Origin of the sequence: Streptomyces sp. NPDC047880, assembly GCF_040706515.1 — a bacterium.
In the GTDB taxonomy this organism is placed as follows: Bacteria; Actinomycetota; Actinomycetes; order Streptomycetales; family Streptomycetaceae; genus Streptomyces.
The window spans coordinates 1-52416 of record NZ_JBEZOK010000040.1 but is presented as its reverse complement, the minus strand read 5'-3'; the positions used below and the strand labels follow the sequence as shown (position 1 = coordinate 52416).

Below are 52416 nucleotides of genomic sequence, written 5' to 3'. Positions count from 1 at the left end.
GAGCGAGTAACTCCCACTCCTGGTCCGTGAGTTCATGACGGCGTACCACGCCACCATGATCCACCATCTAGCGATCTTTGAAGACGGACCCTAGTACGGAGCCCTGAAGTTGATGTAGCCCAGCAGCACGATCACCGCCGCCACGCAGCCCAGTACCACCGCGGTCGAGATCCACGAGGAGCGGCGGCGGGAGCCGACGTGCTCGGGGTCGGCGCGGAACGGCACCGGCCCGGGCGGGTTGTGCTTCCAGCGCGCGGCGAGCATCCGGGCCCGCGCCGAGGGCTCCTTGTGCTCGGCCCGGTCCGCCCATCCGAGGTCGAACTCGCGCCGCTGGTCGTCCTGTTCGTGCTCCGGCATTCCCATCCACCCCCGTGTGGTCCTGCCCCAAGAATAGAACAGACGGCCGCGCCCCCGCCGTCGGAAGGACAGCGGGGGCGCGGGCGGTCTTGCCTCGATCAGGCGTCGATCACACGTCGAAGTACAGCTCGAACTCGTGCGGGTGCGGACGCAGCTGCAGCGGGGCGATCTCGTTCGTGCGCTTGAAGTCGATCCACGTCTCGATCAGGTCCGGGGTGAACACGTCGCCCTGGAGCAGGAACTCGTGGTCGGCCTCCAGGCGGTCCAGGACGGCGCCGAGGGAGGTGGGGACCTGGGCGACGTTCGCGTGCTCCTCGGGAGCCAGCTCGTACAGGTCCTTGTCGATCGGCTCGGCCGGCTCGATCTTGTTCTTGATGCCGTCGAGACCCGCGAGCAGCAGCGCCGAGAAGGCCAGGTACGGGTTGCCGGAGGCGTCCGGTGCGCGGAACTCGACGCGCTTGGCCTTCGGGTTCGAGCCCGTGATCGGGATACGCATCGCGGCGGAGCGGTTGCGCTGCGAGTACACCAGGTTGACCGGCGCCTCGAAGCCCGGCACCAGGCGGTGGTACGAGTTCACCGTCGGGTTGGTGAAGGCCAGCAGCGACGGGGCGTGCTTGAGGATGCCGCCGATGTAGTAGCGGGCGGTGTCCGACAGGCCCGCGTAACCGGCCTCGTCGTAGAACAGCGGCTGGCCGCCGGTCCACAGCGACTGGTGGACGTGCATGCCCGAGCCGTTGTCACCGAAGATCGGCTTCGGCATGAAGGTCGCGGTCTTGCCGTTCTGCCAGGCCACGTTCTTCACGATGTACTTGAAGAGCTGGAGGTCGTCGGCCGCCGCGAGCAGCGTGTTGAACTTGTAGTTGATCTCGGCCTGGCCGGCGGTGCCCACCTCGTGGTGCTGGCGCTCGACCTTCAGGCCGGCGCGGTCCAGCTCCAGGGAGATCTGGGCGCGCAGGTCGGCGAAGTGGTCGACCGGCGGGACCGGGAAGTAACCGCCCTTGTAGCGGACCTTGTAACCGCGGTTGTCCTCGAGGGCACCGGTGTTCCAGGCGCCCGCCTCGGAGTCGATGTGGTAGAAGGACTCGTTCGCGGTGGTCGCGAAGCGGACGGAGTCGAAGACGTAGAACTCGGCCTCGGGACCGAAGTACGCCGTGTCGGCGATGCCGGTCGACGCGAGGTAGGCCTCGGCCTTCTTCGCCACGTTGCGCGGGTCACGGGAGTACTGCTCGCCCGTGATCGGGTCGTGGATGAAGAAGTTGATGTTCAGCGTCTTGTCACGGCGGAACGGGTCGACCCGGGCGGTCGAGAGGTCCGCGCGCAGCGCCATGTCGGACTCGTGAATGGCCTGGAAGCCCCGGATCGAGGAGCCGTCGAAGGCCAGCTCCTCGTCAGCGTCGAACGCCTCCGCAGGCACCGTGAAGTGCTGCATCACGCCCGGGAGGTCGCAGAAGCGGACGTCGATGAACTTGACGTCCTCGTCCGCGATGAACTTCTTGGCCTCGTCGGCGTTCTGGAACATCCAGCTCCTCCTACTCCCGACCGTCCCGCCGGGGTGGTAGTTCGTTCGTGCGGCCAGTGCGGGTGGCACACGCTGACCTCGACCCTAGGGACGGGTGGTTTCTCGGGCGTGACTCATTTGTTTCGCACAAGTTAACCGGCTCACCCCCCACCGTAGCCCGGACACACCCCGCCGTGCCCTGGTCATTTACGGGCGCAGTACCGTGGACGGGTGGACAACAGGCAAGCACTCGGATCGTGGCTTTCCGGGCCCCGCGCGGCCGCGGAAGAGGCCGGTGTCGACTTCGGATACCGGGGCGAGCAGCTCGGTCTGCCCGAGGAGGGACCCGGCTCGATCGCCCGCCCGGGCCGCCGGCTCGGCGCCCTCGCCGTCGACTGGGGCCTGTGTCTCCTGATCGCATACGGTCTTATCACGCAGAGCTACAACGAGGCGGCGCAGATCTGGGCGCCGCTCATCATGTTCGCGCTGATGGTCCTCACGGTCGGCACGGTCGGCTCCACCCCCGGCAAGCGCCTCTTCGGACTGCGGGTGCTCGCCCTGGCCACCGGCCGGGTCAGCCCGTGGCGCGCCGCACTGCGCACGGTCCTGCTCTTCCTCGCGATCCCCGCCCTGATCTGGGACCGCGACGGCCGCGGCCTGCACGACCGGCTGGCGGGCACGGTCGAGGTCCGCATCTGACGCACACCGGCGCGGCGTGACACGCACGAGGTGAACACCGACGCGGCGGGACACGCACGACATGAACGAAACGAGGGGCGCCCGGTGTGATCGGGGCGCCCCTCGTTTCGTTCATGTCGTGTGCGGGTCTCAGCGGGCCTTCGGCCCGCCCTTCGGCAGGCGCATGCCCTTCGGCATCGGCCCCTTCGGCAGCGGCATGTTGCTCATCAGGTCGCCCAGGGCGCGCAGCCGGTCGTTGGTGGCCGTGACCTGCGGGCCGGTCAGCACCCGCGGGAGCTTCAGCATGGTCGTCCGCAGCTTCTTCAGCTCGACCTGCCCCTCGCCCGTGCCCACGACCAGGTCGTGCACCGGGACGTCCGCGACGATGCGGTTCATCTTCCGCTTCTCGGCGGCCAGCAGGGTCTTCACGCGGTTCGGGTTGCCCTCGGCGACCAGGACGACGCCGGCCTTGCCGACCGCGCGGTGCACCACGTCCTGGTTGCGGTTCATCGCCACCGCGGGCGTCGTCGTCCAGCCCCGGCCGATGTTGTCGAGCACCGCCGCGGCGGCGCCGGGCTGGCCTTCCATCTGTCCGAAAGCGGCCCGCTCGGCCCGGCGCCCGAACACGATCGCCGTCGCGAGGAAGGCGAGCAGGAGGCCCAGGATGCCGAGATAGATGGGGTGACCGATCAAGAAACCGATCGCGAGGAAGACACCGAAGGTGACGATTCCGACAGCCGCGAGTACAAGACCGATCTTCTTGTCGGCCTTGCGGGTCATCTTGTAGGTCAGGGCGATCTGCTTCAGTCGCCCGGCATTAGCAGCGTCCGCTGCAGGTTCCTTCCTCGCCATGCCACGAAGTCTACGTGGCCCCACAAGCGCCGACGACGGCAGTGCCCGCGGGCGCCCCTGGGGGAGGGCCGGGAGAGTCAGGGACGGACGGACAGGGACTGCTCGATGACGCGCTGCGTCTCTACCCGGTCCTTGGCGCGGCGGCGGTCCTCCAGCACGGAGGTCCAGGCGTTGCGGCGGGCGGTGCGCTGACCGCTGCTCATCAGCAGCGACTCGACGGCGCGCAGTGCGGTCGTGAAGGACGGAATCGCGGTGGCGCGGACGGGCGGCGCGGCCTGCATGGGTGAGGTCCCCCCTCGGGTGACGGGTGTACGTGCTGTGAGTTCAGCGTCACTGATTGGTGTTACCAGGGCGTGACCGGCCGGTCAAACACCCATGAAGCCCTGGCGGGAAGTGGGGGAACGCCGACGCGGTCCTGGCATGTGTCCTCATCTGCGAGGACGGTCAGGACCGCGTCAAATCGGTCGCTACCGGTGGGTAGTCTCTTGTGCGCGAATTCACACGCTTGTCCCGCCCCTTGAGGGCAGGGGTGGTGACGGTCCGTCAGACGGCCTGCGCCGCGATGTGACCGTCCTCCCGCGGCGGAGCGGCCGAATGGCGCTGCTCCATGGCCATCTGGTAGAGCCGACCGGCGCGGTACGAGGAGCGCACCAGCGGTCCGGACATCACGCCGGAGAAGCCGATCTGCTCGGCCTCCTCCTTCAGCTCCACGAACTCGTGGGGCTTCACCCAGCGCTCCACCGGGTGGTGGCGCACGGAGGGCCGCAGGTACTGCGTGATGGTGACCAGCTCGCAGCCCGCGTCGTGCAGCTGCTTCAGCGCGTCGCTGACCTCCTCGCGGGTCTCGCCCATGCCGAGGATCAGATTCGACTTGGTGACCAGGCCGTAGTCGCGCGCCTCGGTGATCACCTTCAGGGAGCGCTCGTAGCGGAAGCCGGGGCGGATGCGCTTGAAGATCCGCGGGACCGTCTCGACGTTGTGCGCGAAGACCTCGGGCCGGGAGGAGAAGACCTCCTCCAGCTGCTCGGGGACCGCGTTGAAGTCAGGGGCCAGCAGCTCGACCTTGGTGTGGCCGCCCTCACGCCCGGCGGTCTGCCGGTGGATCTGGCGGACCGTCTCCGCGTACAGCCAGGCGCCGCCGTCCTCCAGGTCGTCGCGGGCGACGCCGGTGATCGTGGCGTAGTTCAGGTCCATCGTGACCACGGACTCGCCGACGCGGCGGGGTTCGTCGCGGTCGAGCGCCTCGGGCTTGCCGGTGTCGATCTGGCAGAAGTCGCAGCGCCGGGTGCACTGGTCGCCGCCGATGAGGAACGTGGCCTCCCGGTCCTCCCAGCACTCGTAGATGTTGGGGCAGCCGGCTTCCTGGCAGACCGTGTGCAGGCCCTCGCTCTTCACGAGCTTCTGCATCGCGGTGTACTCGGGGCCCATTTTCGCCCGGGTCTTGATCCACTCGGGCTTGCGCTCGATGGGGGTCTGGCTGTTGCGGACCTCCAGGCGCAGCATCTTGCGTCCGTCGGGTGCGACTGCGGACACGACCGGCTCCCTAGCGATTGATTCTTCGGCGTCCTCAAGGGTACGCCCGTTGATTTGAAAGCCTGTGTGGGCTCTACCCCTCCAGCTCCGCCACGGCCCGATCTATGCCGCAGGCGCCTTCTCGATCTCCCGGGGCCTCGGCTCGGCGTTCTCCAGAACCTCCCGCAGATGGCGTTCCACGACCGGCAGGACCTCCTCGATCGTCACGTCCCGGCCGAGCTCGCCGGCCAGTGAGGCGACGCCCGCGTCGCGGATGCCGCACGGGATGATCCGGTCGAACCACTTGTTGTCGGGGTTCACGTTGAGCGCGAAGCCGTGCATGGTGACGCCCTTGGCCACGCGGATGCCGATCGCGGCGATCTTGCGGTCCTCCCGGCGCTGGCCCGCGTTGGACGGAGCGTACTCCGGGCCGTTCATGCGCGGGTCGAACTCCTCGTCCTGGAGCCGGGGGTCGAAGTCCAGCGACAGTCCGCCCGGCGCGGGCCGCTGCTCGACCGGGTCGCCCAGGATCCACACCCCGCTGCGGCCCTCGACCCGGGTGGTCTCCAGGCCGAACTCCGCGCACACGCGGATCAGGGCCTCTTCCAGGCGGCGTACGTGCGCCACGACGTCCACCGGGCGCGGGAGCTTCTGGATCGGGTAGCCCACCAGCTGGCCGGGGCCGTGCCAGGTGATCTTGCCGCCGCGGTCCACGTCGATGACGGGCGTGCCGTCGAGGGGCCGCTCGTCGTCCGCCGTGCGCCGGCCGGCCGTGTAGACCGGGGGGTGCTCCAGGAGCAGCACGGTGTCGGGGATCTCGTCCGCGAAGCGCGCCGCGTGCACCCGGCGCTGCTCGTCCCACGCCTCCTGGTACTCGACGGCCTCGTCACCGAACCCCATGCGGACGAACCGCAACTCACTCACGGCAAGCGCCTCCCTCGGACGGGTGTATCAGGCACGTAGCGCGCCCAAGCCACTGTACGCCCGGCCCATACGCGTCAGTCCCGGGGCCAATCCTCACACGATCGGATGAATGTCCGGGAAAACGTGTGATGGGGTGTTTACTCTCCGCTACATTCGCGCCGTCCAGCAAGCCAAAAGGCCTGCTCACAGGCAATCCGGCACGTCACCGACACCGGAAGGCAGGAGACCGCACCGCACCATGACGGAACGACCCGCGCAGCGCACCCCCAACCGACAGCTCGCCGCGCTCATCGCAGAAGCGGGGTTCTCCAACGCGGGACTCGCCCGTCGCGTGGACCAGCTCGGTCTCGAACACGGGCTTGATCTGAGATACGACAAGACGTCCGTCACCCGGTGGCTGCGCGGCCAGCAGCCCCGGGGCACCACCCCGGCCCTGATCGCCGAGGTCTTCACCCGGCGTCTGGGCCGCCGCCTCACCGCCCAGGACCTCGGACTGGACGCCTGCGCCCCCGTCTACGCGGGGCTGGAGTTCGCCGCCACCCCCGAGGAGGCCGTCGACATCGTCAGCGGGCTGTGGCGCAAGGACTCCGGCAGCCACGCCGAGCTCCGCAAGATCGCCTTCACCCCGGCCGGGCTCGTCGTGCCCAGCCGCGACTGGCTGATCGGCCGGGCCGACGAGAAGGTCACCCGCGGTGAGCAGCACGCCGCCCGCATCCCGGCGCAGGGCCGCCCCGCGCTCCGCCCCACGGCCCCGGCCGAGCAGGGCGCCCCGTCGCCGCCCCGCCGGCGCGGCCAGGCCGAACGGGGGCCCGGCCAGAAGGTCACCGGCGGCGACATCGCCGCCCTGCGTTCGGTCGCGGAGCTGTTCCGCACCCTCGACGACGCCTACGGCGGCGGCCACGCCCGCCAGGCCCTCGTGCGCTACCTGGAGCACGAGTGCGAGCCCATGCTGCGCGGCACCTACGGCGAACAGACCGGCCGCCGCCTCTTCGCGGCCGCCGCCGACCTGACCCGGCTCGCGGGCTGGACCTCGTACGACATCGCCGCGCACGGACTGGCCCAGCGCTACTTCGTGCAGGCGCTGCGGCTCTCCCAGGCGGCCGGGGACCGGACGTACGGGGCCTATGTGCTGGTCACCATGAGCCGCCAGGCCGTCTACCTGGGGCACGGGCGGGAGGCCGTCCAGCTCGCCCGCGTGGCCCAGCAGGGCGTCGGCACCTCCGGGCCGCCCGTCGTGCAGGCCCTGCTGCACGCGTCCGAGGCACGCGGACACGGCGTGCTCGGCGAGGTCCGGGCCTGCACCGCGGCCCTGGTCCGGGCCGAACGCGCCCTGGACACGGCCCGGCCCGGCGACGACGTCCCGCACTGGGCGAGGTTCTTCGACGAGGCGCAGCTCGCCGACGAGTTCGGCCACTGCCACCGTGACCTGCAGCAGTTCCGTGCCGCGGCCCAGCACGCGGAACGCTCGCTCCAGCTGCGGGCCCCCTCCTACGCCCGCAGCCGGCTCTTCTGCCGCGTGGTCCTCGCCACCGCCCGCCTGGGCCTCGGCGAACTCGACCAGGCCTGCCAGCTCGCCGCGGAGGCGGCGGGCCAGGCGGCCGAGATGCGCTCGGTACGGGCGGTGGAGTACGTCAGGGACTTCGAGCGCCGCCTGGAGCCGTACAAGGACGCGGTGCCGGTGCGTACCTACCGCGACAAGGTGGCGGCCCTCGGGTGAGGTTCCTCAGGGGTGCGGGACTGAGCAGATGTGCGGCTCCGCCGCGTGGGCGCGACCAGCCTCCACGCGGCGGCGCCCGCGGAACCGCCTACGCGGCCCGCGGCACGGTCGGCAGCGGATCGGCGACATGCATCGACCGCCCCGCCCCCAGGTCGGCCAGGATCGCCGCCGAAGCCCGATGCCCGGAGTGCAAGGCTCCCTGGACCGTGCTGGTGTCCCGGTGATCCCCGCACACATACAGCCCGGCGATCAACCGCACCGGCCGCAGCAGATCATGCGGCGGCCGCATCGCCGGCACCGCCTCCGCCGTCCGGTGCACGGCCAGCGTCTCCCACCGGGCCGTCGACACCCCGTACAACCGCGCCAGATGCATGCGCACCGCCGTGTCGACGTCCCCGGGGTACCGCCCCAGCACCGTCGACGACACCAGCGCCCGGCCCGCCGGCGCCCGGGTCGGGTCGACCCGGCTGACCACCGCGGTGTGCGCGACCGGCCCGCCGAGGTCCGCGTCGAGCAACAGTGACGCGCCCGTCCCCGGCGGCTCGTCGGTCGTGTGGTGCACCACCGTCACCGGGTGGAACTCCGGCACCCGCAGCCCGGGCAGCAGTTCGGCCGCGGCGCGTGCGCCCGTCGCCACCAGCACCGCACGGCACCGGATCTCACCGTGCTCCGCGGTGGTCACCGAAGTCGTCGAGACGGAGGTGACGCGCACGCCGGTGTGCACCGTGCCCGGCGCCAGCGTGCGCGCCAGGAGCTCCGGCAGGGCCTCCGCGCCGCCTTCCGGCAGGCACAACCGTCCCCGTGCGAAGGCGCGCAGCGCGAGGTCCGCACACCGGCTGGACGTCGTCAGGTCCGGGTCGCACAGCAGGGCGGCGAGCAGGGGACGCAGGAAGCCGTCGATCGTACGGGCGGGCAGACCACGCGCCGCCAGGGCCTCACCGGCGGGCAACTCCGGGCGGGCCAGCAGCCGTTCGGCCGGTGTGCCCGCCAGCCGGGTCAGGGCGGCGCCCAGCCTGGCCTGGTCGACGGCCGTGCCCAGCGGTGCGCCGGGCCGGCTCCGTGGGACGGAGACCTGCCGGCCGGGCACGGCCACCGGCCTCCGGGGCGACCTCGACGCGGACGGTGACCGGGGGGCGCTTGCCAGCGCGCGAACCGCGTGCAGTGCGCCCCTTGCGCCCCCTGCGCCCGGCTGGACGCCGGCGCGGTGATGGCGCCCGTCGCCGTGCAGCAGGACCCCGGGCGCGAAGGGGCGCAGCACCAGTTCGTCGAGACCCGGTGTGCGTCGTAGTTCGGGGTACGCCGTGGACAGCAACTGGCCGATCCTGTCGAGCCGGAAGCCGTCGACCTTCTCCGTCGCCATGCGGCCGCCGACCCCGTGGGCGGCCTCCAGGATCATGGTCGTCACTCCTGCGCTGGTCAACCGGTGCGCGGCCGAGAGTCCGGCGACCCCGGCCCCCACGACGACCACGTCCGCCTGGTATGCGGGCTCAAGCACGTGCCCCTCCTCGAGGTTGCGCGGGCGCTGGAGACGTCATGCCCTCAACAGGCCGCAGGGATACGCGAGTTCTGGTCGAGGGTAGGGCCGTGATCGGTCAACGGGAGTCGCGCATCGGCAGGGCACGGTCGCACAGTGGTCGCATACGAACGCCTTGTGGGCATGAAGTGGTCGCAGGAGGCTGGTGTGCGCCTGGAGGAGCTGGCTCGGACATGCCGGTCGGTCCTCGGCCGGGTGGCCGGTGTACGTCACCGACGAACGTCGCCGGGCCCGGCGGGCTTCGCCTCGGTCCGGCGTTCGCCTCGGCCTGGCGGGCTTCGCCTCGGTCCGGCGGGCTTCGCCTCGGCCTGGCAGGCCTTGCCCGGTCCGGCGGACGTCCGCCGGGCCCGGCGGACCTCGTGCGGTTCGGCGGGCTTCGCCTCGGCCCGGCAGGCCTCGCACGGTCCGGCGGGCTTCGCCTCGGCCCGGGACTTCACCCTGACCGGGGCCATTTCGCCCTGCCCCCGGAAGCCCTCACAGCGCTGCCCGGATCGCCCCCTCGATCTCCGGGAAGGCGAACCGGAATCCCGACTCCAGCAGACGCGCCGGCAGGATACGGGCGCTGCCGAGGACGTCACCGGCCATCTCGCCGAGCACGGTCCGCAGGACGGCCGCGGGCACCGGGAACAGGGTCGGGCGGTGCAGCACGCGCCCCATCGCCGCGGTGACCTCACGGTTCGTCACGGGGTTCGGGGCGGTGATGTTGAACGGCCCCGACAGGCCGTCGCTGTCGATGAGATGCCGGATGGCGGCGACCTCGTCGTGCAGCGCGACGAACGACCAGTACTGCCGCCCGTCGCCCATCCGCCCCCCGGCCCCCGCCTGGAACAGCGGGAACAGCCGCCCCCAGGCGCCGCCCTCGCGGGAGACGACCAGCCCGGTCCGGGTGAACACCGTGCGCACACCGGCCTCCTGGGCGGGCGTCGTGGCCCCCTCCCACTTCACGCACAGCGAGGGCAGGAAGCCCTCGCCCGCGGGCGCGCTCTCGTCGACCGCGCGCTCCCCGGTCTCGCCGTAGTAGCCGATGGCGCTGCCGTTCACGAAGACCCGCGGCCGCTCCTTCGCGTCCAGCGACGCGACCGCCTCGGCGAGGGCCGCCGTGCCCTTCACCCGGCTGTCGTGGATGCGCCGCTTGTAGGCCTCCGTCCAGCGCCGGTCGCCGACCCCGGCCCCGGCCAGGTTGACCACCGCGTCGCAGCCGGCGAGCCCGGCCGCGTCGACCCGGCCGCCCTCGGGGTCCCAGCGGATCTCCCCGGCCGCGCGGGGCGTGCCGCGCACCAGGCGGCGCACCTCGTGTCCGTCCGCGGTCAGGGACCGCACCAGGGCGCCGCCGATGAGGCCGGACGCACCCGCGACCGCGATTCTTGAATGTTCCATGAATCCATCCTGCCGGGTGGCTCCGTAAAACCGTTGCAAGGACTTGATCCGCTCGCCATAGGGTGACGCCCATGTCCGAGCTTCCCACACCGCGCGTCCGCGCCGCCCGGCCCGAGGACGACGGCGCGCTGGCCCTGCTCGACCGGCTCACCTGGTCGCACCTGCATGCGGTGATGCCCGAGCCGCGGCCGCCGTACCCTCCCTTCTTCGACGAACGGCACGTCCCCGAGGACTGCCTGGTCGCCGAGCTCGGCGACCGTCTCGCGGGCTATCTCAGCCTCGGTTTCCCCACTCCGCTCGACTCGAACCGGCACGTCCGTCAGATCCAGGGCCTCGCCGTGGCCGAGGAGGCCCGGGGCCGGGGCGTGGGGCGGGCCCTGGTGCGGGCCGCCGTCGACGTGTCCCGCCGGCGCGGCGCCCGCCGCATCACCCTGCGGGTCCTCGGGCACAACGCCCCGGCCCGGGCGCTCTACGCGTCCGAGGGATTCGTGGTCGAGGGGATCCTGCCCGAGGAGTTCCTGCTCGGCGGGACCTACGTCGACGACGTGTTCATGGGACGCACCCTGTGACGCGGGCCTCCCGCGAGGCGGGGAGCACGCGCCGGGGTCACGACGCGGCCGGCTCGCCCGTGTCCACCGGTGCCGTCGCGCCCGACGCGCTCCGCGCGTCGGAGGCCACCTCGTCCGCCGTCAGGACGTAGCCCGTCTCGGCGTCCGAGGTGGAGCGGGCGAAGACCACGCCGAACACCCGGCCGTCCGTGGTGAGCAGCGGTCCGCCCGAATTGCCCGGGCGGACCGTGGAACGGATCGAGTAGATCTCCCGGGTCGCGGTCCCGTCGTTGTAGATGTTCTGGCCCGTCGCCCGCACCCGGTTCGCGACCGTCGCCGCCTGGAGGTTCAGGTCGCCGTCCTCCGGATAGCCCGCGACGACCGCCGAGTCACCGCGCTCCGCGTCGTCGTCGAACCGCAGCACGGGCGCCCTGAGCCCCGGCACGTACAGCACGGCCACGTCCTTCTGCGGGTCGAAGAGCACCACCCGCGCCTCGTACGTCCGCCCGACACCGCCGATCTGCACGGTCGGCTCGTCGATGCCCGCCACCACGTGGGCGTTGGTCATCACGTGCTCGCGCGCGTACACGAACCCGCTGCCCTCGCGCCCCTGGGCGCCCGCGACGCCCTCGACCTTCACCGTGCTCCGCTTGGCGGCATCGGTCGCGGCGGCCGTGACACTGTCGCCGGTGGGCTTGGCGACCTCGGCCGTCGACTCGTTCTCGAAGGGGTTGAAGACCTGCGGGAAGCCCGCCTGCGTCAGCGCGGACGTGGCCCCCGAGAACCAGGCCGGGGTGGTGTCCGGCATCGTGCGCTGCACCGCGCCGAGCAGCCGGGAGTCCCGGATCGCCGAGGTGACCAGCGGCGACGAGGACACGCCCAGGACACTCGCCGCCACCCACGCCACGATCAGCACGGCCACCGCGTTGGCCACGGCCCCGCCGATCCCGTCCGCCACCCGCAGCGGCCCCCGGTCCAGCTCCCGCCGCAGCCGCAGCGCGAGGCGCCCCGCCAGCTCGTGCCCCACCACCGCCGGGAGCAGCACGGTGAACACCGCCGTCAGCGTCGCCCGCGTGGTGCCCGGCTCCGCCAGGTCCATGACCCACGGCAGCACCCACACGCCGACGACCGCACCGCCCACGAAGCCCGCCAGCGACACACAGCCGGCCACCAGCCCGCGCCGGTACCCGGACGCCGCGTAGGCCAGGACGACCAGCAACAGCAGGATGTCGAGCAGGTCCACGCACGCCGCCTTTCTCTCGGAACCCCTAATACGCGGGGGGAGGGCCCGGTGATCAGTCACGGGCACATGGATGATCGGAATCGGCCGCGCCCGCACCCGGAAAAACGTCGCGGACCGTGACGATGGTTCCACCGGGTGGCACATCACACATCGCGGGCGGACCGGATCAGGCCGACAGTGGGACCATGCGTGTCTTGCGAAGACGGCGGGGCGCACGCGGACACCCCGCCGCCCGGACACCCGGCCTGCCGCGCGCGGCCCGCGCGCTGCTCGGCTGCCTGCCGGGCGCCGCCGCCGTCCTGGCGCTGTTCCTGTGCGCCCACGGCGTCGAGAACGCCGCCGACACCGGCGCCCGCGCCGCCCCGACCCGCTCCCCGGCCACGTCCCACACCGCCCCGCGCCCGCCCATCGTGCCCCGAGCCCACTGGCTGGGCGACGCCGGCCGCGCGCAGCCCCGCCCGCGCTACGACGACCGGGTCACCGCCGTCTTCGTCCACCACACCGACTCGCCCAACGGCTACGACTGCGCCGACGCGCCCCGCATCATCCGGGACCTCTACACCGGCCAGACCGGCACCCGCGACTGGGACGACATCGGCTACAACTTCGTCGTCGACCGCTGCGGCACCATCTACGAGGGCCGCGCCGGGGGCGTGGAACGTGCCGTCACCGGCGCCCACACGCAGGGCTTCAACCACCGCACCACCGGCATCGCCGCCCTCGGCACCTTCACCGAGGGCATGCCCGTCCCACGGCCCCTGGTCCGCGCCATCGCCGCACTGTCCGCCTGGAAGCTGGGCCTGTCCGGCACCGACCCGCGCTCGGACGTCCGGCTGGTCTCCAGCAACGGCCTGAGCCGCTACGCGGCCGGCACCACCGCACGCCTGCCCGCCCTCGCGGGGCACAACGACGGCTACATGACCAGCTGCCCGGGCGCCGCCCTGCACGCCCGCCTGCCCGAGATCAGACAGCTCGCGGCCCGCCTCCAGGGCAGGCCGGACCATCCACGGCAGGGCCACAGCGAACGCGCAGCGTCCTGACATCCCGGCCCCCTACGGTCGTCGCCACAGACAGCCGACCGGAGGTGGGATCATGAACGACGGCCGTACGCAGACCCCGGGGGACCAGGATGTGCGGACGGGGAGCGCCCGCGGCCCCTGGGCGGTGCTGTGCGCGGCCGTGACCGTCGTCCTGGGCCCGGCCGCGATCACCGCCTCCGCACTCGGCCAGGCGAACGCCGCGCCGCTGCACGACGTCGTGCGGGCCGATCAGACACACCCGTACATCCCGTCCGACGCGAGCCGCCACCGGGCCGCCTGAATGCCCCCGAAGCGTCGGCCGCAGCCTCTGGGCTTCACTGCGGCCTGGCCGGTCCTGAAGCGTCGGCCGCAGCCTCTGGGCTTCACTGCGGCCTGGCCGGTCCTGAAGCGTCGGCCGCAGCCTCTGGACGTCACCGCGGCCTGGCCGGTCCTGAAGCGTCGGCCGCAGCCTCTGGACGTCACCGCGGCCTGGCCGGCCCTGAAGCGTCGGCCACGCGATGGCCCTGCGGCCTCAGCCTCTGAAGCGCTGCCACAGCCGGGGGTAGCGCTCGGCGAGCAGTCCGTCGTTCTCGAGGTCGAGCGGCGTGCCCTCCGGCTCCGGGGGCGGCGGCGTGATCTCCAGATCGGGCGCGACCGAGCCGGTGAGCTGCTCGTAGGCCTCGTCCGCCGCGTAACCGAGCTCCTCGCCGTCCCCGTCGATCTCCTCGTCGAAGTCGTCCAGCAGCTCGGCGAGCGCGTCCGGGTCGTGCACGGCGCCCTCGAACACCTCCCTGCCCTGCCCGATCAGCCAGCACCGGAAGAAGTCGAAGGCGTCGTCGCTCGCCCCGTCGAGCAGCACCCAGGCGGCGCCCCACAGGTCCCAGCGGTAGGCACGGTTGTAACGGGACTCGAAGTGGCGGGCGAAGTCCAGGACCGAGTCCGGGTCCAACTGGGCGAGCCGGTCCACGAGCACGTCGGCCTGCTCCTCCGGGTCGCCCTCGGCGGCCTCCCGGGCGTCGTCCACCAGCTCCCAGAACTCCGTCTCGTCCATCACGGGTCAAGCATCGGCCCTGGCGCACAGGGGCGCACCCGGAGTGCGCGGGATCGTTATGCGCCGCCCCCGGCCTGGTAGAGCCGGGCCAGCCGCGCCGCGTCCCCCGCGAACCGCCGGCGCAGGCTCTCCGGCGCCAGTACCTCCGCCTCGGGGCCCAGCGCCGCCAGCTGGGTGTGGGCGACCTCCTCGGACTCCACCGGCAGGGCCACCGTCACCCAGCCGCTCTCGTCCGGGGCCTCCGCGTCCGCCAGGGCCTCCCGGGCGGACACCGAGTCGACGGTGTACGGCAGTGCGCGCACCCCGTCGGGGGACAGCCGCACCACGACCCGCGCCCGCAGGATGGACCGCGCGAACTGCTCCGCCCGTTCCTCCCAGAACGCGGGCAGGTCGAACTCCGGCTCCCGCTCGAAGCGCTCCTCGCCCGGGTCCACCGCCGTGAACCGGTCGATCCGGTACACCCGGAAGGCCCCGTTCCCCGTCACCCGCGCGCACAGGTACCAGACGCCCGCCTTCAGCACGAGCCCGTAAGGCTCCAGCTCCCGGACGACCTCGTCCTCCCCGCGCCGGTAGCGCGCGCTGATCCGCCGGTCGTCCCACACCGCGTCGGCGACGGACGGCAGCAGCGCGGGCGTCTTCGGCTCCCGGAACCAGTTCGGCGCGTCCAGGTGGAACCGCTGGGCCGCCGACCTGGAGGCGTCCCGCAGAGACGGCAGCAGCGCCGCCGACACCTTCAGCCGGGCCGCCGAGGCGGCGTCCTCCAGGCCCATCTCGCGCAGCGCCCCCGGCACCCCGGACAGGAACAGCGCCTCGGCCTCCCCGCGGTGCAGCCCGGTCAGCCGCGTCCGGTACCCGCCGACCAGCCGGTACCCGCCGGCCCGGCCGCGGTCCGCGTACACCGGCACGCCCGCCTCCGACAGCGCCTGCGCGTCGCGCGTGACCGTCCGCTCCGACACCTCCAGCTCACGGGCGAGTTCGGCGGCCGTCATGGAGGGCCGGGACTGGAGCAGCAGCACCATCTTGATCAGCCGGGCAGCACGCATGGCCACATCATGCAGCAGGCCCCCGCCGGGGCGGGGGCCTGCCGATCACCGGTCCGTGCTCACAGACCGTACTGTTCGCGCGCTTCCTTCACGGACGCCGCCTTGACCTCGCCGCGCCTCGCGAGCTGGGCCAGGGCCGCGACGACGATCGACTCCGCGTCCACGCCGAAGTGGCGGCGGGCCGCCTCACGGGTGTCCGAGAGGCCGAAGCCGTCGGCGCCCAGCGAGGACCAGTCCTGCTCGACCCACTGCGCGATCTGGTCCGGGACCTGGCGCATGTAGTCGGAGACCGCCAGCACCGGGCCCTCGGCGCCCTGGAGCGCCTGCCGCACGAACGGCACCCGCTCCTCGCCGCGCAGCAGCGCCTCGTCCGCCTCAAGGGCGTCCCGGCGCAGCTCGCTCCAGGACGTCGCCGACCACACGTCGGCCGCCACGCCCCACTCCTCGGCGAGCAGCCGCTGCGCCTTCAGCGCCCAGTGGATCGCCGTACCGGAGCCCAGCAGCTGGATCCGCGGGGCGTTCGCCGGCACGGTCACGCCCGCCGACTCCGCCGTGTTGAAGCGGTACAGGCCCTTGACGATGCCCTCGTCGACACCGGCGACGGACGGCTTCGCGGGCTGCGGCAGCGGCTCGTTGTAGACGGTCAGGTAGTAGAAGACGTTCTGGTCCTCGCCCGGGGCCGCCTCGCCGTACATCCGGCGCAGACCGTCCTTGACGATGGTCGCGACCTCGTAGGCGAACGCCGGGTCGTACGTCAGCGCCGCCGGGTTGGTCGCCGCGATGACGGGGGAGTGGCCGTCGGCGTGCTGCAGGCCCTCGCCCGTCAGCGTCGTACGGCCGGCCGTCGCGCCGACGAGGAAGCCGCGGCCGAGCTGGTCGCCGAGCTGCCACATCTGGTCGGCCGTGCGCTGCCAGCCGAACATCGAGTAGAAGATGTAGAACGGGATCATCGCCTCGCCGTGCGTCGCGTACGACGTCGAAGCGGCGATGAAGTCAGCCATCGAACCGGCCTCGGTGATCCCCTCGTTGAGGATCTGGCCGTTCTGCGCTTCCTTGTAGTACATCAGCTGGTCGCGGTCGACCGGCTCGTACGTCTGGCCCTTCGGCGAGTAGATGCCGAGCGACGGGAACAGCGACTCCATGCCGAAGGTGCGCGCCTCGTCCGGGACGATGGGCACCCAGCGCTTGCCCGTCTCCTTGTCGCGGACCAGGTCCTTGACGAGACGCACGAACGCCATGGTGGTGGCCACGTTCTGCGAGCCCGAGCCCTTGTCGAAGGAGGCGAACGCCTTCTCGGCCGGGGCGGGAAGCGGGGCGACCGGGTGCACACGACGGGCCGGGGCCGGACCGCCGAGGGCGGCACGCCGCTCCTGGAGGTAGCGGACCTCGGGGGAGTCGGCGCCCGGGTGGCCGTAGGGCACCACGCCGTCGACGAAGTCGCTGTCCTTGATCGGCAGCTCCAGCAGGTCGCGCATGTTCTTGAACTCGTCCACCGAGAGCTTCTTCATCTGGTGGTTGGCGTTCTTCGACGCGAAGCCCTCACCGAGGGTGTGGCCCTTGACCGTCTGGGCCAGGATCACGGTCGGCGCGCCCTTGTGCTCGACGGCCGCCTTGTACGCGGCGAACACCTTGCGGGACTCGTGACCACCGCGCGAGAGGTGGAAGCACTCGAGGATCTTGTCGTCGCTCAGCAGCTTCGCCATCTCCACGAGCGCCGGGTCGGCGCCGAAGAAGTCCTGGCGGATGTAGGCCGCGTCGCGGGTCTGGTACGTCTGGATCTGCGCGTCCGGTACCTGGCGCAGACGGCGTACCAGCGCGCCCGTGGTGTCGAGCTGGAACAGCTCGTCCCAGGCCGTGCCCCACAGCGTCTTGACGACGTTCCAGCCGGCGCCGCGGAACTGGGCCTCCAGCTCCTGCACGATCTTGAAGTTGGCGCGGACCGGGCCGTCGAGGCGCTGCAGGTTGCAGTTGATGACGAAGGTGAGGTTGTCCAGCTCCTCACGGGCCGCCAGCGCGAGGGCCGCCGTCGACTCGGGCTCGTCCATCTCGCCGTCGCCGAGGAACGCCCACACGTGCGAGGCGGAGGTGTCCTTGATGCCGCGGTTGGTCAGGTAGCGGTTGAAGCGCGCCTGGTAGATCGCCGACAGCGGGCCGAGGCCCATGGAGACCGTGGGGAACTCCCACAGCCAGGGCAGGCGGCGCGGGTGCGGGTAGGAGGGCAGGCCGTTGCCGCCCGACTCCCGGCGGAAGTTGTCGAGCTGCGCCTCGTTCAGCCGGCCGTCGAGGAAGGCGCGGGCGTAGATGCCGGGGGAGGCGTGGCCCTGGATGTAGAGCTGGTCGCCGGAGCCGTCGGCCTCCTTGCCCTTGAAGAAGTGGTTGAAGCCGGTCTCGTACAGCCAGGCGGCCGAGGCGAAGGTGGCGATGTGGCCGCCGACGCCGTATTTGCTGCCCCGGGTGACCATGGCGGCCGCGTTCCAGCGGTTCCACGCGGTGATCCGCTGTTCCATCGCCTCGTCACCGGGCACGGCCGGCTCGGCGGAGGTGGGGATGGAGTTGACGTAGTCGGTCTCGAGGAGCTTCGGCAGCGCGATGCCGGCGCCCTCGGCGCGCTCCAGCGTGCGGCGCATCAGGTATGCGGCACGGTGCGGCCCGGCAGCCTTGGTGACCGCGTCCAGGGAGGCCTGCCATTCGGCGGTCTCCTCCGGATCCCGGTCGGGGAGCTGGTCGAGCTCGCTCGGCTGGATGGCGTTGGGGTCGGTCATGTCGCCGCCTTCCTCAGTCGAAGGGGGTTCCCTCACATAAGGGGATCGGGGGTGCCCTTTGTCTTTGGCAGGACAGGGCTGAGGCTTCGGTGGAAGCCCGTCGGCGACTGTAACTCCCTGATCGATGATCGATCAAAGGGTTGAGGGGCAAAACCTCTTGATCACGAGAAAGTAGGCACGGGGTGCCTCCGACGGTGGCACGCGGTGACTGATTTTCGAATGGTTTCCGCAGGTCGGAGGCTTTTGAGCGGACAAGTGCTCGGGTGTCACGCCCGAGGCGCGCAGCCCAGGACGTGGGCCTTCACCAGCTCGGCGATCCGGGGGTCACGGCGCTTGAACGCCGCGACGAGCTCCTCGTGCTCCTCGGCGTACGACTGCTGCCGGGTGCCCAGCCAGCGGATCGACAGGGCCGTGAACACCTCGATGCCGAGGCCTTCCCAGGTGTGCAGCAGCACGGAGTTGCCCGCGGCGCGCACCAACTCGCGGTGGAAGGCGACGGTGTGGCGGACCTGGGCGGTGCCGTCGGAGACGCGGTCGGCCTCGTGCAGGGCGCTGACGTGGGGTTCCAGTGCCGAGCAGTCCGCTGCGAGGCCCTCTGCGGCCAGCTCCGCGGCGATGGCCTCCAAGCCGGCGCGGACGGGGTAGCTCTCCTCCAGGTCGGCGGCGGTCAGGTTCCGCACCCGGACGCCCTTGTTGGGAGCGGACTCGATCAGGCGCAGGGACTCCAGCTCGCGCAGCGCCTCGCGGACCGGGGTCTGGCTGACCTCCAGTTCCGTGGCGATCCGGCGCTCGACGATCCGCTCACCCGGCTGCCAGCGTCCGCTGATGATCCCCTCCAGGATGTGCTCGCGGATCTGCTCGCGGAGCGAGTGGATGACGGGCGCGGTCATGAGGGCTCCTTAAGGGGTTTGACGTTTAGACAATAAGCCCGGTTCGCTCCGCGGGTGGGGCCGACGTGGGGGCTGTCGCGCAGGTGAGACGAGGCGCACACGGTGTGTGTGGCGTGTGTGAGCTCGGGCCTGACGGTCTTCGGGCGGCTGCGCGTCGTTCGTGCGCGATCGCGCCGTTCCCCGCGACCCCCGGGTACGACGGCGCCCCGCCCGGAAGATCCGGACGGGGCACCGATCAGCCGTGGACCCGAAGGTCAGAGACCGAGCTCGACCTCGAACTCGCCCGCCTCCAGGATGGCCTTGACCGCCGTCAGGTAACGGGCGGCGTCGGCGCCGTCCACCAGGCGGTGGTCGTAGGAGAGGGTCAGGTACGTCATGTCGCGGACGCCGATGACCGTGCCCTCCTCCGTCTCGATGACGGCGGGACGCTTGACCGTCGCGCCGATGCCGAGGATGGCGACCTGGCCCGGCGGCACGATGATCGTGTCGAAGAGCGCGCCGCGCGAGCCGGTGTTGGAGATGGTGAAGGTCGCGCCGGACAGCTCGTCCGGGGTGATCTTGTTGGCGCGGACCTTGCCCGCCAGGTCGGCCGTGGCCTTGGCGATACCGGCGAGGTTGAGGTCACCGGCGTTCTTGATGACCGGGGTCATCAGGCCCTTCTCGGAGTCCACCGCGATACCGATGTTCTCGGTGTCGAAGTAGGTGATGGTCCCCTCGGCCTCGTTGATCTTGGCGTTGATCGGCGCGTGCGCCTTCAGCGCCTGGGCCGCGGCCTTGACGAAGAACGGCATCGGCGAGAGCTTGACGCCCTCACGCGCCGCGAACGCGTCCTTGGCACGGGCCCGCAGCTTCATCAGGCGGGTGACGTCGACCTCGACGACCGAGGACAGCTGGGCCTGCTCGTGCAGGGCCTTGACCATGTTGTCGCCGATGACCTTGCGGATCCGCGGCATCTTCACGGTCTGGCCGCGCAGCGGGGACGCCTCCAGCACCGGGGCCTTCTTCGCGGCCGACGGGGCGGCAGCGGCGGGGGCCGGGGTGGCGGCGGCGCTCTTCGCGGCCTCGGCGGCGGCGACGACGTCCTGCTTGCGGATACGGCCGCCGACGCCGGTGCCCTTGACGGCGGCCAGGTCGACGCCCTGCTCGGCGGCGAGCTTGCGCACCAGCGGGGTGACGTAGGCGCCGTCGTCGGCCGGCTTGGCGGCGGCCGGAGCGGCCGGGGCCTGGGCCGGAGCCGGCGCGGGAGCGGACGGGGCCGGCTCGGGAGCCGGGGTGGTCTGCTGCTGCGGGGCCGGAGCCGACGGGGCCTGCGGGGCCGCCGGGGCGGGCTGCGCCGGGGCCGGAGCCGGGGTGGGCTCGGGCTGGGCCGGGGCGGCCGGGGCCTCCTGCGCGGGGGCCGCGGCGGGAGCGGCACCGGCCTCGCCGATGACGGCGAGCTTGGCGCCGACCTCGGCGGTCTCGTCCTCGCCGACCACGATCTCCAGCAGCGTGCCCGAGGTGGGCGCCGGGATCTCGGTGTCGACCTTGTCGGTGGAGACCTCGAGCAGCGGCTCGTCGGCCTCGACGGTGTCGCCGACCGACTTCAGCCACCGGGTGACGGTGCCCTCGGTGACGGACTCGCCGAGCGCGGGCAGGACCACGTCCGTGCCTTCGGCGGAACCGCCGCCGGCGGCGGCGTCGGCGGAGGGAGCGGGCGCCGGGGCGGCCTGCTCGGGGGAGGGGGCGGCCGCGGCCGGCTCGGGGGCCGGCTCGGCGACCTGCTCCGCGGCGGGGGCCGACTCGGCAGCGGGCGCGCCGCTGCCGTCGTCGATCAGGGCCAGCTCGGCGCCGACCTCGACCGTCTCGTCCTCGGCGACCTTGATGGAGGCCAGGACACCGGCGGCGGGCGAGGGGATCTCGGTGTCGACCTTGTCGGTCGACACCTCGAGCAGCGGCTCGTCGGCCTCGACGCGCTCGCCCTCGGCCTTCAGCCAGCGGGTGACAGTGCCCTCGGTGACGCTCTCACCGAGCGCCGGAAGGGTTACGGAAACCGCCATGGTTTCGGTTGCTCCTTACGGAAAGTGCGGAAGTCTGTGTCGTCGCGTTCGTCGACCGAGGGGTCAGTCGTGCGCGTGGAGAGGCTTGCCGGCCAGGGCCAGGTGGGCCTCGCCGAGCGCCTCGTTCTGCGTCGGGTGGGCGTGGATGAGCTGCGCGACCTCAGCGGGCAGCGCCTCCCAGTTGTAGATCAGCTGGGCTTCGCCGACCTGCTCGCCCATGCGGTCGCCGACCATGTGGACGCCGACGACGGCACCGTCCTTGACCTGGACGAGCTTGATCTCGCCCGCGGTGTTCAGGATCTTGCTCTTTCCGTTACCCGCGAGGTTGTACTTCAGAGCGACGACCTTGTCCGCACCGTAGATCTCCTTGGCCTTGGCCTCGGTGATACCGACGGAGGCGACCTCCGGGTGGCAGTACGTCACCCGCGGGACACCGTCGTAGTCGATCGGAACGGTCTTCAGACCGGCCAGGCGCTCCGCCACCAGGATGCCCTCGGCGAAGCCGACGTGCGCGAGCTGGAGGGTCGGGACGAGGTCACCGACGGCGGAGATGGTCGGCACGTTCGTGCGCATGTACTCGTCGACCAGGACGTAGCCGCGGTCCATGGCGACGCCCTGCTCCTCGTAGCCCAGGCCCTGGGAGACCGGGCCGCGGCCGATGGCGACCAGCAGGACCTCGGCCTCGAACTCCTTGCCGTCGGCGAGGGTGACCTTGACACCGTCCTGGGTGTACTCGGCCTTCTGGAAGAAGGTGCCCAGGTTGAACTTGATGCCGCGCTTGCGGAACGCTCGCTCAAGCAGCTTGGAGGAGTTCTCGTCCTCGACCGGGACGAGGTGCTTCAGGCCCTCGACGATCGTGACCTCGGTGCCGAAGGACTTCCACGCGGAGGCGAACTCGACGCCGATGACACCGCCGCCCAGGATGATCGCGGACTTCGGCACGCGGTCCAGGACGAGGGCGTGGTCGGAGGAGATGATCCGGTTGCCGTCGATGTCCAGGCCCGGCAGCGACTTCGGCACGGAGCCGGTCGCGAGCAGGATGTGGCGGCCCTCGACGCGGCGGCCGTTGACGTCGACGGAGGTGGGGGAGGAGAGGCGGCCCTCACCCTCGATGTACGTCACCTTCCGGGAGGCGACGAGGCCCTGCAGACCCTTGTACAGGCCGGCGATCACGCCGTCCTTGTACTTGTGGACCCCGGCGATGTCGATGCCCTCGAAGGAGGCCTTCACACCGAACTGCTCGCTCTCGCGGGCCTGGTCGGCGATCTCGCCCGCGTGCAGCAGGGCCTTGGTGGGGATGCAACCCTTGTGCAGGCAGGTGCCGCCGACCTTGTCCTTCTCGATCAGGGCGACGTCCAGGCCCAGCTGCGCCCCGCGCAGGGCCGCGGCGTAACCACCGCTGCCACCGCCGAGGATCACTAGGTCGAAAACGGTGCTGGCGTCGTTCGCCACGTCACGTCCTCCATGCATGTGCGCCGTGAGCCGGTCTTCAGTGACCGGCAGGCGGCTGGTGTCCGGCCGCTCGTTCTTCGGCCCTTCGGTGGGGCCCTGTCCTGCCGAGCCCCATCTTCGCACTTGTCGGCACACAAGGAGACGCCGGGCTGCGGTGTGAGACGCCCCACGTTCAGATGAGCCGCCCCGGAGGAGCGCCGGAGGGGCGTGTGGCGGTGTCTGATCTGCGGCTCTGCCGCGGGGGCGCGAGGGCAACGCGCAAAGGGGCGCGGGGAACTGCGCGAACAGCCCCCACGCCCCCGCGCTCGCCGCACAACCGGCGGGACCGCGCCCTCGGGCGACGATCAGCCCAGATCGCCCGCAGCCGTCAGTTCGGCCAGCCGCACCAGCGTCCGCACGGCCGTCCCCGTGCCGCCCTTCGGCGTGTACCCGAAGGGCCCGCCCTCGTTGAAGGCCGGCCCGGCGATGTCCAGGTGCGCCCAGGTGATCCCCTCACCCACGAACTCGCGCAGGAACAGCCCGGCGACCAGCCCGCCGCCCATCCGCTCGCCCATGTTCGCGATGTCGGCGGTGGGAGAGTCCATCCCCTTGCGCAGGTGCTCCGGCAGCGGCATCGGCCACGCCGGCTCCCCGACCTCCTCGGCGGCCTCGCACAGCGCGGCCCGGAACGCGTCGTCGTTGCCCATGATCCCGAACGTCCGGTTGCCCAGCGCCAGCACCATCGCCCCGGTCAGCGTCGCCACGTCCACGATCGCGTCCGGCTTCTCCTGGGAGGCCGCCCACAGCGCGTCGGCGAGCACCAGCCGGCCCTCGGCGTCGGTGTTGAGCACCTCCACCGTCTTGCCGCTGTACATCCGCAGCACGTCACCCGGACGGGTCGCGGACCCGGAGGGCATGTTCTCGGCCAGGGCGAGCCAGCCGGTGACGTTGACCTCCAGGCCGAGGCGCGCGGCGGCGACGACCGCGGCGAACACCGAGGCAGCACCGGCCATGTCGCACTTCATCGTCTCGTTGTGACCGGCCGGCTTCAGCGAGATGCCGCCCGAGTCGTAGGTGATGCCCTTGCCGACGAAGGCGAGGTGCTTCTTCGCCTTGGAGGAGGTGTACGACAGCTTGACCAGGCGCGGGGTGGCCGCGGAGCCCGAGCCGACGCCGAGGATGCCGCCGTAGCCGCCCTTGGTCAGGGCCTTCTCGTCGAGCACCTGGATCTTGATGCCGTGTTCCTTGGCCGCGGCCTGGGCGATCGCGGCGAACGACTCGGGGTTCAGGTCGTTCGGCGGGGTGTTGACCAGGTCGCGGGAGCGGTTGAGTTCCTCGGACACGGCGACGGCGCGCTCGACCGCGGCCTTGTACGCCTTGTCGCGCGGCTTGCCGCCGAGCAGGGCGACCTCGGCGAGGGGAGCCTTGCCGTTCTTCGCCTTCGGGTCCTTGCCGTTGTCCTTGTAGGCGTCGAAGGAGTACGCGCCGAGCAGCGCGCCCTCCCCGACCGCGCCCGCGGCGGCGGCGTCGCCGAGGGGCAGCGCGAAGGCGGCCTTCCTGGACCCGGCCAGGGCGCGGGCGGCGACACCGGCGGCCTTGCGCAGGGCCTCGGCGTCGTAGTCGGCGTCCTTCTCCGGGACCGCGCCCAGGCCGACCGCCAGGACGAGCGGTGCCTTGAAGCCGGACGGCGCCGGCAGCTTCGTCACCTCGCCCTCGCCGCCGGAGGCGCCGAGCGTCTCCAGGACGCCGGCGAGCCTGCCGTCGTACGCCTTGTCCACGGCCTCGGCGCCCGGTGCGACGACCGGCCCCTTGGCACCCTTGGCGACACCGATCACGATCGCGTCGGCCCGCAGACCGGACGCCGCGGCGGTGCTGAGAGTGAGAGCAGTCACGGTGGTGAAATCTCGCTTCCGATGTGAAGTTGCTGTGGTCGAACGGTGTGGGTCGACCGGGCCCGACAGCCGACCCTATGCGGACCTCCGAGGGCGGGTCTCACGGGGCCTTCCCCGGTGCGGCGAACACTCGACGACGAGACTACGCGCGTGGCCCCGTTCGCTCATTCCTGCGGTCGTTCACCTGTCGGTGGCGTAGTGGCCAGATCCTGGCCCCCCACACCGGTGAACCGGGTCACACTCGTCGCGATCCGGTGAGCGCCCCGCTCGCCGGCTCCGACGAGCGGACGCGACCCGCACGGAGGCCGCCGTACACCTCGTGCCGGTGTGCGCCCCGCCGGGGAGGGCAACCGCCCACCGATGAGCACTCTCCTGGTCCCGTACTACGAGCACCCGTCCGTCCGCCCCGCCGAATGGGACGCGATCGTGGCAGCGGCCCCGCGCCTCTACGGGGTCGTCCTCAACCCGGCCACCGGCCCCGGCGACCACCCCGACGCGGCCTTCGCCGAGGTCGCGGCCCGGCTGCGGTCGGCGGGCGTGCGGGTACTCGGGTACGCCGACACCGACGACGGCCGCCGGCCCGCGGCCGACGTCGTCCGCGACCTCGGCCGGCACCGCGACTGGTACGGCACCGACGGCGCCCTCCTCGACCGGGTCGCGACCGGGCCCGAGCGGTTCGGGCACTACCAGAAGCTGGCCGTGACCGCCTGGGGCGTGGGCTGCCGCACCCTCGTCCTCAACCACGGCAGGGCACCGCACCCCTGCTACGCCCGCATCGCCGACGTCCTCGTCACGTTCGAGGGACCGTGGGCCTCCTACCTCGCGCAGCCCGCGCAGCCGCGGCCGGGCGGCCCGGACGTCCGCCTGTGCCACCTGGTGTACGGAGTCCCACCGGACGCCGACCCGGAGGGCCTGGCCCGGGCACGCGGCGCGGCGGTGCACTGCGCGGTGCCCGGAACCGGAGATCATCCCTGGGGCACACTGCCGTACGCACTGCGCCCCACAGACACCACGGAGAACACCCCGTGAGACGCCCGTTCCCGCTCGTCGCCCTGCTCGTCCTGCTGCTCGCGGGATGTTCCCAGGCCCCCGACGGCAAGCCCCGCCCCCGCTGGCAGCCCCGCCCCGGCACCGCCTGGCAGTGGCAGCTCAGCGGGCGCCTGGACACCTCCGTCGACGTGCCGGTCTACGACATCGACGGCTTCGACCACTCCGCGGACACCGTCGCCCGGCTGCACCGCGAGGACCGCAAGGTCATCTGCTACCTCTCCACGGGCGCGTGGGAGGAGTTCCGCCCGGACGCCGGTGACTTCCCCGCGCGGGTCCTCGGCCGCGGAAACGGCTGGAAGGGCGAACGCTGGCTCGACATCCGCCGCACCGACGTCCTGGAACCGCTCATGGCGGCCCGCATCGACATGTGCCGCGACAAGGGCTTCGACGCCGTGGAGCCCGACAACATGGACGGCTACCGCAACGACACGGGCTTCCCGCTCACGGCCAGAGACCAGCTGCGCTACAACCGCCTCGTCGCCCGGCTCGCCCACGACCGCGGCCTGGCCGTCGGCCTCAAGAACGACCTGGACCAGATCCCGGAACTGGTCGGCGACTTCGACTTCGCGGTCAACGAACAGTGTGCCCAGTACGGCGAGTGCGCGGCCCTGAAGCCGTTCGTCGCGGCGGGCAAGGCCGTCTTCCACGTCGAGTACGAGCTCCCCACCGGCCGCTTCTGCGCCGACTCGCGCGGCCTGAGGCTCAGTTCGATGCTCAAGAAGTACGAACTGGGGGCGTGGCGACGGGCCTGCTGAGCCCGATGCCGGTGACGGCGGTGCCCGCGACCCGGTCGGCGAGGGAGCGGCGGGCGGGGGAGAGGACCGGCAGCGCGTTCAGCAGGAACAGCGCCACCGCGACCGCCCACACCAGCACCGACACCACGACCTGGCCCTCGACCAGCAGCACGCAGGCCACGGCGTACACGGCGACGTCCGCGGCGGTGGTGACCGCGGCCCGGCGCGCCGCCCTGACCCGGCGCGGGGAATCCGTCGTGACCTTCAGCCCCACCAGGGCCTTGCCGACGGTGCGCCCGGCCAGGGCCAGGCACGCCCACTGGTAGAGGAACACCGCCAGCACCAGCAGCCCGAAGGCCTGTTCGACGTAGAGCACCGACTTGTCCCACAGCGAGAGCCCCAGGTCCTGCGAGGCGTCGAGCACGTCGCCGCGCGAGGTCAGCAGGTCGAAACCGCCGCGGGCGGCCAGCTCGGGCACGTCGGTGACGAGCGCGGAGACCCGGTGGAAGGTGAGCACGGCGAGCGCCGAGGCCAGCGCCAGCACCAGTGCGAAATCGACGAACCAGGCCGCGGCGCGGCGCAGTTTCGGCATGGGCGTCCCCCGATCACATGTGTGTCGGGGCAGGAAGTTAGCGGCTGTGCGGCGCGTGCAGGAGGGGGACGGGGAGATCGTTTCAGCCCAGTGACAGAACGACCAGCGCGGCGGTCGCCGCCGTCTCCGCCAGACCGCCGAAGACGTCCCCCGTGACCCCGCCGAAGCGGCGCGTGCAGTGACGCAGCAGCGCCTCCGCCGCGGCCAGGGCGAGGACCACTGCGAGCACCGTCCGGATCGCGTCGTACGGCCCGAGGAGGGCGCCGGCCGCTGCCGCTGCTCCCGTGACGGCCGCGACGGCGATCACCGCCGCCCGCACCGGCACCACCCCTGCGACCGCCGCCCCGAGCCCCTCCGGCCGGGCCGCGGGCACCCCGGTCCGGGCCGCCAGGGTCAGGGCCAGCCGGGCGAGGGTCGCCGAGACGACCGCGGCGCAGGCGCCCCGGGCCCAGGAGTCGTCGTAGGCCTGGGCGAGCGCGGCGGCCTGGGCGAGCAGGACGAGGACCAGGGTGATCACCCCGAACGGCCCGATGTCCGGCTGCTTCATGATCCGCAGCGCGTCGTCGGCGGGCTTGCCGCTGCCCAGCCCGTCGGCGGTGTCCGCGAGCCCGTCGAGGTGCAGCCCCCGGGTGAGCGCGGCCGGCACGGCGACACTCGCCACGGCGGCGAGCGCGGTGCCCGCACCCAGGAAGAGCAGCGCCAGCCCGAGCCCGGCGGCGGCGGCACCGACCGCGAGGCCCGCCAGCGGAGCGCACAGCATGCCGCCGCGAGCGGCCTGACGGTCCCACCGGGTCACCCGGACGGGGATCACCGTGAGGGTGCCGAAGGCGAAGCGGAGGCCGTCGAGGGGCGAAGTGGTGGGCACCCGGCGCAGGCTACCGGCCGGTCAGGAGAGCGGGAACGGCAGCCGAGGATAAAGTTCGCATATGGGATGGTTGGAGCGGAACATCATCGAACCCGGCAAGCTGCCGCTGCTTCTCGCCCTCATCGCTTTCGTGCTGACCTTTCTGATCACCCGGCTCATCACCCGCCTCATCCGGGCGGGCAAAGGCCCCTTCGGCAACGTCAGCAGCGGCGGCGTCCACGTCCACCACGTGGTCCCCGGGGTCATCCTGACGATCATAGGCGGCTTCGGCGCGGTGGCGGGCGGCCAGCACGGCTTCGGCTCGTGCCTGGCCGCGGTGTTCTTCGGCATCGGAGCGGGCCTCGTCCTCGACGAGTTCGCCCTGGTCCTGCATCTCGCCGACGTCTACTGGACCCCGGACGGCCGCAAGAGCGTGGAGATGGTCGTCCTCACCGCTTCGCTCGTCGGCCTGCTCCTGATCGGCTTCTCGCCGCTGGGCGTCAACGACCTCAACGACGACCAGCAGCAGAACCGCGCCGTCGTCCTCGTGAACATCCTCGCGAACTTCGCGTTCGCCCTCATCGCCCTGTTCAAGGGCAAGATCCGCCTCGCGGTCGTCGGCGTGATCATCCCCTTCATCGCCCTGGTCGCGGCGGTGCGGCTGGCCCGGCCCACCTCCCCGTGGGCCAAGCGGTTCTACCGCAACCGGCCCCGCGCCCGGGCCAAGTCCGCCCTGCGCTCCTACCACCACGACCGCCGCTGGGCGGCCCCCTCGCGAGCCTTTCACGACTGGATCGGCGGCGCGCCCGACCCCGAGCCGGCCCGGTCCCTCGAACGCCGCTGACGCAGCTCGCCGACCGCGCACAGCACCAGCACCGCCGCGATCGCCGCCAGGTGCTCCTTGCCCGCGAGGTTCTCCTTCAGCGCGACCTCGGCCACCATGGCCCCGATCACCACCGAGGCCGTGACGTACGCGCGGTAGCGCCACCCCAGGAAGACGGCGAGGCCCACCACCGCCGCGGACGGCCCGGTGTCCACGACCCGGGCGTCCGAGGCGGGCAGGCCGAGCGGGGACTGAGGGCCGAGCCAGATGCCCAGGCGCGCGTACAGCGTGCCCGCGAGCGTCGCGACGTAGGCGAGGGCCAGGGCCCGCCACCGGCCGAGGCACAGCTCGGCGATGCCGAACACCAGCAGGATCTGTACCAGCGCGCCCCACACCGGAAGGTCCAGCGCGGGCACGAACAGCGACAGCGGCGTCCGCAGCAGCGCCGCCCACAGCGGGTCCTCGGCCCGTACTCCGCCGGCGTCCTGCACGGCCTCATAGCCCCACGACTGGTTGTGCACGACGTGCAGCATCGCCGTGAGGCACACGGCCGCGACCGCCATCGGAACGGCCCGCCAGCGCCGTTCGGCCAGCGGCCCGCGCACCGCGCCGTACAGCGCACCCCATTCGGCGCGGGCCCAGCGGGCGAGCGTGGTCATGCGGCGGTCGTCCTCGTCCGTGCGGGGCCTGGTCTGAGGGTGTCTGCGACTCAGTCAAACCGACACCACGTTCCAAGACCGACCGCAACGGGACGAAGTTGAGCCAGGCGGGCGTGACCTGGATCTCGGGCCGTCACCCCTCGGCGGGCGCCCCCGGGGCCTCCGGCGCGCCCGGCTCCTCGGACCCCTTCGCCTCCTCGGACTCCGGTGCCTCCTCGGACTCCTTCGGCTTCTCGGGGAGCTCCGCCGCCAGTGCGGCCGCCGCCTGCACGAGCGGCAGCGCCAGCACACCCCCCGCGCCCTCCCCGACGGTCACCCCGTGGGTGAGCAGCGGCTCCAGCGCCATCCGGTCCAGTGCCTTCGCCTGCCCGGGCTCCCCGCTGTCGTGCGCGGCCAGCCACCAGTCCGGCGCCCGGAACGCGATCCGCTGCCCGACCAGTGCGCAGGCCGCCGCCACGACACCGTCGAGCACCACCGGCAGCTTGCGCACCGCGCTCTGCAGCAGGAAGCCCGTCATCGCGGCGAAGTCGGCCCCGCCCACGGTCGCCAGCAGCCGCAACTGGTCCCCGAGCACCGGCCGTGCCCGGCGCAGCGCGTCGCGGATCGCCGCGCACTTGCGCATCCACGCCAGATCGTCGATCGCCAGCCCGCCGCGCCCGGTGACGACCGACGCGTCCACCCCGCACAGCGCCGCGACCAGCACGCCCGCCACCGTGGTCCCGCCGACGCTGACATCTCCGAGCACCACCAGATCCGTGCCCGAGTCGGCCTCCTCGTCGGCCACCGCGACCCCGGCCCGGAACGCCGCCTCCGCCTCCTCCAGGGTGAGGGCGTCCTCGACGTCGATCCGCCCGCTCCCGCGCCGCACCCGGTGCCGTACGACGTCCGCAGGCAGGGCCTCGGGATCGCAGTCCAGCGCCATGTCGACGACCCGCACCGGCACGCCCAGCCGCCGCGCCAGCACCGACACCGGCCGGCCGCCCTCCAGGACCTCGCGCACCAACTCCCCGGCGCTGCCCGCCGCACGGGCCGAGACGCCCAGCCCGGCGACGCCGTGGTCACCGGCGAAGAGCACCACCCGGGGCCGTTCGACCGGCCGGACCGGTACGGCGGACTGCGCCGCCGCCAGCCACTCACCCAGTTCGTCGAGGCGGCCCAGCGACCCGGGCGGCACGATCTGTCGCTCGCGGCGCGCCTCGGCGTCCCGGCGGATCCCGCCGTCCGGACGCTCGATCAGATCGGTGAAGTCGTCGAGATTAAGCGAGCTCATTCGCCGAACAGTACCGGCCCCGCTCGAACGGCACGGCGCCACATCACCACTCCGTCAGGGCGACGTCGTTGCACCCGGCATCGGCATCCCATACGTTCCGTTTTGCAGCGGATTGTCGTATGTGGTTCGCCCACGTCCCCGCCCTACGTCCTTGCGGTACGCCGTCGCGCCCGGGAGCCCCCATGCCCGCACACCCCGCCCCCTCAGCACCCCCGGTCCGCCAGGCGACCACCCGGGTCCACGAACCGCGCCGGGAGGACTGCCCCTGGTGCGGCTCCACCTCCCTGCGCAACCGGCTGCGCACCGGTGACCTGCGGCAGTTCGAGCCGGGCAGCTTCACGGTCGACGCCTGCCGGGACTGCGGTCACACCTTCCAGAACCCGCGCCTCACGGTGGAGGGCCTCGCCCTCTACCACCGGACCGTGGGCGGTGCGCCCAGGGACCCGGCGAGCGACGGCCTCCTCGCCCTGCGCGGCAGCCCCCGCCGCCACCGCTCGGCCGCCCGTGCGATGCTGCGCCACGGCGAGCCGGAGAGCTGGCTCGACGTCGGGACGGGCCACGCCCGCTTCCCCGCCACGGCCCGGCAGTTCTTCCCCTACACCGCCTTCGACGGCCTGGACCCCACCCCGCGCGTGGTCCGCGCCCGCACCGCCGACCGCGTCGAGGAGGCCCACGTCGGCCGCCTGACGGACCTGCGGATCGCCGCCCCGCTGCGCGCCCGTTACGACGTGGTCAGCATGCTCCACCACCTGGAGGGCACCCCCGACCCCCGGGCGGAACTCCGGGCCGCCCTGTCCGTCCTGCGCCCCGGAGGCCACCTGCTCATCGAGACCCTGAGCCCCCGCAGTGTCTTCGCCGCCCTGCTGGGCCGCTGGTGGCTCCCCTACGACCAGCCGCGCCACCTCCACCTGCTGCCCCCGCAGAACGTCCGCGCGGAACTCGAGTCGGCCGGCTGCACGATCCTCACGCTCGACCACCGCCCGGTCCACGTCCCCCACGACCTCGCGGGCGCCACGTCCCTGGCCCTCTCCCACGCCCTGCCCGCCCCGGACACCGCCTGGCGGGCGATCCCCCCGCCCCCGGTCCAGCGGCACACCCGCACGGCCCTGCTCCGCGCGGGCCTCCCCCTGGTCGCCGTGGCGGCACTGGCCGACCACCTCATCGCCCCGGTGGCCCGCCGCACGCGCTTCGCGAACACCTACCGCGTGATCGCCCGCACGGCCGAGTAGACCGAACGACGGGGGCCGAAGGAGGAGGTGCGGAGGGGCGGGGAGGGGCAGGCGGTGGTGCCGCGGGGCTCCGGGCCGGCCGGTCCGCACGGCTGAGTAGGCCGAGGGACGGGGAAGGGAGGGTGCCGCGGGGCTCCGGGCCGGCCGGTCCGCACGGAGACCGGGCGCAGCGCCGCCCCGCACCGGCCCTGCTCAGCCCCGCAGCACCACCGCCTGCCCCGCCACCACCAGCAGCACGTGCTCGCACTCGTCCGCGAACCCCGCGTTCAGCCGCCCGAGTTCGTCCCGGTAACGCCGTCCCGACGCCGTCGACGGGACGATCCCCGACCCCACCTCGTTCGACACGGCGACCACGGTCCGCCGGGTGGCCCGCACCGCCTCCGTCAGCTCCCGCACCCGCTCCCGCAGCGCCTTCTCCCCGCGCTCCGCCCACACCGCGTCGTCCCACGCCCCGGCCGAGTCCATCGCGTCAGTCAGCCACAGCGACAGGCAGTCGATGAGCAGGGGCGGCCCCTCGGCCTCCAGCAGCGGAACCAGATCGCAGGTCTCGACCGTCTGCCACGACCCCGGCCGCCGCTCCCGGTGGGCCGCCACCCGCGAGGACCACTCCGTGTCCCCGTTGCGCGACCCGCCCGTCGCCACGTACAGCACGTCGGGAAAGGCCTCCAGCCTGCGCTCGGCCTCCACCGACTTGCCCGACCGCGCCCCGCCCAGCACCAGGGTCCGCCGCGGCACGTCCGGCACGTCCTCGTACGCCCCCACCACCAGCGTCACCCCGTCCGGCACGGCCCGCGCCCCGGCGGCCGCGAGCCGCCGCCCCAGCTCGGGGCCGGGCGGCAGGTCGTGGTCCAGGTGGACGGCGACCACGTCGGTGGTCGGGCCGACCGCCCCCACCGCCCGCAGCCTGGCCAGTGCGTCCGGCCGCCCCACGACATCCGTGAGGACCATGTCGTACGACTCGGCCGGCTCCGCCAGGCCCGCCGGCGCCCCGCCCGGCGGCAGATACAGCAGCCGCTGCCCCTCCGGCCCGGTCACCGCGTACCCCGTGCCCGGCGCGTCCAGCGCCACCGCCCGCACCCGGTACCCCGTCAGCAGCGTCAACTCCCGCCCGTCCGGCACCCGTCCGGGCTGCGGCAGCCCCGCGGGCACCTCGACCGCCGGCCCGTCGTGCGGATGCGACAGCAGCACCTGCCGGACACCGGTCAGGGAACGGCCCGCCCGAGCCGCCGCGAACGCCGCACCCGGCGTCAGGTCGAGCAGCAGCACCCCGTCCAGGAGCAACGCGGTGGCCGCCCGCGCATCCGGTCCGAGAGCGGCCGCACAGGCCGCGCAGGGACAGTCGGGGCGGGGAAGTCCCGCGGGGGCGCCGGTGCCGAGCAGAGTGAGTTCCACGCCCCGATTCTCACCCGTGGGCTTGGGACACGCGTGATGGAGACGCCCCTGAGGGGCGCGGGGAGCTGCGCGGACACCCCCACGACCCGCAGGCGAGCGGATACCCGCATCCCCGCACGGCCTGTAACGGGCAACCCGGCGGAGCGCTTACGCTCTGAGTCGGAGCCGGACCAAGATCCGGCTTTTCGCTGTGCAGTGTGCTCACACACATGGGAGGCGTACATGGCGGCATGGACGTGGCGGTTCGAGAAGACCGACGGGACGGAGGTCCAGCCCGCGGTGACGCCGGAGGAGTTCCCCACCCAGGGGGACGCCGAGTCCTGGATCGGGGAGCACTGGAAGGCCCTCCAAGAGGGCGGTGCCGATCAGGTGCGGCTGTTCGAGGACGCCACGGAGATCTACGGGCCGATGAGCCTGCACGCGGCCGAGGCGTGAGCGCGTGGGCGGGGGCCACGGCCCTCGCCCACCACCTTCCGGGTGTCAGCCGCGCACGCCGCACAGGTGCAGCAGCGCCGCCACCCCACGGTACGGATCCGTCCGCCCGGCCTTCTCCTCCACCGCGAGCAGCGTCTCCACGTCGGCCGGCACCTCCGCGCCGTCCGCCGCCGTGTCGGTGAACACCCGCACCCCGTACCAGGCGTGCAGCGGCGCCCCGATCCCCGCGAGCGTCGACGTCAGGTCCTGCAGCCGGTCGGCCCGTACGTCGAGCCCCAGCCGGTTGCGGTAGGAGACGGTGTCGAAGGCCGCCAGCGCCCCGGGCCAGTCACCGGACAGGCCCGGCCGGATCGCGAGCGCGTCCCCGTTGCGCACCAGCAGGGACAGCAGCCCGCCGGGCGCGAGCATCCGGGCGAGCCCCGCCAGCAGCGGGTCGGGTTCCTCGACGTACATCAGGACGCCGTGGCACAGCACCACGTCGAAACTGCCCGGCAGGAAGTGCACGCCGGTGTCCCGGCCGTCGCCCTCGATGATCCGCATCCGCTCCCGGATGCCCTCCGGTTCCCCGGCGAGGGACTCCCGGGCCACGGCGACCATCGTCGCGTCCTGCTCCAGACCGGTCACCTGGTGACCGGCCCGGGCCAGCCGCAGCGCCTGCGTGCCCTGGCCCATCCCCACGTCCAGCACCCGCAGGCGCCGGCCGACCGGGAACCGGCCGACTATCTGCTCGTCCAGCTGGCGGGCCACCAGCTCCTGCCGGACGACATCGCGCAGCCCGCCCAGCTTGTCCAGCCAGGCATCCGCCGCGCCCCCGGAGAACGGCGTCGTGGTCAGGGCCGCTCTCCACGCTTGACCTGCGGCTTCGGCAGCCGGAGCCGACGCATCTGGAGCGAGCGCATCAGGGCGTAGGCGACGGCGCCGCGCTTGTTCTCACCCGCGAAGCGCTCGTTCAGCTGCTTCTTCAGACGGAACGACGTCACGAACGAGTCGAGCACGATCAGCACGATCACCACGAGCCACAGCAGCAGCGCGATGTTCTGCAGCGAGGCCACCCGCACCATGCTCAGCACCAGGATGACCACGGCCATCGGCAGGAAGAACTCCGCGATGTTGAACCGGGAGTCGACGAAGTCGCGCGCGAACCGGCGGACCGGCCCCTTGTCACGCGCGGGCAGATACCGCTCGTCGCCGCTCGCCAGCGCCTGGCGCTGCCGCTCCATCGCGGCACGGCGCTCCTCGCGCTGTCGCTTGGCGGCCTCCTTGCGCGTCGTCGACGTGTTGGCCACGCTGCGGCGCTGCGACTGGGCCGCACTGCGCTTGGGCGTGGGGCGGCCCTTCGGGGCCTCGGGGTGACGGGGCTGACTGGAGTCGGTCACCGGCGCCTTGTCGGCGTCCTGGGCCTTCTCATCCTTCGCACGGCTACGGAACACAAAACCCAAGGGTAAGGGCTTCCGGGCATGGACCCCAGCCCCGTGGGGAACGATCCGGCAACACCAGTCGTCAGTAAGGGGACAGAGGGGACGTCGCGTACGCCTCCGGACGGACCCCGGGGTGCACGGCTCCGGTGACCCCGGGGACCACCTACTCCCTACGCCGGAGCGGGAGCGCACGCAGTCGTCCTTGGGGATGAGCGCATCCGTCCCCGAACAGTGCGGTAATGGATGCAGGGCCCGTACTGTGGGTTCTGTCGCTGGAGCTGGAACCGGAGTCGGTCAGAAGGGGGCGCGCGAAGCCCATGAGCGGTGTCATGAAGCGTATGGGGATGATCTTCCGCGCGAAGGCGAACAAGGCCCTTGACCGGGCCGAGGACCCGCGCGAGACCCTTGATTACTCGTACCAGAAGCAGCTGGAGCTGCTGCAGAAGGTCCGCCGTGGCGTCGCCGACGTGGCGACCTCCCGCAAGCGCCTGGAACTGCAGCTGAACCAGCTCCAGTCGCAGTCCGGCAAGCTCGAGGACCAGGGCCGCAAGGCGCTCGCGCTGGGCCGTGAGGACCTGGCCCGCGAAGCGCTCTCCCGCCGGGCCGCGCTCCAGCAGCAGGTGACCGACCTGGAGACCCAGCACGCGACGCTCCAGGGCGAGGAGGAGAAGCTCACCCTCGCGGCCCAGCGGCTCCAGGCCAAGGTCGACGCCTTCCGTACGAAGAAGGAGACCATCAAGGCGACGTACACGGCCGCGCAGGCGCAGACCCGGATCGGCGAGGCCTTCTCCGGCATCTCAGAGGAGATGGGCGACGTCGGCCTGGCCATCCAGCGCGCCGAGGACAAGACGGCCCAGCTCCAGGCCCGCGCCGGCGCCATCGACGAGCTGCTCGCCTCCGGCGCCCTCGACGACCCCTCCGGCATGCACAAGGACGACATCCAGGCCGAGCTGGACCGGCTCTCCGGTGGTACGGATGTAGAGCTGGAGCTGCAGCGCATGAAGGCCGAGCTGGCCGGAGGCTCGAGCAGCGGGCAGCAGGCCATCGAAGGTGGCACGAGCCAGCAGCAGTCCCAGCAGCAGCCGCAGGACACCCCGCGCTTCGACAAGCAGTAGGGGTCCACGCCTAGGAGGGCGACATGATCGTACGGATCATGGGGGAGGGCCAGGTGAGCCTGGCCGACGGCCACCTCGCCGAGCTGAACAAGCTGGACGACGAACTCCTGGCGGAGATGGAGAACGGCGACGGCCCCGGCTTCCGCCGCACCCTCCAGGCCCTCCTGACCAGGGTCCGCGACCTGGGCGCCCCCCTCCCGGACGACTCCCTGGAACCCTCGGAACTGATCCTGCCGTCCCCCGACGCGACCTTGGAGGAAGTCCGGGAGCTCCTCAGCGACGACGGCCTGATCCCAGGTTGACCCAGCCGCGGGCATGCGTGCCGCTGGGGCGATGGGGGAGGGTGGGCGCAACGGCACCCCGTTCCGCCGGCTTGCGGATCCAGCCGACCTGAGGCCCGACGCCGGGCACCTCACACAGAAACAGCCGGCCCGGCTACCGTAAACAACCGTGAGCACCCTCGCGCGGGCCAGATGCCAGGCCAAAGCGCATCCCCTGGCCATGGACGCCGTCCTCGCCCTCGCCGTCCTGGTCTGCATGGTCGCCGGCTCCTTCGTGGAACCCAGGCACCGCGACAGCGTCAGCTGGGCCCTGCGCACCCCCGACCCGCTCAGCCTCCTCCTCATGACCCTCGGCGCCGCGGCCCTGGTCTTCCGCCGCCGCGCCCCCATGACGGTCCTCGCCCTCACCGGCACCCTGTCCGTCATCGAGTCCGTCACCGGCGACCCCCGCACCCCCGTGGCGATGTCCGCCGTCATCGCGCTCTACACCGTCGCCTCCACCACCGACCGCCCCACCACCTGGCGCATCGGCCTGCTCACCATGACCGTGCTGACCGGCGCCGCCATGGCCGCGGGCCCGCTGCCCTGGTACGCCCAGGAGAACCTCGGCATCTTCGCCTGGACCGGCATCGGCGCCACCGCCGGCGACGCCGTCCGCAGCCGCCGCGCCTTCGTCCAGGCGATCAGGGAACGCGCCGAGAAGGCGGAACGCACCCGCGAGGAGGAGGCCCGCCGCCGCGTCGCCGAGGAGCGCCTGCGCATCGCCCGGGACCTGCACGACGTCGTCGCCCACCACATCGCCCTGGTCAACGTCCAGGCCGGAGTCGCCGCCCACGTCATGGACAAGCGCCCCGACCAGGCCAAGGAGGCCCTCGGGCACGTCCGCGAGGCCAGCCGCTCCGCACTCAACGAACTCCGCGCCACGGTCGGCCTGCTCCGGCAGTCCGACGACCCCGAGGCCCCCACCGAACCCGCCCCGGGCCTGGACCGCCTCGACGAACTCACCGGCACCTTCCGCAACGCAGGCCTGCACATCGAGGTCGCCCGCGCGGACCAGGGCACCACCCTGTCCGCGGCGGTCGATCTGGCCGCCTACCGGATCATCCAGGAGGCCCTCACCAACGTGCAGAAGCACGCCGGGCCCCAGGCCAAGGCGGAGGTCAGCGTCGTCCGCGTCGGACCGAACATCGAGATCACCGTGCTCGACGACGGCAGCGGCGAGCACGAGGACGAGCACGGGAACCAGGACGGCGGCGGCCACGGACTGCTCGGCATGCGCGAACGCGTCACCGCCCTGCGCGGCACCCTCACCACCGGTCCCCGCTACGGCGGCGGTTTCCGCGTCCATGCCATCCTGCCGTTGAAGAACCGCACACCGACCGGGGAGGACCCCGCATGACCATCCGTGTCCTGCTCGCCGACGACCAGGCGCTGCTGCGCAGCGCCTTTCGCGTGCTCGTCGACTCCGAGCCCGACATGGAAGTGGTCGGCGAAGCCTCCGACGGCGCGGAAGCGGTCCGGCTGACGAAGGAGCAGCACGCCGACGTCGTGCTCATGGACATCCGCATGCCCGGCACGGACGGTCTCGCCGCGACCCGCATGATCAGCGCCGACCCCGACCTCGCCGACGTCCGGGTGGTCATCCTGACGACCTTCGAGGTCGACGACTACGTCGTGCAGTCGCTGCGCGCGGGCGCCTCCGGCTTCCTCGGCAAGGGCTCCGAACCCGAGGAACTGCTGAACGCCATCCGCATCGCCGCGGGCGGCCAGGCACTGCTGTCCCCTGCGGCCACCACGGGCCTGATCGCCCGGTTCCTCGCCACGCAGGACCCGGCCGACGGCGACCGCGACCCGGCCCGCGGCGAACGGCTCGACTCGCTCACCGTCCGGGAGCGCGAGGTGCTGGTCCAGGTCGCCGGCGGGCACTCCAACGACGAGATCGCCGAGCGCCTCGAAGTCAGCCCGCTGACGGTGAAGACACACGTCAACCGGGCTATGGCCAAGCTCGGTGCCCGGGACCGCGCCCAGCTCGTGGTCACTGCGTACGAGTCCGGCTTGGTCCGTCCAAGGGTGGAGTGAGCTCTGCCCGGGCGTACTGCGGCCGGAGTATGCGCCGCATAAGGATTTGGACCTGGGGCCTACGAAACCCGGTTCCCGCATGGCTCAGGGTGTAGGGGCGGGCGCTCGTCTGCGCGTCCGCTGCCGCTTCTGCCGTTAAACAGAAGAGAGACCCTCACCCATGTCCTGGCTGTCGAGATTCAGCCTCGCGCAACGGGCCCTGATAGGGCTGATGTCGATCATCGCGCTCGTCTTCGGGGCGATCGCGATACCCCAGCTCAAGCAGCAGCTGCTGCCCACCATCGAACTGCCCATGGTGTCGGTGCTGGCGCCTTACCAGGGCGCGTCCCCGGACGTGGTCGAGAAGCAGGTCGTCGAACCCATCGAGGACACCCTCGAAGCCGTCGACGGCATCAGCGGCGTCACCTCGACCGCCAGCGAGGGCAACGCCGTGATCATGGCGTCCTTCGACTACGGCAACGACACCAAACAGTTGGTCGCCGACGTCCAGCAGGCCGTCAACCGGGCCCGCGTACAGCTCCCGGACGACGTCGACCCGCAGGTCGTCGCCGGCTCCACGGACGACATCCCGACCGTCGTCCTGGCCGTCACCTCGGGCCGCGACCAGCAGGCCCTGGCCGACCAGCTCGACAAGACGGTCGTGCCGGACCTGAAGAGCATCGACGGCGTCGGCCAGGTCACCGTCGACGGCGTGCGTGACGTCCAGGTCACCGTCACGCCCGACGACGCGAAGCTGGCGAAGGCCGGCCTGACCGCCCAGTCCCTCGGCGAGGCCCTGAAGGCGGGCGGCGCGACCGTCCCGGCGGGCTCCTTCGACGAGGGCGGCGCCAACCGCACCGTCCAGGTCGGCGGCGGCCTCACCTCGGTGGAGCAGATCCGCGACCTGATGGTGAAGGGCGAGTCGGGCAAGGGCAAGCCGGCCCGCCTCGGCGACGTCGCCACCGTGAAGCAGCAGGAGGCCACGGCCGACTCCATCACCCGCACCGACGGCAAGCCCAGCCTCTCCGTCGCCGTCACCATGGACCGCGACGGCAGCGCGGTCGCCATCTCCGACGCCGTCCAGGACAAGCTCCCGGATCTCCGCAAGGACCTCGGCTCCGGCGCGACCCTCACGGTCGTCAGCGACCAGGGCCCGGCCGTGTCCAAGTCGATCGAGGGCCTGACCACCGAGGGCGCGCTCGGACTGCTCTTCGCCGTCCTGGTGATCCTGGTCTTCCTGGCCTCGCTCCGCTCCACCCTCGTGACCGCGGTGTCCATCCCGCTGTCCGTGGTCCTCGCCCTGATCGTGCTGTGGACGCGCGACCTGTCGCTGAACGTCCTCACCCTGGGCGCCCTGACCATCGCCATCGGCCGGGTCGTCGACGACTCGATCGTGGTCCTGGAGAACATCAAGCGCCACCTCGGCTACGGCGAGGAGCGCCATTCGGCCATCCTCAACGCCGTGCGCGAGGTCGCCGGAGCGGTGACCTCCTCGACGCTCACCACGGTCGCGGTGTTCCTGCCGATCGGCCTGGTCGGCGGCATGGTGGGCGAGCTGTTCGGCTCGTTCAGCCTCACCGTCACGGCCGCGCTGCTGGCGTCCCTCCTCGTCTCCCTGACGGTCGTGCCGGTGCTGTCGTACTGGTTCCTGCGTCCCCCGAAGGGCACCCCCGAGGACGCGGCGGAGGCGCGCCGGATCGCGGAGGAGAAGGAGGCCAGGAGCCGCCTCCAGCGCATCTACGTCCCCGTCCTGCGCTTCGCGACCCGCCGCCGTCTCACCAGCGTGGCCCTCGCGATCGTCGTCCTGGTCGGCACGTTCGGCATGGCGCCGCTGCTGAAGACGAACTTCTTCGACCAGGGCGAGCAGGAAGTCCTCACCGTCAAGCAGGAGCTGAAGCCCGGCACCAGCCTGGCCGCGACGAACGCCCAGGCGAAGAAGGTCGAGCAACTGCTCGCCGGCATCGAGGGCGTGAAGGACTACCAGGTCACGGTCGGCTCGTCCGGCTTCATGGCGGCGTTCGGCGGCGGCACGGACACCAACCAGGCCTCCTACCAGGTGATGCTGGACGACTCGGCGTCCTACGAGGACGTCCAGGACAGCATCGAGAAGGGTCTGGCCGGCCTGAAGGGCATCGGCACGACCACGGTCGCCGCCGGTGACGGTTTCGGCAGCCAGGACCTCAGCGTGGTCGTGAAGGCCGCTGACGCCGGCGTCCTGCGCACGGCGTCCGAGGAGGTCCGCAAGACGGTCGCCTCCCTCGACGACGTCACGGACGTCTCCAGCGACCTGGCGACCAGCGTGCCGCGCATCTCCGTCAAGGCCAACGGCAAGGCCGCCGCGGCCGGTTTCGACGACCAGACCCTGGGGGCGGTCGTCGCCCAGGCCGTCCGCGGCACCACCGTGGCCAAGGCGGTCCTGGACGACACCGAGCGCGACGTCGTCATCCGCTCGGCGAAGCCCGCCACCACCCTGAAGCAGCTTCAGGACCTGCGCCTGGGCGGTGCGGTGAAGCTCGGCGACATCGCCACGGTGAAGCAGGTCGACGGGCCGGTCTCCATGACCCGCATCGACGGCCAGCGCGCGGCCACCATCACCGCGAAGCCGACCGGCGACAACACCGGCGCGGTCAGCGCCCAGCTCCAGTCGAAGATCGACGCGCTGAAGCTCCCGGACGGCGCCACGGCGTCGATCGGGGGTGTCTCCGAGGACCAGGACGAGGCGTTCGCCAACCTGGGCCTGGCGATGCTCGCGGCGATCGCGATCGTCTTCATGCTGCTGGTCGGCACCTTCCGGTCGCTGATCCAGCCGCTGATCCTGCTGGTCTCCATCCCGTTCGCCGCCACCGGCGCGATCGGCCTGCTGATCGCCACCGGCACCCCGATGGGCGTCCCGGCGATGATCGGCATGCTGATGCTGATCGGCATCGTGGTGACGAACGCGATCGTGCTGATCGACCTGATCAACCAGTACCGCAAGCAGGGCCACGGCGTCGTCGAGGCCGTGATCGAGGGCGGCCGGCACCGGCTGCGCCCGATCCTCATGACCGCGCTGGCGACGATCTTCGCCCTGCTGCCGATGGCCCTCGGCATCACCGGCGAAGGCGGCTTCATCGCCCAGCCGCTGGCCGTGGTCGTGATCGGCGGCCTGGTGACGTCGACGCTGCTCACCCTGCTGCTCGTCCCGACGCTCTACGCGATGGTCGAACTCCGCAAGGAGCGCCGGGCGAAGAAGCGCGCGGCGAAGAAGGGCCTCTCGGCCCGGCGGACGGACGCGGCGGATCCGGAGCCCGCGAACGTGTGACGGCCTGACCCCTGCGGCCGGGCACCGACCCTCCAGGGCCGGTGCCCGGCCGTTCCGTTGTGCCGTTCCGTATCCTGTGGATCGCGAACGCCACTACGGGGGAAGGGGTTTCGGGCGTGCCTCTGCACAGGGACGACCCGAAGTCGGTCGGCGGCTACCGGCTGGTCGACCGTCTGGGGGCCGGGGGCATGGGCGTGGTCTACCGGGGCAGGGCGCGGTCGGGCCGTGTCGTGGCCCTGAAGGTGGTGCACGCCCATTACGCCGCTGACCCGGTCTTCCGCAGCCGGTTCCGGCAGGAGATCGCGGCCGTGGGCAAGGTCAGCGGTGCTTTCACCGCGCCGGTCCTGGACGCCGACCCCGACGCGGCGCGGCCCTGGATGGCCACCCAGTACGTGGCGGGGCCCTCCCTGGCACGCCGGGTCCGTGACCGGGGCGCCCTCACCGACTCCGAGCTGCGCCGGCTGGCCCTGGGCCTGGTCGAGGCGCTGCGTGACATCCACCGGGCCGGGGTGGTGCACCGGGACCTGAAGCCGGCCAACGTCCTGCTGGCCGAAGACGGCCCGCGCGTCATCGACTTCGGCATCTCGCGAGCGGCGGAGAACCATCAGACGCTCACCGAGACTGGCCAGATGATCGGGACACCGCCCTTCATGTCCCCCGAACAGCTCGTCGACGCCCGCGCGGTCGGCCCGGCGTCGGACGTCTTCTCGCTCGCGGCGCTGCTGGTGTACGCCGTCACCGGGCGCGGCCCGTTCGATGCGGGCAGCCCGTATCTGACGGCGTACCGGGTGGTGCACGGTGAGCCTGTGCTGGACGGTGTCGGCGGACCGTTGCGCGGCCTGCTGGAGCGCTGCCTGAGCAAGGACGCCGCGGCCCGGCCCGGACTCGAGGAGCTGGCAGGGGAGTTCGCGGACCTCCTGCCCGAGTCCGCGGACCTCCTGCCCGAGTCCGCGGACGGCGCCACCCTGACGCTCCGCGCCGGCCCGGCGGCCGTCGGCCCCTTCCTCCCGGCGTCGCCCGCCGATCCCGCCCACGACACGCGCCCGGCGACTGTCACGGACTCCACGCAGGACACGCGCCCGGCGACGGTCAGGGACTCGACGCAGGACACTCGTCCGGCGGCCGGCGTCGACGGGGCGCGGTCCGGCCGTCCCGTGACCGCCGCCGGTCCGCCGCGGGCCGGACGGCTCCGCCGGCGCGTTCGACGGCTGCCGGTCGTGACGGGCGCGGTGGGTGCGGTCGTCCTGGGCCTGACGGCCTATCTGACCCTGGGCCCCGGCTGGGCGCTGAGCGGCGACAGGCCCGGTTCCTCCCCGTCCCGATGGGCGGCTCCGCCGGCCGGGTGGCGGCCCTGGCAGACCACGGTGTACGAGACGGCCGGGCGCGGAGTGCGCACGGCGCCCGACCGGCAGGAGGGCGGAACGACGCGGGGCGGGCCCCAGTGCCGTGTGTACGAGCGCGCGGTGTACTGCGCGGGCGACGGGATCCTGCCCGTACGGCTGGACGGCAGGACGGGGGCGACCGTCTGGCGCACCGGTCCGGCGGCGTCCGTCACCGGCGACGACTTCGCCAGGTTCAAGATCCTCGGCGTCATCGACGACGCGGTGGTGGTGCAGCAGGAACCGCAGGGCGAGGGGCCGAACCGGATCCTCGCCTTCGACACCGGCACCGGTGAACCGCTGTGGCAGCGCGCGGTGAACGCGGAATGGATCGATCCGGTGCTGTCCGGCGGCCTTGTCGTGCTCCCGGAGGGCGACGGCACCTCCGTGACCGCCCGCTCGCCGCGCGGCGGAGCCGCGCGCTGGACGCAGCGGCTGCCCGCCCGTCACTACTGCGGGGCCACGGAACTGGGCGAGCGGCTGTACCTCCAATGCATCCCGGAGGCGGCGGGCCCCTCCCTGGTCGTCGAAGCCGGCCGCGCCGGCGGCCCGGACCGGCGGCTGACCGTCCCGGCGAAGGCCGGCCTCCTCGGAGCTCTCGACGGCAGGCTCCTCTTCCTGGACGCCAGGGAGGACGAGGACGGAAACCTGCTCGCGGGCCAGGACGCACCGTACGCGGCGATCCGGACGGTGGATCCCCGCACCGGTGCCCACCGCACCACGAAACTGTCCGAGGAGTACGGGGGACAGGTGTCGCTGGGGGACGGCACCCTGTGGTTCGCCGCGTCGAACGGACAGGTCACCGCCGTCTCCGCCGGGACGGGCAGGCCGCTGTGGCAGACCCCGACCAGCCTGGAGCGGCCGAGCGAGGCGAGGTACGACCCGCGGGCCCGGGCCGTGTACCTGAGCAGTGCCAGCGGGCGTGTCGGGGCGCTCGACGCGAAGAAGGGCACCGTGCTCTGGGAGACGCTGCCACGGGCCGAGCGCGACGACACCGACTGGGGTGCCACCGAGGTGGGAAACCTCGACGGCGCCCTGGTCGCCTCCACCCCCGACGGCACGGTCTTCAGCCTCGACCCCGCGCACCCCGAGCGGAGACCGCGCTCGGGGTGACGGTGGACCGCAGGACGGCTACGGCAGCGCCAGCATCCGCTCCAGTGCCAGCTTCGCGAACGCCTCGGTCTCCTTGTCCACCTCGATGCGGTTGACGAGGTTGCCCTCGGCCAGCGACTCCAGGGCCCAGACCAGGTGCGGGAGGTCGATGCGGTTCATGGTCGAGCAGAAGCAGACCGTCTTGTCGAGGAAGACGATCTCCTTGCCCTCCGGCGCGAAACGGTTCGCCAGGCGGCGGACCAGGTTCAGCTCGGTGCCGATGGCCCACTTGGAGCCGGCCGGCGCGGCCTCCAGGGCCTTGATGATGTACTCGGTCGAGCCGACGTAGTCCGCCGCGGCCACGACCTCGTGCTTGCACTCGGGGTGCACCAGGACGTTCACACCCGGGATGCGCGCGCGCACGTCGTTCACCGAGTCCAGGCTGAAGCGGCCGTGCACCGAGCAGTGGCCGCGCCACAGGATCATCTTGGCCGCGCGCAGCTCGTCGGCGGTCAGGCCGCCGTTCGGCTTGTGCGGGTTGTAGACGACGCAGTCCTCCAGGGACATGCCCATGTCGCGCACGGCGGTGTTGCGGCCGAGGTGCTGGTCCGGCAGGAAGAGCACCTTCTCGCCCTGCTCGAAGGCCCAGTCCAGAGCCCGCTTGGCGTTGGACGAGGTGCAGATCGTGCCGCCGTGCTTGCCGGTGAACGCCTTGATGTCGGCCGAGGAGTTCATGTACGAGACGGGCACGACCTGCTCGGCTATGCCGGCCTCGGTCAGCACATCCCAGCACTCGGCGACCTGCTCGGCCGTCGCCATGTCGGCCATCGAGCAGCCGGCGGCGAGGTCGGGCAGCACGACCTTCTGGTCGTCGGACGTCAGGATGTCCGCCGACTCCGCCATGAAGTGGACGCCGCAGAACACGATGTACTCGGCCTCCGGGCGGGCGGCCGCGTCCCGGGCGAGCTTGAACGAGTCACCCGTCACGTCGGCGAACTGGATGACCTCGTCACGCTGGTAGTGGTGGCCGAGCACGAAGACCTTGTCCCCGAGCTTCTCCTTCGCCTTGCGGGCGCGTTCCACCAGGTCCGGGTCGGACGGCGAGGGCAGGTCGCCGGGACACTCCACACCGCGCTCGCTCTTCGGGTCGGCCTCACGGCCGAGGAGCAGCAGGGCGAGGGGCGTCGGCTGGACGTCGAGCTCCTGGGGCTGGGCGGTGGTCACGGCACGCACCCTTTCTGTTTCTGCGACTTTTCGTCGATTTGACGCTATCTATCATAACCGCTTCACGTCACTTTGACGATGGCCATAGCGTCTGTGTGACGTGAATCCCGGCGAGCCCCGGTTCATTCCCGGGAAGACCCGGAAAGAGCCGTTTTCCGGTTCCCGGCGCGTGTGCGAGCATGAAAAGGAGCCGAGATCGAGCGCCCGGCCCGGAATGAATCCGCGGCCCCGCCGGTTGCAACCGTCGGCAAGCAGTCTCCGTACAACCCGGGAGAGATGTAGATGTCCGTATCGGACGAGACCAGCACCGTCACCGACGGCATCATCCTGACCGACGCCGCCGCGTCCAAGGTCAAGGCGCTGCTCGACCAGGAGGGCCGCGAGGACCTCGCGCTGCGCGTCGCCGTCCAGCCCGGCGGCTGCTCCGGCCTGCGCTACCAGCTCTTCTTCGACGAGCGCGCCCTCGACGGCGACGTGGAGAAGGACTTCGGCGGTGTGAAGGTCGTCACCGACCGCATGAGCGCCCCGTACCTGGGCGGTGCCACGATCGACTTCGTGGACACCATCGAGAAGCAGGGCTTCACGATCGACAACCCGAACGCGACGGGCTCCTGCGCCTGCGGCGACTCCTTCAGCTGAGCCTGCCGAGCCGCCACCGGCGGCCGCGGACACGACGAAGGCGGCGGCCCCCTGCGACGGGGGCCGCCGCCTTCGCGCTGTCCGGCGTTCCTACCGCTCCTGCGTGGGGGGAGCCGGCAGCCGCGCGCCCTCCTTGGCCAGCGGCACCGCCTTGCCGTCCGCGTCGACCACCGCCCGGTCGCCGAGCGGCTCGTCCAGCTGCACGGTCTCCTGGAACTGCTTGGCGATCATGATGCAGACCTTGTCCGGCCACGGGGTCGACGTCACGGTGACCGTCACCTCGTCGCCCTTCTCGTTCGCCTTCACGTCGTAGTCGGAGCACACACCGCCGGTGAAGGACACCGTCAGCTCCGCGCCCTCGGCCCGATAGCCGTCCACCTTCACCTCGCGCGGACCGGGCGCCGACGAGGGCCGGTCACTCGGCTGGCTCGGCTCGGGGGAGGCCAGGTACTTCGGCTCCACCGCCGGATACGTCACCGTGAACGGGTCCTTCGCGCCCGGCGCCGTCACCTCGAACAGCCAGGACGGCACCAGCGCCTGCCGTCCGTCCACGACGTGCGCGGCCAGCCCGAACACCGCGCCCTCGACGGTCACGGTGTCCTGCTCGGGAGCGCCGCTCGCCGGCTGACCGCAGGGCTGCTCCAGCCGGTCCTTCAGCGGCACGGGGCTGGCGCAGCCGCCGATGCCCATCCGGTGGTCCTTCTTCGGCTGCCCGTTCATCAGCTCCAGCGCCTTCTCGGCGCTGACCACGGGGTATGTGTCGCCCTTCACCGGCGTCCTCAGCTGACCGGTGCCGCCGACGACCTCGCCGTCCTGGCCGACCGTGACCCCCGTCGGCCAGCCGTGCGTGGGCAGTCCGCCGACGACGGGAGCGGCGTTGACCACCCGCTGCGCCCCCATGACCTGGCTCGCGTCGAGCTTCGCGTCGTCCTGACCCACTGCCTTCAGCACGGGCGCGGCCGCCTTCTCGGCGGCCTCTTCACTCACCGGAGTGCCATCGGACTGCGGGGCCGTGCAGGTGTCGGTGCCCTTGCAGTTGTCGGTCCCCGGCGCGTACCGGCTGAACGTCCAGGACCCCGGGGCCTGCCGGTTGACCCGGAGGCTCGGCCCCGAGCCGTCCTGGCCCCCGATCTTCCAGTCCTCGCCCTGCGCCACCGGCGCCCCCTCGACCCCGAGGGCCTTGGCCAGCCGGGCCACGTCCGCCTTGCCGACCTCGCCCTGCGCCCGGTACACCGGCGCCTTGGCGGGGCCGTCGGGCAGGGGACCGCCGAGCCGGTAGGTGGCGCCGTAGGGATTGGGTTCGCCGGGCGCGATGCCGTTGCCGCCACCGGCCGTGGACTCCGAGTAGCCGTCGAGCGCGAGCGGCGGGGGAGTGTCGTCCCCACCGGGCGCACCGGACGTCGTGCCGCCCCCCGGCCCGCTGGAGGCGTTGGAGGCGAGCCAGGCCCCGCCACCGCCGATCAGCAGCACGGCGGCGGCGACGGAGGCGATGATCGCGGGCGTACGCGACCGGCCACCGCCGTGCCGGACCAGGTCTTCCTCGTCGCGTGGCAGTTCGCTAACCGGCACGGGGGTGGCGTCGACTTCGTGGCCCCCGGCCGGCGTGACGGGCTCGTCGCCGTCCTCCCGGCCTTCGGGCGCAGCCGTCTCTGTGACCTCCTTCGGCGCATCGGGCTCCGTGACGGCCGGGGCAACCGCACCGGCCGTGTCGGTCCCGGCCGGCTCCGCCTCGCCGGCCCGCGTCTCGCTGTCCGCGGCGGCGTCGGCGGCCTCGCTGTCCGCGGCGGCGTCGGCGGCCTCGCTGTCCGCGGCGGCGTTGGCGGCCTCGCTGTCCGCGGCGGCGTCGGCGGCCTCGCTGTCCGCGGCGGTGTCGCCGGCCTCGCCGGTCGCGGCGTCGGCAGCCTCACCGGTCGCGCCGGTGCCGTCGGACTCAGCCGCCTCCTCGTTCTCCGCCGGCTCCCTGTTCTCCGCCGGCTCCCCGTCCTCCGCCGACGTCCCGACGCCCGCCGACGCGTCAGCCTCCGCGGACGCCCCGGCCTCCGCCGACGCCCCGGCCTTCGCCGTGCCACGCGCCTCGGTCTGCGCAGCGGCATCGGCGGGGGCGTCGGCCGCTGCCCTGACGTCGTCGTCGTTGTCGGGTCGCTCGGTGTTCACCGCATCGCTCCTTCGGCTGCACAGCTGTCCCATGGGACCCGGCCCGGTCATACCCGGACCGCTGGTGGGTCGTATCCCGCCTCCCCTTTACGGGGGACAGCGATGGGACGCAGCGGGGGAGCTCACGGTTCCCGCGTGTGCGCCGTTCAGTCCCCGTAATCGGACATGGCGTCGAGCAGCCGCGCCGACGCGGGGGGCACGGACACGCCGTGGATCAGGGCCGGGGACACCGGCCGCGAGTCGATCCGGGGGACCGCCCAGTGCGGAGCCATCCGCGCCCCGTCACCCGGCAGCGACGCCAGATCGCCCTCGAGATCGACCGGAACGGGCTCATGGACCTTGAGGTTCGTCATAACGGCACCGTATGCACGGTCGAGCTCACCGAGAAAGATCTACTATCGGGTAGTTTCGATGCCTTCAGAGCCGCCCCGCCCACCCGATAGCGTGAACCGTCAAGGTCCGCCTCCCACAGGAGAATCCACGCCGTGCGCATCGCAGTCACCGGCTCCATCGCCACCGACCACCTCATGACCTTCCCCGGCCGCTTCGCCGACCAGTTCGTAGCGGACCAGCTGCACACGGTCTCGCTGTCGTTCCTGGTCGACAAGCTCGACGTCCGCCGCGGCGGCGTCGCCGCGAACATCGCGTTCGGCATGGGACAGCTCGGCACCCGCCCGATCCTGGTCGGCGCCGCGGGCGCGGACTTCGACGAGTACCGGGCCTGGCTCGACCGGCACGGTGTGGACACGGAGTCCGTCCGCATCTCCGACACGCTGCACACCGCACGCTTCGTGTGCACGACCGACGCCGACCACAACCAGATCGGCTCCTTCTACACCGGCGCCATGAGCGAGGCCCGCCTCATCGAGCTGAAGACCGTCGCCGACCGGGTGGGCGGCCTCGACCTGGTCTCCATCGGTGCCGACGACCCGGAGGCGATGCTCCGCCACACCGAGGAGTGCCGCTCCCGGTCGATCCCGTTCGCCGCCGACTTCTCGCAGCAGATCGCGCGGATGGACGGCGAGGAGATCCGCATCCTGCTGGACGGGGCGACGTACCTGTTCTCCAACGAGTACGAGAAGGGCCTCATCGAGACCAAGACCGGCTGGAGCGACGCGGAGATCCTGTCCCGCGTCGGCCACCGGGTGACCACCCTCGGCGCGCGCGGCGTGCGCATCGAGCGGGTCGGCGAGGACCCGATCGAGGTCGGAACACCCGACGAGGAGCGCAAGGCCGACCCGACGGGCGTCGGCGACGCCTTCCGCGCGGGGTTCATGTCGGGCCTGGCCTGGGGCGTCTCCCTGGAGCGTGCCGCCCAGGTCGGCTGCATGCTGGCGACCCTCGTGATCGAGACGGTGGGGACGCAGGAGTACCAGCTGCGGCGCGGGCACTTCATGGAGCGGTTCACCAAGGCGTACGGGGACGAGGCCGCGGAAGAGGTACGGGGACATCTGGGCTGATCCGCCGTCCGTGGGTGCGTGGGGGCTGGCCGCGCCCCGCGGCGGCAGCCGCATGGCGGCACAGCCCCGCGCCCTCGGGTTCGTCAGCTCACCCGGCGGACCAGGTAAGCGGTTCCCTTCTCCGCCGGTTCCTCACCCACGTACTCCTGGTTCCTCATCTCGCACCACGCGGGGATGTCCAGGCGGGCCGCCTCGTCGTCCGACAGGACCCGGACCAGCCCGCCCACGGGCACATCGCCGATGACCTTCGCCAGCTCGATCACCGGGATCGGGCACCTCTTGCCCAGGGAGTCCACGACGAGGACGTCGGCATCCCGCACCACCGTCTCCGAGACCGGTGCCCCCAACTTCTCCCGCACCGCCGCCACCGCCCGGGGAAGCACCTCCAGGAACCTCTCCACATCCTCCTCGGCCGTCCCGAGCGGCAGCGAAACCCGCACATTCCCTTCACTCAGCACGCCCATCGCCCGCAGGACGTGGCTCGGCGTCAGTGTGCTGCTCGTGCAGGACGAACCGGACGAGACCGAGAAACCCTCGCGGTCCAGCTCGTGCAGCAGGGCCTCGCCGTCGACGTAGAGGCACGAGAAGGTGACGACCCCGGGCAGCCGGCGCACCGGATCGCCGACGACCTCGGCGTCGGTCACCAGCCGCGGCACCCGTGCCCGGATCCGGTCCGTCAGCTCCCGCAGGCGCGCAGCCTCCTCGGCCGCCTCCGCCCGTACGGCCCTGAGCGACGCGGCCGCCGCCACGATCGCCGGGATGTTCTCGAAACCGGGCGCCCGCCCCGACTCCCTCTCGTCCACCGGCCCCTGCGCCGCGAACCGCACCCCCTTGCGTACGGCGAGCAGTCCCACACCGGACGGCCCACCCCACTTGTGCGCACTGGCCGTGAGCAGCGACCAGTCCCCTGTGACCGGCCCCCACCCCAGGGACTGCGCCGCATCCACCAGCAACGGCACCCCGGCCGCCCGGCACACCTCGGCCACCGCCCCGACGGGCTGCTCGGTCCCCACCTCGTGGTTGGCCGACTGCAGACACGCCAGCGCCGTGTCCGCGCGCAGGGCATCGCCGTAGGCCGCAGGGTCCACCAACCCGGCGCGGTCCACCGCGACCTGGGTGACGCTCCCCCCGGCCGCCTCCAGCAGCTCCGCCGAATGCAGTACAGAGGAGTGCTCGACCGCGGACACGATCAGGTGACGCCCGATCCGCCTCCGCCCGGCCAGCGCCCCGGCAATCCCCGTGTGCACGGCACGGGTTCCGGACGAGGTGAAGGCCAGTTCGTCCGGCCGGCATCCCACCGCCTCGGCGGCGGCCTCCCGCGCCGCGTCCAGCAGCACCCGGGCCCGCCGCCCCTCCCTGTACAACCGCGCAGGATCCGCCCACCCCTCGTCGAACGAGGCCAGCAGCGCCTGCCGGGCAACGGGATGAAGCGGAGCACTGGAAGCAGCATCGAAGTAGGCCACACGGCAACGCTAGAACGTCCACGGGGGAGACAGATCTCAGGGGCGCGGGGAACTGCGCGAACAGCCACAAACAGCCCGCAGCCGCCAATTCAGCGAACCGGCCGGGTGAGTAGGCACCCCTCCTCGAGAACCCCCGGAGGGCGTCGGCTAGGGTTTGGTCCGCATAAACATCCAAACCCCTGCCCGACGCAGGGCGGCGACCGACCAGCGAGAAGGCCAGGCCGCAGCCGACCGCGCGGGCGAGACTCTCGGGAAGGCGCTACGTGAGTCCCAACGGCTCCGACCGCTCGCCGCGGCGCCCGATGCGGCGGAAGCTGCTGCAGGCACTGACCGCGGGCCTGGTCTTGGCGACAGCCACCGGTTGCTCGTACAACTGGGAAGACTTCCCCCGCCTTGGTATGCCCACCCCGACCACGGAAGAGGCTCCCCGGATCCTCTCCCTGTGGCAGGGTTCCTGGGCGGCTGCGCTCGCCGTCGGCGTGCTGGTGTGGGGTCTGATCCTGTGGAGTGCTTTCTTCCACCGGCGCAGCCGCACCAAGGTCGAGGTTCCTCCGCAGACCCGGTACAACATGCCCATCGAGGCGCTGTACACCGTGGTTCCGCTCATCATCGTCTCGGTGCTGTTCTACTTCACCGCCCGTGACGAGTCCGAGCTGCTCAGCCTCAAGAAGAAGCCGGACGTCACGGTCAACGTGGTCGGCTTCCAGTGGAGCTGGTGCTTCAACTACATCGAGCCGGTCGCCGGTTCCACCGGGGACGCGAAGACCTCGAAGGACCTGAACGCGATCCCGGACCGCTTCAAGAAGGACTTCCCGGCCAACGCCGGCGGCGTCTACGACTGCGGCACCCCCGGCACGCGGAACCCGCAGACGGGCAACCCGGGCCCGACCCTGTGGCTGCCCAAGGGCAAGACGGTCCGCTTCGTCCTCACCTCGCGTGACGTCATCCACTCCTTCTGGGTGGTGCCGTTCCTCATGAAGCAGGACGTCATCCCGGGCCACACCAACGCCTTCGAGGTGACCCCCAACAAGGAGGGCACCTTCATGGGCAAGTGCGCCGAGCTCTGCGGCGTCGACCACTCTCGGATGCTGTTCAACGTGAAGGTCGTCTCCCCGGAGCGCTACGAGCAGCACCTCAAGGACCTCGTGGACAAGCAGCAGAACGGTTACGTTCCTGCCGGCATCGCGCAGACGAGCCACGAGAAGAACCGGGAGACGAACAACCTGTGAGCATCCTCAACGAACCCCAGGGTGCCGCGGCAGCAGGGTCCCACTACGAGGACGAGCTGCCGGTCAGGCGCCAGAACCGCGGCAGTGTCGTGGTCAAGTGGCTGACGACGACGGACCACAAGACGATCGGCACGCTGTACCTGGCGACGTCGTTCGCGTTCTTCGTCATCGGCGGCGTGATGGCGCTGGTCATGCGCGCCGAGCTCGCCCG

Annotated in this window: 46 protein-coding genes and 1 pseudogene; 20 read left to right on the top strand and 27 right to left on the bottom strand. The window is 72.2% G+C overall.

Annotated features, from left to right (window positions below; translation table 11 throughout):
- Nucleotides 1-90: 90 nt before the first annotated feature.
- Together AB0937_RS37085 and glnA are read right to left on the bottom strand one after the other, a co-directional pair.
- Nucleotides 91-357, bottom strand: a complete 267-nt coding sequence (locus tag AB0937_RS37085; RefSeq protein ID WP_366718383.1) for a hypothetical protein — start codon at nt 355-357, stop codon at nt 91-93.
- A gap of 109 nt (nt 358-466) precedes the next feature.
- Nucleotides 467-1876, bottom strand: coding sequence for a type I glutamate--ammonia ligase (gene glnA, locus AB0937_RS37080; RefSeq protein ID WP_366718381.1), 1410 nt, complete (start codon nt 1874-1876; stop codon nt 467-469).
- Between the two features lie 210 nt (nt 1877-2086).
- Here glnA and AB0937_RS37075 point away from each other — a divergent pair, with 210 nt between their 5' ends.
- The gene (locus tag AB0937_RS37075; protein ID WP_366718379.1) at nt 2087-2554 is read left to right on the top strand and encodes an RDD family protein; all 468 of its coding nucleotides are present in this window, start codon (nt 2087-2089) and stop codon (nt 2552-2554) included.
- A gap of 129 nt (nt 2555-2683) precedes the next feature.
- Here the strand turns inward: AB0937_RS37075 and AB0937_RS37070 are convergent, their stop codons facing one another.
- From AB0937_RS37070 to lipB, 4 genes are all read right to left on the bottom strand, one after another.
- A complete protein-coding gene (locus tag AB0937_RS37070) occupies nt 2684-3385 on the bottom strand; it encodes a DUF4191 domain-containing protein (RefSeq protein WP_366718377.1) in 702 nt (233 codons plus the stop codon).
- A 77-nt stretch (nt 3386-3462) separates the two neighbouring features.
- A complete protein-coding gene (locus tag AB0937_RS37065) occupies nt 3463-3666 on the bottom strand; it encodes a hypothetical protein (protein ID WP_030837456.1) in 204 nt (67 codons plus the stop codon).
- 262 nt (nt 3667-3928) lie between these two features.
- On the bottom strand, nt 3929-4918 hold the full coding sequence (gene lipA, locus AB0937_RS37060) for a lipoyl synthase (protein ID WP_366718374.1): 990 nt from the start codon (nt 4916-4918) through the stop codon (nt 3929-3931).
- A 102-nt stretch (nt 4919-5020) separates the two neighbouring features.
- Nucleotides 5021-5821: a lipoyl(octanoyl) transferase LipB gene (lipB, locus tag AB0937_RS37055; RefSeq protein ID WP_366718373.1), complete on the bottom strand. Its 801-nt coding sequence runs from the start codon at nt 5819-5821 to the stop codon at nt 5021-5023.
- Nucleotides 5822-6059: 238 nt separating this feature from the next.
- Between lipB and AB0937_RS37050 the strand changes: the two genes are divergently transcribed.
- Complete coding sequence (locus AB0937_RS37050; protein WP_366718371.1) at nt 6060-7538, top strand: regulator; 1479 nt, start codon at nt 6060-6062, stop codon at nt 7536-7538.
- Nucleotides 7539-7626: 88 nt separating this feature from the next.
- On the opposite strand, the gene AB0937_RS37045 is transcribed toward AB0937_RS37050, so the two are convergent.
- Nucleotides 7627-9033 (bottom strand): NAD(P)/FAD-dependent oxidoreductase, encoded by a 1407-nt coding sequence (locus AB0937_RS37045; RefSeq protein ID WP_366718369.1) that lies wholly within the window; start codon nt 9031-9033, stop codon nt 7627-7629.
- 513 nt (nt 9034-9546) lie between these two features.
- The gene (locus AB0937_RS37040) at nt 9547-10449 is read right to left on the bottom strand and encodes a TIGR01777 family oxidoreductase (RefSeq protein ID WP_366718367.1); all 903 of its coding nucleotides are present in this window, start codon (nt 10447-10449) and stop codon (nt 9547-9549) included.
- 71 nt (nt 10450-10520) lie between these two features.
- Here AB0937_RS37040 and AB0937_RS37035 point away from each other — a divergent pair, with 71 nt between their 5' ends.
- A complete protein-coding gene (locus AB0937_RS37035) occupies nt 10521-11018 on the top strand; it encodes a GNAT family N-acetyltransferase (protein WP_366718365.1) in 498 nt (165 codons plus the stop codon).
- A 37-nt stretch (nt 11019-11055) separates the two neighbouring features.
- Here the strand turns inward: AB0937_RS37035 and AB0937_RS37030 are convergent, their stop codons facing one another.
- Nucleotides 11056-12240, bottom strand: coding sequence for a MarP family serine protease (locus AB0937_RS37030; protein ID WP_366718363.1), 1185 nt, complete (start codon nt 12238-12240; stop codon nt 11056-11058).
- Between the two features lie 185 nt (nt 12241-12425).
- On the opposite strand from AB0937_RS37030, the gene AB0937_RS37025 reads away from it, so the two are divergent.
- Entirely contained in the window at nt 12426-13280 is an 855-nt protein-coding gene (locus AB0937_RS37025; RefSeq protein ID WP_366718361.1) for a peptidoglycan recognition protein, read from the top strand.
- 52 nt (nt 13281-13332) lie between these two features.
- Nucleotides 13333-13560: a hypothetical protein gene (locus tag AB0937_RS37020; RefSeq protein WP_366718359.1), complete on the top strand. Its 228-nt coding sequence runs from the start codon at nt 13333-13335 to the stop codon at nt 13558-13560.
- 231 nt (nt 13561-13791) lie between these two features.
- Here AB0937_RS37020 and AB0937_RS37015 read toward each other — a convergent pair whose 3' ends face one another.
- The 7 genes from AB0937_RS37015 to AB0937_RS36985 form a co-directional block, all read right to left on the bottom strand.
- Nucleotides 13792-14310 (bottom strand): DUF4240 domain-containing protein, encoded by a 519-nt coding sequence (locus tag AB0937_RS37015; RefSeq protein WP_366718387.1) that lies wholly within the window; start codon nt 14308-14310, stop codon nt 13792-13794.
- 56 nt (nt 14311-14366) lie between these two features.
- Nucleotides 14367-15353, bottom strand: a complete 987-nt coding sequence (locus tag AB0937_RS37010) for a YafY family protein (protein ID WP_366718357.1) — start codon at nt 15351-15353, stop codon at nt 14367-14369.
- 59 nt (nt 15354-15412) lie between these two features.
- Nucleotides 15413-18115 carry a pyruvate dehydrogenase (acetyl-transferring), homodimeric type gene (gene aceE / locus AB0937_RS37005; protein ID WP_366718355.1) on the bottom strand — a complete coding sequence of 901 codons (2703 nt, stop codon included), beginning with the start codon at nt 18113-18115 and terminating at the stop codon, nt 15413-15415.
- Nucleotides 18116-18381: 266 nt separating this feature from the next.
- Nucleotides 18382-19005, bottom strand: a complete 624-nt coding sequence (locus AB0937_RS37000) for a GntR family transcriptional regulator (protein ID WP_366718353.1) — start codon at nt 19003-19005, stop codon at nt 18382-18384.
- Between the two features lie 254 nt (nt 19006-19259).
- Entirely contained in the window at nt 19260-21041 is a 1782-nt protein-coding gene (gene sucB, locus AB0937_RS36995; protein ID WP_366718351.1) for a 2-oxoglutarate dehydrogenase, E2 component, dihydrolipoamide succinyltransferase, read from the bottom strand.
- A 63-nt stretch (nt 21042-21104) separates the two neighbouring features.
- Nucleotides 21105-22493 (bottom strand): dihydrolipoyl dehydrogenase, encoded by a 1389-nt coding sequence (gene lpdA, locus AB0937_RS36990; protein WP_366718349.1) that lies wholly within the window; start codon nt 22491-22493, stop codon nt 21105-21107.
- A gap of 344 nt (nt 22494-22837) precedes the next feature.
- Nucleotides 22838-24364, bottom strand: a complete 1527-nt coding sequence (locus AB0937_RS36985) for a leucyl aminopeptidase (RefSeq protein WP_366718347.1) — start codon at nt 24362-24364, stop codon at nt 22838-22840.
- A gap of 360 nt (nt 24365-24724) precedes the next feature.
- Between AB0937_RS36985 and AB0937_RS36980 the strand changes: the two genes are divergently transcribed.
- Nucleotides 24725-25393, top strand: coding sequence for a spherulation-specific family 4 protein (locus AB0937_RS36980; protein ID WP_366718345.1), 669 nt, complete (start codon nt 24725-24727; stop codon nt 25391-25393).
- A complete protein-coding gene (locus tag AB0937_RS36975; RefSeq protein WP_366718343.1) occupies nt 25390-26169 on the top strand; it encodes an endo alpha-1,4 polygalactosaminidase in 780 nt (259 codons plus the stop codon). The genes AB0937_RS36980 and AB0937_RS36975 overlap by 4 nt, the downstream gene beginning before the upstream one ends.
- On the opposite strand, the gene AB0937_RS36970 is transcribed toward AB0937_RS36975, so the two are convergent.
- Nucleotides 26129-26740, bottom strand: a complete 612-nt coding sequence (locus tag AB0937_RS36970) for an RDD family protein (protein WP_366718341.1) — start codon at nt 26738-26740, stop codon at nt 26129-26131. The two genes, AB0937_RS36975 and AB0937_RS36970, sit on opposite strands and share 41 nt — an antisense overlap.
- A gap of 82 nt (nt 26741-26822) precedes the next feature.
- Nucleotides 26823-27605, bottom strand: a complete 783-nt coding sequence (locus AB0937_RS36965) for an adenosylcobinamide-GDP ribazoletransferase (RefSeq protein ID WP_366718339.1) — start codon at nt 27603-27605, stop codon at nt 26823-26825.
- Nucleotides 27606-27666: 61 nt separating this feature from the next.
- On the opposite strand from AB0937_RS36965, the gene AB0937_RS36960 reads away from it, so the two are divergent.
- Nucleotides 27667-28428, top strand: a complete 762-nt coding sequence (locus AB0937_RS36960) for a hypothetical protein (protein WP_366718337.1) — start codon at nt 27667-27669, stop codon at nt 28426-28428.
- Here AB0937_RS36960 and AB0937_RS36955 read toward each other — a convergent pair.
- Nucleotides 28368-29066, bottom strand: coding sequence for a hypothetical protein (locus tag AB0937_RS36955; protein WP_366718335.1), 699 nt, complete (start codon nt 29064-29066; stop codon nt 28368-28370). The genes AB0937_RS36960 and AB0937_RS36955 overlap by 61 nt on opposite strands.
- A gap of 133 nt (nt 29067-29199) precedes the next feature.
- The gene (gene cobT, locus AB0937_RS36950; RefSeq protein WP_366718333.1) at nt 29200-30336 is read right to left on the bottom strand and encodes a nicotinate-nucleotide--dimethylbenzimidazole phosphoribosyltransferase; all 1137 of its coding nucleotides are present in this window, start codon (nt 30334-30336) and stop codon (nt 29200-29202) included.
- A gap of 182 nt (nt 30337-30518) precedes the next feature.
- Between cobT and AB0937_RS36945 the strand changes: the two genes are divergently transcribed.
- On the top strand, nt 30519-31565 hold the full coding sequence (locus AB0937_RS36945; RefSeq protein ID WP_366718331.1) for a class I SAM-dependent methyltransferase: 1047 nt from the start codon (nt 30519-30521) through the stop codon (nt 31563-31565).
- 192 nt (nt 31566-31757) lie between these two features.
- Here the strand turns inward: AB0937_RS36945 and AB0937_RS36940 are convergent, their stop codons facing one another.
- A complete protein-coding gene (locus AB0937_RS36940) occupies nt 31758-32957 on the bottom strand; it encodes a bifunctional adenosylcobinamide kinase/adenosylcobinamide-phosphate guanylyltransferase (RefSeq protein WP_366718329.1) in 1200 nt (399 codons plus the stop codon).
- A 222-nt stretch (nt 32958-33179) separates the two neighbouring features.
- Here AB0937_RS36940 and AB0937_RS36935 point away from each other — a divergent pair, with 222 nt between their 5' ends.
- On the top strand, nt 33180-33392 hold the full coding sequence (locus tag AB0937_RS36935) for a hypothetical protein (RefSeq protein WP_221759112.1): 213 nt from the start codon (nt 33180-33182) through the stop codon (nt 33390-33392).
- A gap of 45 nt (nt 33393-33437) precedes the next feature.
- Here the strand turns inward: AB0937_RS36935 and AB0937_RS36930 are convergent, their stop codons facing one another.
- Together AB0937_RS36930 and AB0937_RS36925 are read right to left on the bottom strand one after the other, a co-directional pair.
- Entirely contained in the window at nt 33438-34139 is a 702-nt protein-coding gene (locus AB0937_RS36930) for a methyltransferase domain-containing protein (protein WP_366718326.1), read from the bottom strand.
- Nucleotides 34140-34222: 83 nt separating this feature from the next.
- Entirely contained in the window at nt 34223-34822 is a 600-nt protein-coding gene (locus AB0937_RS36925) for a DUF3043 domain-containing protein (RefSeq protein ID WP_366718324.1), read from the bottom strand.
- A gap of 317 nt (nt 34823-35139) precedes the next feature.
- On the opposite strand from AB0937_RS36925, the gene AB0937_RS36920 reads away from it, so the two are divergent.
- The 6 genes from AB0937_RS36920 to AB0937_RS36895 all read left to right on the top strand — a co-directional run bounded on the left by AB0937_RS36920 (nt 35140) and on the right by AB0937_RS36895 (nt 44057).
- A complete protein-coding gene (locus AB0937_RS36920; RefSeq protein WP_366718322.1) occupies nt 35140-35925 on the top strand; it encodes a PspA/IM30 family protein in 786 nt (261 codons plus the stop codon).
- A 23-nt stretch (nt 35926-35948) separates the two neighbouring features.
- The gene (locus AB0937_RS36915) at nt 35949-36227 is read left to right on the top strand and encodes a hypothetical protein (protein ID WP_234849884.1); all 279 of its coding nucleotides are present in this window, start codon (nt 35949-35951) and stop codon (nt 36225-36227) included.
- A gap of 148 nt (nt 36228-36375) precedes the next feature.
- Nucleotides 36376-37605: a sensor histidine kinase gene (locus AB0937_RS36910; RefSeq protein ID WP_366718319.1), complete on the top strand. Its 1230-nt coding sequence runs from the start codon at nt 36376-36378 to the stop codon at nt 37603-37605.
- Nucleotides 37602-38285, top strand: coding sequence for a response regulator transcription factor (locus tag AB0937_RS36905; protein ID WP_366718317.1), 684 nt, complete (start codon nt 37602-37604; stop codon nt 38283-38285). Before AB0937_RS36910 ends, AB0937_RS36905 begins: the two co-directional genes overlap by 4 nt.
- 160 nt (nt 38286-38445) lie before the next feature.
- On the top strand, nt 38446-41565 hold the full coding sequence (locus AB0937_RS36900; protein ID WP_366718315.1) for an efflux RND transporter permease subunit: 3120 nt from the start codon (nt 38446-38448) through the stop codon (nt 41563-41565).
- A 116-nt stretch (nt 41566-41681) separates the two neighbouring features.
- Nucleotides 41682-44057 carry a serine/threonine-protein kinase gene (locus AB0937_RS36895; RefSeq protein ID WP_366718313.1) on the top strand — a complete coding sequence of 792 codons (2376 nt, stop codon included), beginning with the start codon at nt 41682-41684 and terminating at the stop codon, nt 44055-44057.
- A gap of 18 nt (nt 44058-44075) precedes the next feature.
- Here AB0937_RS36895 and nadA read toward each other — a convergent pair whose 3' ends face one another.
- Entirely contained in the window at nt 44076-45260 is a 1185-nt protein-coding gene (gene nadA / locus AB0937_RS36890) for a quinolinate synthase NadA (protein WP_366718311.1), read from the bottom strand.
- A gap of 282 nt (nt 45261-45542) precedes the next feature.
- Here nadA and AB0937_RS36885 point away from each other — a divergent pair, with 282 nt between their 5' ends.
- A complete protein-coding gene (locus AB0937_RS36885) occupies nt 45543-45899 on the top strand; it encodes an iron-sulfur cluster assembly accessory protein (protein WP_031109243.1) in 357 nt (118 codons plus the stop codon).
- Between the two features lie 90 nt (nt 45900-45989).
- Here the strand turns inward: AB0937_RS36885 and AB0937_RS36880 are convergent, their stop codons facing one another.
- Both AB0937_RS36880 and AB0937_RS36875 read right to left on the bottom strand, forming a co-directional pair.
- Complete coding sequence (locus AB0937_RS36880; RefSeq protein WP_366718385.1) at nt 45990-47432, bottom strand: hypothetical protein; 1443 nt, start codon at nt 47430-47432, stop codon at nt 45990-45992.
- A 767-nt stretch (nt 47433-48199) separates the two neighbouring features.
- Nucleotides 48200-48406, bottom strand: a complete 207-nt coding sequence (locus AB0937_RS36875) for a hypothetical protein (protein WP_366718309.1) — start codon at nt 48404-48406, stop codon at nt 48200-48202.
- Nucleotides 48407-48538: 132 nt separating this feature from the next.
- Here AB0937_RS36875 and AB0937_RS36870 point away from each other — a divergent pair, with 132 nt between their 5' ends.
- The gene (locus AB0937_RS36870; RefSeq protein WP_366718307.1) at nt 48539-49513 is read left to right on the top strand and encodes a carbohydrate kinase family protein; all 975 of its coding nucleotides are present in this window, start codon (nt 48539-48541) and stop codon (nt 49511-49513) included.
- Between the two features lie 83 nt (nt 49514-49596).
- Here the strand turns inward: AB0937_RS36870 and AB0937_RS36865 are convergent, their stop codons facing one another.
- The gene (locus AB0937_RS36865; RefSeq protein WP_366718305.1) at nt 49597-50976 is read right to left on the bottom strand and encodes an aminotransferase class V-fold PLP-dependent enzyme; all 1380 of its coding nucleotides are present in this window, start codon (nt 50974-50976) and stop codon (nt 49597-49599) included.
- 263 nt (nt 50977-51239) lie between these two features.
- Here AB0937_RS36865 and coxB point away from each other — a divergent pair, with 263 nt between their 5' ends.
- Together coxB and AB0937_RS36855 are read left to right on the top strand one after the other, a co-directional pair.
- Entirely contained in the window at nt 51240-52205 is a 966-nt protein-coding gene (coxB, locus tag AB0937_RS36860; protein ID WP_361120219.1) for a cytochrome c oxidase subunit II, read from the top strand.
- A pseudogene (locus AB0937_RS36855) lies at nt 52202-52416 on the top strand (cytochrome ubiquinol oxidase subunit I); the annotation flags it as partial. The gene coxB and the pseudogene AB0937_RS36855, both read left to right, overlap by 4 nt.

Bases quoted from the DNA above. Each gene is read 5' to 3' on its own strand.
- AB0937_RS36915 (WP_234849884.1), top strand. From the start codon at position 35,949: ATGATCGTACGGATCATGGGGGAGGGCCAGGTGAGCCTGGCCGACGGC.
- AB0937_RS37040 (WP_366718367.1), bottom strand. From the start codon at position 10,449: ATGGAACATTCAAGAATCGCGGTCGCGGGTGCGTCCGGCCTCATCGGC.
- AB0937_RS37015 (WP_366718387.1), bottom strand. From the start codon at position 14,310: ATGGACGAGACGGAGTTCTGGGAGCTGGTGGACGACGCCCGGGAGGCC.
- AB0937_RS36875 (WP_366718309.1), bottom strand. From the start codon at position 48,406: ATGACGAACCTCAAGGTCCATGAGCCCGTTCCGGTCGATCTCGAGGGC.
- sucB (WP_366718351.1), bottom strand. From the start codon at position 21,041: ATGGCGGTTTCCGTAACCCTTCCGGCGCTCGGTGAGAGCGTCACCGAG.
- AB0937_RS36885 (WP_031109243.1), top strand. From the start codon at position 45,543: ATGTCCGTATCGGACGAGACCAGCACCGTCACCGACGGCATCATCCTG.
- AB0937_RS37025 (WP_366718361.1), top strand. From the start codon at position 12,426: ATGCGTGTCTTGCGAAGACGGCGGGGCGCACGCGGACACCCCGCCGCC.
- AB0937_RS37070 (WP_366718377.1), bottom strand. From the start codon at position 3,385: ATGGCGAGGAAGGAACCTGCAGCGGACGCTGCTAATGCCGGGCGACTG.
- AB0937_RS37000 (WP_366718353.1), bottom strand. From the start codon at position 19,005: ATGACCGCGCCCGTCATCCACTCGCTCCGCGAGCAGATCCGCGAGCAC.
- aceE (WP_366718355.1), bottom strand. From the start codon at position 18,115: ATGACCGACCCCAACGCCATCCAGCCGAGCGAGCTCGACCAGCTCCCC.
- glnA (WP_366718381.1), bottom strand. From the start codon at position 1,876: ATGTTCCAGAACGCCGACGAGGCCAAGAAGTTCATCGCGGACGAGGAC.
- AB0937_RS36960 (WP_366718337.1), top strand. From the start codon at position 27,667: ATGGGATGGTTGGAGCGGAACATCATCGAACCCGGCAAGCTGCCGCTG.
- AB0937_RS36905 (WP_366718317.1), top strand. From the start codon at position 37,602: ATGACCATCCGTGTCCTGCTCGCCGACGACCAGGCGCTGCTGCGCAGC.
- AB0937_RS36955 (WP_366718335.1), bottom strand. From the start codon at position 29,066: ATGACCACGCTCGCCCGCTGGGCCCGCGCCGAATGGGGTGCGCTGTAC.
- AB0937_RS37035 (WP_366718365.1), top strand. From the start codon at position 10,521: ATGTCCGAGCTTCCCACACCGCGCGTCCGCGCCGCCCGGCCCGAGGAC.
- AB0937_RS37065 (WP_030837456.1), bottom strand. From the start codon at position 3,666: ATGCAGGCCGCGCCGCCCGTCCGCGCCACCGCGATTCCGTCCTTCACG.
- AB0937_RS36900 (WP_366718315.1), top strand. From the start codon at position 38,446: ATGTCCTGGCTGTCGAGATTCAGCCTCGCGCAACGGGCCCTGATAGGG.
- AB0937_RS36970 (WP_366718341.1), bottom strand. From the start codon at position 26,740: ATGCCGAAACTGCGCCGCGCCGCGGCCTGGTTCGTCGATTTCGCACTG.
- AB0937_RS37085 (WP_366718383.1), bottom strand. From the start codon at position 357: ATGCCGGAGCACGAACAGGACGACCAGCGGCGCGAGTTCGACCTCGGA.
- AB0937_RS37020 (WP_366718359.1), top strand. From the start codon at position 13,333: ATGAACGACGGCCGTACGCAGACCCCGGGGGACCAGGATGTGCGGACG.
- AB0937_RS36945 (WP_366718331.1), top strand. From the start codon at position 30,519: ATGCCCGCACACCCCGCCCCCTCAGCACCCCCGGTCCGCCAGGCGACC.
- AB0937_RS36935 (WP_221759112.1), top strand. From the start codon at position 33,180: ATGGCGGCATGGACGTGGCGGTTCGAGAAGACCGACGGGACGGAGGTC.
- AB0937_RS37010 (WP_366718357.1), bottom strand. From the start codon at position 15,353: ATGCGTGCTGCCCGGCTGATCAAGATGGTGCTGCTGCTCCAGTCCCGG.
- AB0937_RS37050 (WP_366718371.1), top strand. From the start codon at position 6,060: ATGACGGAACGACCCGCGCAGCGCACCCCCAACCGACAGCTCGCCGCG.
- AB0937_RS36980 (WP_366718345.1), top strand. From the start codon at position 24,725: ATGAGCACTCTCCTGGTCCCGTACTACGAGCACCCGTCCGTCCGCCCC.
- cobT (WP_366718333.1), bottom strand. From the start codon at position 30,336: ATGAGCTCGCTTAATCTCGACGACTTCACCGATCTGATCGAGCGTCCG.
- AB0937_RS36920 (WP_366718322.1), top strand. From the start codon at position 35,140: ATGAAGCGTATGGGGATGATCTTCCGCGCGAAGGCGAACAAGGCCCTT.